Source organism: Microcoleus sp. PH2017_05_CCC_O_A (genome assembly GCF_020738785.1).
Lineage (GTDB): Bacteria > Cyanobacteriota > Cyanobacteriia > Cyanobacteriales > Microcoleaceae > Microcoleus.
Map to the genome: position 1 here is coordinate 1 of NZ_JAEQCB010000059.1, position 45,568 is coordinate 45,568.

Genomic DNA, 45,568 nt, shown 5'->3' on the forward strand with positions numbered 1-45,568 from the left:
GCACCAAGTCACTGAGGAGCCGTGTGAAGAGAAATTTTCACGCACGGTTTTGGAGAGCGGCGGCTCTCGTGAGAGGGTCGCCGACTTTAATCGCTCGTGCCAAGATGCTATCGGGGCAATATTTAATGCGATTAGGTATAAGCAAAAATATGTGCTAGATGCGGACATCGCCAAATGCTTCGACAAAATCGACCATGAAGCACTGCTTAAAAAATTAAATACATTCCCGCTTTTGCGCCGCCAAATCAAGGCATGGCTCAGAGCGGGGGTGATGGACGGACAGCAGTTGTTTCCAACACTTGAGGGTACGCCACAGGGTGGAGTTATTTCTCCACTACTGGCTAATATAGCTCTCCACGGGATGGAACATCGAATTAAGGAATTTGCCAAAACCTTGGACATCAAAAAGTCAACAGGAAAAGGGCAAGTAAGCTGGCAACAAAAATGTAAAAGCATATCCTTAATAAGATACGCCGATGACTTCGTAATTCTCCACGAAGATTTAACCGTTGTTCAAAAGTGTAAAGAGATAATCTCTGAATGGCTAAAAGGCATGGGTTTGGAGCTAAAATTCAGTAAAACAAGGATAGCTCACACAATGAGCAGCCATGATGGACAGTCTCCAGGATTTGATTTCCTGGGATTCAAAGTCAGGCAATATCCATCTGGCAAATATACTAGCGGGAAAAATCCCCAAGGTGAACTACTGGGTTTCAGCACAATCATCACCCCAAGCCCGACAAAAGTTAAGATACACCTCAAAGAAATCGCAAGAATAATAGACATCCACAAAGCCAAATCTCAATCAGATTTAATTAAGAGGTTAAATCCTCTAATTATAGGGTGGGCTAATTATTACCGAACGGTTCCAAGTAGCAAAGTCTTCTATAAATTAGACTCACTGGTGTATCAAAAACTCAGAGCTTGGGCAAATCATCGCCATCACAAATCGAAAACATGGGTGTCAAATAAATACTGGCAAACCATAGGCAATGATCACTGGGTATTCGCAATCAGGGAAGAAGGGACTAACCCTCTCCGGTTACGTAAACATGGTCAAATAAAAATCATAGACCATGCCAAAGTTAAAGGCGAATCGTCACCATACGACGGAAACCTGGTGTATTGGAGTATAAGAATGGGAAAACACCCTGAAAGTCCCAAAAGAGTGACAACACTTCTTAAGATTCAAAAGGGTAAATGTTCTCACTGCGGATTACATTTTCGAGACGAAGATGTCATGGAAGTTGACCACAGAATTCCTAAATCGAAAGGTGGAAAGGATTCTTATGACAACTGGGACTTACTTCACAGGCATTGCCACGATATAAAGACTGCTACAGATGGCAGTCGGGGTACAAAATCTAGCTGTAAAAGTGTTAAACCTAAGCCACCTTCACGTACAGAATGGTTCTGGAAAGAGGATATGTTGGTAACGCGGTATGAGTGACAATCACCGAGTCATTGAGGAGCCGTGTGAAGAGAAATTTTCACGCACGGTTTTGGAGAGCGGCGGCTCTCGTGAGGGGGTCGCCGACTTTAATTTTCTGAATTTAGATCCAATTCCTGTCTACGGAAATATTGGATCTCAGGATGTCACATTTAGCGGTTCGCGAATTAAGAGAGGATTGTACAAAACGTCGTTGGGTCGATTGATTAATGCCGATGTTAATGGGTCTTATAATATCTTAAGAAAAGCAATCCCAAATGCTTTTAGCGATGGGATAGGGAGCTGTGTAGCTCAGCCGAGGCGGGTTAATCCGCTCAAAGTGAAAGCGAAAGGGGAGGGACTCAATGCCTCCCATGTCATGTAATAGATGACTATACTTTTACCAGCTATAGCCTAACGGCTCGGAGACCGGCTTGGTGGCTCGGTTTCCGGGGGTTCGGGAGCCACAGTCGGTGACTCAGCAGCCGGAGGATTCAGCGATTCCTCCCAAATTTTGATTTGCGATCGCGCTTGCTCAAAAGCCCGAGAACCGGAGGGAATTTTCTTTAAAGTCGCGATCGCCCCAGCCAGATCCGACGACGATTGTTCCACACCCATCGCCAAAATTCGCTGGCTCCACTCCTCGATCGCCTCACTAGCCTGCCAGCGGAGCGAACTCGTATCGGGTACCTGAAGGGCTAGCGTAATTGCTGCTTGCAAGGAGTCAGCAGTTCCCGCTTGGGCGGCCTGACGGGCGCTCTGCAAGCCTTGCTCGCCCTGCAATTGAGCTTCCCAAGTCCGAATGTTCGATCGAGCTTCCTCATATAGCACCCGTCCCGATCGAATCCGGCGTGCCATCTCAATGGCCTCGGCCAAATTACCCCTAGCCGCTAGTTGCTGAGCTCTCTCCAAAAACGGCTGGTCTTGAAGGCGCTGTCTTCTCTCGATCCAAGCTTGAATTTTGGTTTGAGCTTCCCCGTAAAGCGCTCTTCCTTGGCCGATCCGAGAAGCTTGAGCTACGGCTGCTTCCAGAGAATTTGGATCGCCGGTAGTCGCTAAATCGTTAGCTCTTTGCAGGTAGGGACTGTCTTCTAGCAGTTCGATTTGACGGCTCAAGCGATCGATTTGAGTCCGAGCTTCCTTAGAGCGGGGATTTGATTCCGGGACTGTTTGCAATTGGGCGATCGCAGCCCTCAAGTCCTTGACCCCTCCCGGCGCTGCCAGCCTACTTGCCAAATCCAAAATTTTCACATCAGCCATTTCTTGCTGCCAGCGGCCGACTAAATCTTGAGCTTGTTTGTACAAAGGGCGGCCGTCTTTCAACTTTTGAGCGAGATCGATCGCCTTAGACAAACCATCAACAGAGCCGGTCAAAGCCTGAGCCGTAGCCTGAGCCAACTCGTTAAAATCCTGTACTTGTTCCTTTAAATTTGCAGCCTCTGGAATCTTGTTAGCGATCGAGATCGCCTGCTGCCAATCCCCTGCTTGCAAGCGTTTTTGGGCGATCGCCATCACTTTCTTGCTAAATTCCGCGATCAGCTTATTGGCAGCTTGATACAAATAACTCTTTTGATCGATGCCCTGAGCCAGCTTAATCCCCGTCACCAGATTGTCCAGCCCTCCCTCCGAGGCTGTATTCCTGGCTTTTACCAACTTATTACCCTCAGCCTTTGTCGTCTGAATTACCTTAGTGAGTTCCTCATACTTCGTCGATTCCCAAAAAGTATTTCCCGTATCCAACAGCAGAGTAGCTTGGCGGAAAGCCAGCCCCCACTCTTCCTGACGCAAGTGGTCTTCTGCCGTGCGGTAAAGTTTCTCTGCATCGCTCCATGTTGACTGCCACTTTTCAATCTGCTTTTGCACCGCAGCGTAAGCGGGAACGTCTTGAGGAACCTTGCGGGCGATCGCGATCGCCTCATCCAGCTTTCCTTCTTGGAAACTAGAATTTCCCAACCTGAGAATATCCTGCGACCAGCGATCGATCTGACCGTTAATTCTCGATCGTAGCGGGTGATCTTGGGGCAAAGCATTCACTAATTCGATCGCGCGCAGCAAATCATCCGCCGTCCGCTTGCTGGCTGCTTCTTGAGCGCAAAAAAAGCGATCGTTAGCAGAAGCCGTCGGCCAAAAAATCTTCGAGCAATTCGACTGCGAGGTTAGGTTTAGCAAAGACGAAATTGCCACAAACCCCATACCCACCGACATCAGCAAACTCACCGCCAGCCAAAACTGCCATTTTTTCGACCAGAAGCGCCACAGCCGATAGGGGTCACGTGGCGGTTGCGAGTTTTCTCCAGACTCTTTCGGCTGCTGTTCCAGATGCCCTCCCGGCAGTTTTCCTGAAGTAACCAAATCTCGGATTTCTTTAAGTCGCTCAGCGCGATTTTTCCTGGCTGGAATTGGCACTAGCGAGGAAGTATCCTTTTTTGACTCCAAGGATTCTGATGCAGACCAACGGCCTGGTGTTTTGCGATCTTGACTCATAAATCTCCGCTCACCACAAACAGCAACCAGCCAGTGTTAGTTATTTTAAAACTGCGATCGCTGATATCCACTGCTCTATAGAATGTATCCATCACTTTTACCAGAAAGAATTGGTTTCAAGCCTATCCCTTATGGGGATAATTTAAAAGAAGATTATTCATTACTCCAATCCACTTCCTTCTAGGTAGAGGTCAACTGTCAACTGTCAACTGTCAACTGTCAACTGAATGAAATACTCCTGCAGGCGGAACACTGCAAGAGCCGTAGCTTGCGGGGCCCGACGCCATCGCCCACAACGCCCCAAACAAAATTTCGTGATTAGTTGACATACTCACCGCCCTAAAAGTGCGGTGATTCTTGACGCTTCACAGGGGTCTGCTACCGAAGTAGTCTTACGTCCCCTCTGCGCCCGTTTAGAGTCGTGGCAATGCCCTATCCCGACTTTTTCTATATTTCTCGCAGCATTCAAATCCCTGTCTTGCTGAGTGCCACAATTAAGGCACAACAGCGAACGAATAGAGAGGTCTAATTTGCCCCACTTAAACCCGCAATCTGCACACACCTGACTGGTAGGTTCCCAGCGACTAATTACCCTAAATTCCCTGCCTAGCTGTTCAGATTTAGCCTCACACAGTACCCTAAACTCATACCATCCTTGCTGACTAATGCTAAGCGCAAGTTTGCGATTCTTGACCATGCCAGACACGTTCAAATCTTCTAAAACAATTACTTGGTTTTCGTTAACTATTTTGCTTGACAGTTTGTGCAGGAAGTCTTTGCGCGTGTCTGCAATTTGGTTATGCAGTTTGGCAATTTGAAGCCGGGTTTTATTTCGGCGTTTTGAGTCTTTGAGTTGCCTTGCTAGCTTGCGTTGAAGAGAGCGAATTCTTCGGTCTAGCTGCTTGTAGATTGGGCTTTGAGCTGATGTTCCATCACTCATTACTGCAAAGGTTTTAATGCCCAGATCGATGCCGATGCTGTGGTTTTTGGCTTCGACTAGATCGGGATTAATCTCTACAACAAAGCTTAAGAAATAGCGATTGGCACAGTCTTTGATAACGGTTACAGAACTAGGAACTGACGGCAATTTCCTAGACCAGACTGGATTAACAACTCCAATCTTGGCTAAATAAACCCCATCTCCCTTGATTGAAAACCCCCCGCGAGTTAATCTTGCAGACTGACTGTTTGCGCGCTTTTTGAAATTGGGATAGCCGCTTGAGCGCCCTTTTCTTTGTCCCTTGCAAGACTCAAAGAAGTTTTTAAACGCTGTCTCTAAGTCTGCTATTGACTGTTGTAAGGGGATTGCCGATACTTCACTCAGCCATGCCCTCTTTTCTGTTTGCTTACCCTGAGTGATTATTAGTTTCTGAAGTTCTGCTGATTTGGGTTTCTTTTCAGATTGCTTGCAAAGTGCAAGTGCATCATTCCAGACCACTCGAACACAACCAAATAATTGAGCCAAGCTCTGTTTTTGTTGGTCGGTTGGATAAAATCTGTATTGATACCTTGCTTTCATTTTTTTACTTTTGTTCTTGCTCTATTATACTAGGTTTTGCCAAAAAAGTCAGGAATAATTAAAGCCGTCCTATAAGGACGGGGCTTTAGACCCATTGTCCCGATAGCAATGCTTGAGGAACTTCAACATCACATTGCAAAGTGAGCATGGCATAGTAACCAGATGCTCGCTTCACAATACGAATTTGCTTAACTTCAAACCCCTCTAAAATCGGGCGCGATAGATGTATCTTGACGGGGCCAATCTTAGGCAAATTAACCCAGTCTGCACCCTCAAAACGTTGAACGGATTCTAGGTTTAATTGCGGAAACACAAATGAGCGCATCGGCTTTTTAAACCTAGGAAACCCGTGCCCCCGATCGCACATCGCCACAAACGCTGCCTCTAAGAAAGCGCAACACCTGTTGCAAGACATGGGTATGAGGTAGCTTCAGTTCAGGAATCAACTGCTTTGCCTGGGAAAGCGTTTTGCACGCTCCGCGCAAAGGTTGGACGGGGTGCATCAGCGGGGATAATGTATTCCTGCCGGATGCTGCATGAGTTGACATCACACTTACGGGAGTTCACCCAATCCTTCCGTTCTCGCAATGCAAAGTTGTAGACCTTGCGGCAGATAGTCAGCCACTGGTCGATAGTTTCGCGTTGTGCGTCGGTGGGAATGAGTTTGTATTCGTAGGTGAGATTCAACATTGCACCATTTTACAACCAGCCTGAATAAATAATATTCCGTTTATTCAAATTCCTCGACGTAGAGTTCTAGGCGACTGAAGTCGCCTCCGGCTTATCCCCAAGTCGGTCGCCAGGGGCTTGCTCCTGGTTTTTCGGTCATCCCCAACTCGCACTCAATAGAGCCAATTACACATTATGGTCTCAAGAACCGGAATTCGATCGCAAATCCCCGATCAGTTCGGCAAGTTCCTCGGTGTTAGCCTTGTAAACCTCATTGCAGAAATGGCAAGTAGCCTCAGCCCCGCCATCTTTTTCGATCATGTCTTGAAGTTCGGCTTCACCCAACATTTTCAGAGCTCCCAAAACTCGATCGAACGAACAGCCACAGTGAAAGCGCACCATCTGAGTTTCCGGGAAAATTTCCAGGCCCATATCACCCAGCAACTCTTCCAGAATCTGGTGCAGCGTTTTGCCCGATTGTAGCAACGGCGTAAAGCCCGACAGTGCAGTCACCCTAGATTCTAGAGTTTGCACAAGTTCTTCATCCGTCGCCGCCTTCGGCATAACCTGCAACAGCACGCCCCCAGAAGCTTGCACCCCCGCCGCCCCCACAAACACCCCCAAAACCAGAGCCGAAGGAGTCTGTTCCGAGGTTGCCAAATAGTGAGTCAGATCGTCCCCAATTTCGCCGGAAACCAATTCTACCGTACTTGAGTAAGGGAAGCCGTATCCAGCGTCGCGCACCACATACAAATAGCCGTCACCGATGGCGCCGCCGACATCAAGTTTGCCTTTAGCATTGGGCGGCAATTCCACTGAGGGATTGCTGACATAACCTCGAACCGTGCCATCAAGTCCCGCATCAACCAGAAGTCCGCCTAGGGGCCCATCTCCTTTGATGCGAATGTTGACTCTCGATTCGGGCCGCTTCATGCTGGAAGCGAGTAACAGCCCTGCTGACATTGTGCGTCCGAGGGCTGCTGTAGCGACGTAGGAGAGCTTGTGCCGCCCTCTTGCTTCTTCGGTGAGGCGGGTGGTAATGACGGCTACAGCGCGAATTCCACCATCTGCGGCTGTAGCGCGAATTAATTGATCGGCCATGAAAAACCTGACTTGTCTTTTGATACTGCTGGAACTATTTTAGAAGTTCTTGAAGGTTGTCGCAGCAAATGGTCAGTTCGGAAGGGCGATCGAGCTTCACGACTCCTCAGGGTGCGGGGGCTGCGACGCAATGCCGTTTTATTCTCATCATATAAAAATTGCGTTGCTTAATCAGGGTATGAAAAAAAATAAGTTGAAAATCCCCAAGCTTTGTCGATACTGGTTTCTATGACTGGCATATTTAGCCTTTCATACCGTAAATCAGCAACGCCTGGTTTTTGGCGAATATTCGATCGCGCGGGACATTCCTGCACGCTGTCACGCATTTACCGCTGTTGTTCGCTGGCTCAGATTTGAAGAAGCAGTCACCGAACTTGATGATGTGCAAGTAATTCCCGAAGTCGAAAGCAGATGGCTTTAGATTTTTAGACTGAAGAAATTGCTCAATTAATCACCTTGAAAGTTTAAGAGTATGTGATATCAAATTCGCATTTAACTCAATACGCTTGGTTAGTATTTTTTGGTCGTTGCAAGGAACCATCTTATGAACGTGAGCCGTAGGAAAGCAATCGCAAAGTCTATTTTATACATCGTTATTTTATCTATATTGACAGTCTTAACTGAACCGTATTGGGATTCAAATAATGTTTAAAATTTAAGCTATTGAGCATTTAAATTACATATTCCGACGATACTCTGAGCAATGTCACACTCATAGCTTGAGTAATTGTTGATACAGAATTTGAATGTAGATAAAGCTTATACTCCCGCTAACCTAACGATCACCTAACCTTTACCTGGGTCGGTTAGAGTGAGATCGCTAGGTCTCACACTAATGTTTTTTAGCTGGAAATAACGGATATGCCACCAACATCGAAAGCACTTTTAGCGGAAGTCCAGCATAACACAGGAGCAACTCGAAACTTGCATTTTTATGCAAAGGGCGAAACCATTCCTTTAATGTCCCAAGGCCTTTGGCGCGTCTGTCAAGGTTTAGCACAACTGAGTACCCTTTATCCCACCGGAGAAGAAGGACTTTTGGGTTGGGTGGGGCCTTCGATGTGTTTCGGTTTGTGGTTGACTTCCTTGCAGACTTACCGAGCTACGGCAACATCAGACGTTTATTTGATGTGGTATTCTATGGTGGAAATTGAAGCTTCTCCTCAATTGGCTCACGAGTTGTTGCCTCAAATGGTGCGGCGGCTGCGACAAATGGAATCAATTTTGGCGATCGCCGGACAGCGCCGAGTAGAAGACCGTTTGTATCAACTTCTGCTATTATTGCAACAGGACTTCGGTCAGCCTGTGGTTGAGGGAACTCGTTTGAGCATCCGCTTGACACATCAAGATATTGCTAATACTATTTGCACGACTCGCGTAACGGTAACGCGAATGTTGGGAAAATTGCAGCAGCAAGGGTTAATCAGTCGAGATGGCGATCGGCATTTAATACTTAATAAAGGTGTTTTTGCGTCCACCTCCGATTTGTTTGGCTGCAACCCTCAAGCAGTCTAGAACCGACATCTATCTATTCGCATCTACACTCTACATAAAGTCTTCGAGTATTGGCTATCAAACCCCACTGCATGAGAATTGTTGGTCTCGATATTGCTCCCGCGATCTACAGCAATACCTTTGCAGTCAAAAAAGATATAATTAAACGGTGCATCTACTTAAACAATAAACCAATGGCTAACTCAACTCCAGAAACACCAAAACCAGACAAAAAAGAATTAACTGATATCACAGCTAAACCTCAAGAAAAACAAGAAGAACCGCCAAATAAGGGTGACGGGCGGCAATAGATAAAACGGCGGTTGAAACCGCGTCTATACCGTCTTATTCATGGGCTTGTTTTAGCGGAAATAACTTGACAAATTACTCAGCTTGTGTATTGCCGTTGGTCGATCGCAACTTCGGCTTGGACGGCTGTCCCCGCCGTCCATCCAGAGAAACCACCTCAGCCTCAGAACTCTCCCTAGCCACCCGAATCAGCAACCCCGACAACAACAAACTCGCCACCATCGAAGAACCGCCATAACTAAAAAACGGCAGCGGCAAACCCGTAGTCGGCAAAACCCCCGTCGCCACCCCAATATTCAGCAGCGACTGTCCCACCATCACCACCATCACCCCAATCGCCACCAACTGAGACTCAGCATTCCGCGCCCGCATCGCCACCCTCAAAGCCACAGTAGCGTAAGCCGCCAACATCAGTAACAGCGAGAAACCTCCCACCAAACCAAACTCCTCAGCAAACACAGCAAAAATAAAATCGCTGTACTGAATCGGCAAATAAAATAACTTTTGCTGAGACATCCCCAAACCAACGCCCCAAATCCCGCCAGAACCCACAGCCAGCAGACTTTGAACCAACTGATAACCATCCTGCATCGCATCAGCCCAAGGATTGAGAAAAGACATAATCCGGCGGCGCTGATATTCCTTAAAACTAATACTTAAAACCGCCAACAGCATTCCCCCTATAGCCGTTCCACCCAACTGCAAGTAAGGTAAGCCCGCCGCCAAAGCCACCAACCACAAAGTCATCCCGCACAAAGCCGTGGTACTCAAATTCGGCTGCAATAAAATGCCCAACAGCATCGCGCCGAAAATTAACAGCCAAGTAAACCGAACTTTATTCGTCAATCGAGGCCAGTTGCCGAAAATGCGGGCGCTTTGCAGAACGAAAAACGGTTTAATCAACTCAGAAGGTTGAATAATCGGCACCGGGCCCAGAGATATCCAGCGAGTTGCGCCGTTGACTGTGGTTCCCACTCCCGGAATTAAGGTCAACCAGAGCACTCCCAGCAGCACCAGAATGCCCAACTGAGCTGTTTTCATCAGGTAACGCAGGGGGGAGTAAACCATTAAGTTAAAGCCCGCCAGCCCGATCGCCACTGCGATTAGTTGCCGCTTAAAATAGTAAAGGCCGTCTCCCAATTCGGAATTGGCAATGGGATAGGAAGCTGAAAACAATGCTGTCAGCCCTACAAACAGCCACAAAAAAGTCAGCCACCGCAGCCATCGGGCCTCCGCAGCCCATTGCGACGCGCTGGGGTCAAAAAATGGAATGAAGCGTCGAATATCATTAGTCATTAGTTATGAGTTATGAGTTATGAGTGCGAGCTTAAGAGCTCGCGAACTTTATCATTAGTTAAGCTGTTGTGCATTTGAATTTAATTTGGGGGCGGGCTAGAAGCCCACCCCACAAGAATTTCAAGAAACAAGATTGTAAACATCAGATGCACGCCAGCTTAATTCGCGGTGGTCAAAAACCGGGTTTTTTAGCCAAATATTTGCTTAAAACCCTCAATGTCGATTTAAAAACCCGGTTTATTTGTGGGCGAGTGCATAAGTCTTATCAGCTAATTAGCATTTAAATTGCACGTCAAGAAATAATCAACCTCTTGTGGGGTGGGCTTCTAGCCCGCCTCAAATATCCAATTTTAATGTGGAACAGCCTAGCTAAAATCATAACAAACAAAAAAAGAGGTCGATCGCGACCTCTTCCCCTCTATCAATCCATTCTCGGATTTTAAAGTAAGCCAGTATTAGCTCCGGGCTTACCGGTAGCCAGTTGCACTTTAATAATTCTGCCGCCCATTTTCATAATTCTTTGCTGTTCCCGGAACCAGTTGTCATAGGGAACGAGCTTAGTAAAATAGGTATTTTGCAATTCGCGCTGAGTGCGGATGCGAGTTTGGCTGGGGACGCAAGCAGTCACTTTAAACATTCTCATGGGAAACAAACTCCTGAGTAGGTTTACAGATTTTTAGATGGATTTTAAAAAGATTGAAGTCAGGGAGTTAGGAGTCAAAACTAGCTCGTTAAAACTCGTCGGGCGTTCTCGACTGGCCTTTGACGGTCTAGCAATCACTCTCAATTTCCCTGACTTCTTTCAAAGCTAAAGGTAATAAGTCCAAAGTTAAAAGTTAAAAGTTAAAAGTTAAAAGTTAAGAGTTAAAGGAGGTAAGAAATAAATCTTCTTCCTTCTTCCTTCTTCCTTCTTCCTTCTTCCTTCTTCCTTCTTCCTTCTTCCTTCTTCCTTCTTCCTTAGATTTAGCTCAAGCCAGAGCAGATGTAGTCGAAATAGACGCCCATTTCTTTACCAGCGTCAGAACCGACCAAACCGGCGGTGACTTCTTTCATTGCTTGGATTGCTTGTACGGTAGAACCGATGGGCACGCCCAAGGAGTTGTAGGTTTCTTTCAAACCGTTGAGCACGCGCTCGTCAAGGATGGAAGGGTCGCCAGCTAGCATGGCGTAGGTGGCGTAGCGGAGGTAGTAGTCCAAGTCGCGAATGCAAGCTGCATAACGACGAGTGGTGTACATATTGCCACCGGGACGAGTTACGTCAGAGTACAACAGAGACTTAGCAACTGCTTCTTTGACGATTGTGGCTGCATTGGCGCTGATGGCGGTAGCGGCGCGGACGCGCAGTTCACCAGAAGCGAAGTAGTTCTTGAGCTTGTCTAATGCGCTGCTGTCCAGGTACTTACCTTGAACGTCAGAGGTATTGATAACGGCGGTAATTGCGTCTTGCATGGTTGTCTTGTTTCCTAGAAAGTGGCTGAGTCAGTCCAATTTTGGAGCTAGAATTTTAGATTTGGGATTGGGGATTTGAGATTTACAAGTAGTTGATTATCTGCAAAAGCTTTTGGCTTGTTATCAGTAACCCTCGATTGTTCAATCAAAAATCTATAATCAAAAACCTAAATTCCTTACTGCATCGCACCGATAACGTAGTCGAAGTAAGAGGAAGCTTCGGAAGCATCTTCTCCAGAGAGCAGCGAAGAAGCTGCATTTTTCATAGCGCGGACGCCTTCGGCAACTGCTGCAATCGGGGTTCCGAGAGAGTTGTACATTTCGCGGACGCCGACAATACCGATTTCTTCGATCGGAGTAATGTCGCCAGCTACGATTCCGTAGGTGATCAAACGCAGGTAGTAATCCAAGTCGCGCAAGCAAGTTGCGGTCATTTCTTCGCCGTAAGCGTTGCCGCCGGGAGAAACAACATCAGGGCGCTTTTGGAAAAGTTGGTCGCCGGCTGTTTTGACGATACGTTCGCGGGATTCGCTCAAAATTTGGGCGATGCGGACGCGGCGTTCACCAGAGGTGACGAAGCTCTTGATGCGGTCTAATTCGCCTGGGCTCAGGTAACGAGCTTCAGCGTCTGCGTTGACGATTGATTTGGTGACGATACTCATCTTGTGTGTACCCGCTGGATATTTTGCAATTGCGAACTGCTCCGCGTTGAACTAGCGACGTTCGGGCGCTTTCATCCCGTACCTTTCGCTTCGCTGGTGGCTGGAGCTTTGACGGGGAAGGGTGGACTTTCCACAGCCTGCAACTGCTGAAGTTGTTACCGGGTGTCTGCCTTCGCTGTTTGACGACGCTCGTTCTTCACGCCGGTGCGTTTTTTTGTGGCCGCACTGAGCCTGTCGCTTAGAATACCACAAATGATTGATGCGATCTTTAATCTACGATCGAGATTGCAGCAGATCCGTAAGTGGCGATCGAGTGACTGTTCGGCAGTTAGTCAGGATATTGCTTCTCTAACGCAACTACCTCTCGCAAGTATTTTGAGGCATTATGTTCACATTCTGAGTGTTACCGTAATAGTTTGTAACATTCCTTTTCATTTTTGGGCCCTCGGTGGCGTCTAATTCGTTAAAAATTCAAAGTCAAGAAATCGCTAAAATCTTATATCAGCAAGGATTACAGCCATCGAACCTTCAGCGGCTTGTCCCGAAGGCGACGGCGCGAGGCTAAAAAACTTCTGTGTCAAACAGAGGTGCGGAAGACTGAGGGGTGACAGGTGTCGATCGGAAATGGTGACTTTTAAGCTTGTAGCTAAATTTGACTCTCGTCCAAAAACGGATACAAGTTTCCCACACTCGGACGCGGAGCAACCCAAATTTTAGATTAAGGTGCAATTTTCCAGACTCATCGGTGAAATCTAAAATCCAAAATCTAAAATCCAAAATCGATCGACTCTCACTTTTAACCAGGTGCGCCGTGAAAAGAAATCTATCAGCCCTAAAAAAAGCTTTGCAGTTTGGGATTAGCGGTGCTGTCGGCGGTTTCGCCGGCAATCTCATCACTGAACCTTTCATGCACCATCTCAATGATTCAACATCTGTTTTTGACAGTGTATTGTCCACATCTCGCTGGTTTGGATTGGTAGGCGGCGGAATTGCTACTGCAATTATGTTCGGCTACTATTACTATATCAAAGGCAAGCCCCAAATCAAACAATCTTTAAAAAATGGCGGATTGTTTGGTGTAATTGCGGGGGCTATTTCTGGAGCAATCGCTGAAGGTATTTTTAGCGGGATTGGCGACGGCGAAAATGAACTATTGCGAGTGATTTGCTGGGGAATAGCTGGCGGTTTGTTAGGACTTGGACTTTCTAAACGCATTCCTAATTTAGGAATGCTGCGCGGCGCGGGTGGTGGCGGTGTGGGAGGTCTTTTGGGCGGTTGTTTGTTTATTCTGTTTGCTTATACTTTGTCGGGTACGGCGGGCCGTTTAGCTGGCTGTGGTGCGATCGGCTTTTGGATTGGAATTATGCTAGTTGTGGCCGAAACTTTGTTTAACAAAGCTTGGCTGGTAATTAGTTACGATAGCGGAACCAATCGCACTCTGACTATTGGTGCGGAACCGGTGACTTTTGGTAGCGATGAAAATTTGTCTATTATCTACATTCCTCATGTTTCGCCTTTAGCGATGCGGTTTCAATTGGAAGGGGGTCAAATTGTTTGCGAGAATTTTGATAGCGGGGCGGTGAGTTATTTGCGATCGGGCGACCAAAAGAGAATCGGTAACTGTACAATTACAGTTGGAAACTCTGACTTGCCTACTGCAACTTCCGCTCGGGTTACGCCGACTATTTTATCACAAGCATCGCCAGCCAATGCTTTTGCCAACGGTCAATTTTTGCTGACATTGGGAAGTCGAGTTATCCCTCTGACTGCGGGTACTCAGCTATTCACCTCTGACATCCCGAGTTTAACGGCTACGGCGTCTAGCGGCGTGGTAGCGCTGGTGAATTCTCGATCGCCAAACGAGTTATCCTTAGGATTGATCAATTTGAGCAATCGCTCTTGGTGGGCCACAGACAGTCAAGGCGACATGAAAATGATTGAACCTGAAAGTACCCTAACTTTGGCCTTGGGAATTAAAATCGAATTCGGTGAAATTGAGGGCGAGATTGTCGGAAGCTAAATAATCTTAAATCCGTATCCCCATAGGTTCGTAGTGAGGACTTTAGTCCTCTAAGGATCGCGAATTAAATAATTTACACTCTTAAAAGTGGTATGGGCGTCCCGCCCGTCCTTTATAGACGGGCGGGACGCCCATACCACAATAATTAAAATTGTAAGTTATTTAATTCTCATTCCTAAGAAATGATGCGGACTAAAGTCCTAACTACGAACCTTTTTGTCCTCTAAGAAATGATGCGGACTAAAGTCCTCACTACGAACCTTTTTGTTTTATAATAAATGATGCGGACTAAAGTCCTCACTACGAACCTTTTTTATGGCGGTAAATTAAATTGCCGATAATAAATTCAAGCCGAACTACCGCTAACACCAGTAATCACAGCCGCCCCAATCAAATGAGCCAAACGCAAAGCTTCAGGAACCTTACCAGTATCAGTCAAACGCTGGAGTACCAGTGCAATTACTTCCGGTTGTTCGCCGCACACTTGAAAAAAGAAAGGTTCAAAAGCGTAAATTTTGCCAGCGCGGCGCAACAATTCTAAACGGTATTCCGAATCTGAGAAATGACCGAGGGCTTTTTCAACAGCAGCTAAATCTGGTTGGCGGCGCATGACAGCAACGCAAGGAATTTGCAGCCGCGATGCTAACTTGGGAAGGTCAATAATATTGAAGCCGCCGAAAGCAATTCCGTCCAACAAAACGAGATGCAATTGCGGTAAAAATTTCCCTCCTAGCAGTAGCTGACAAATTACGTCGGTGGCATCTAATCCGTCTGGGAGGACTTGTCCCCAGACCATTCCTTCAAATCTAGTCCCCCCGCAGACCACGCCTGCGATCGACACCAAACTACTGCTGGTACGAGAAAACGGAGCGTCGTCAAAGCCAATAACCTTAATTGTGCGATCGAGTCTGAGCAATTCTGCTAGTTTCAAAGCAGGGACTTCCCTAAACTAAAAATTTTGACATTAATTTGACTTTTACATATTATCATAGACTTTAAAGACTCGAACGCTAATATCAATTTTATATGAAGCTGCTCCTGAATTCGCTCCCACTTTAATTAAGTAGGGTGGTTTTATTATTAGATAGGATATATAAAATATAAAACCACCAAAAGTAGCGCTCAAAGGTCGGCTCGCGTTTGGGGCAAGGCACGTAATTTCGATATTAGCACTCTTGCCTAATATTATAAAGAGCGCCCAAGCACAACTACGTACCTAAACTGTCAACTGTCAACCCTCTCTTCTACTTAAAAAGGTTTTAAACTCTTGTCTCAAAAATACGTAGCAGCAATAGATCAAGGAACCACCAGCACCAGATTTATCATATTCGATCGCCTGGGACAGATAATTTGCAGCAACCAACAAGAACACCAGCAAATCTATCCACAACCGGGATGGGTGGAACACAATCCCGAGGAAATTTGGCGGCGAACCCAAAGCGTAATTAAAAATACCCTGGAAATCGGTAATATCGATGCGAAAGATATTGCAGCCCTCGGCATTACCAACCAGCGCGAGACTGCTATTGTTTGGGATAAGAATACGGGAAAATCCTACGGAAATGCGATTGTTTGGCAAGATACCCGGACTCACCAAATTTGTACTAGCTTAGCAGAAGTTGACGGCAAAGATCGATTTAGATCGCGCTGCGGTTTACCGCTAGCAACTTATTTCAGCGGCCCCAAAATTAAGTGGATGCTGGACAATATCGCTGGATTGCGGGAAGCGGCAATTAAAGGTGATGCGATTTTTGGCAATGTCGATTCTTTTCTAATTTGGCACCTCACCGGCGGCACGCACATTACCGATGTTACCAACGCCAGCCGCACAATGCTGATGGATTTGCAAACCCTCGATTGGGATGCGGAAACTTTGGAAATCATGGGAATTCCCCGCCGGATGTTGCCAGAAATTCGCCCTTCCAGTCAAGTTTTTGGACTTGCAAAAGGATTGCTCGAAAATGTTCCGATTGCTGCTGCTTTGGGCGATCAGCAGGCAGCTTTGGTTGGGCAAACTTGTTTCAGTGTTGGGGAGGCGAAAAATACCTACGGTACGGGCTGTTTTATGCTGCTGAATACTGGTGAGGCGATCGTCCCTTCAAACCACGGATTGCTGACAACAGTCGCCTACAAGATGGGAGAATCGCCCGCTGTGTATGCTTTAGAAGGCAGTATTGCGATCGCCGGAGCATTAGTCCAGTGGCTGCGCGACAACTTGGGCATCATCAACACATCTGCGGAAGTAGAAACATTAGCAAATACCGTCGAAGATAGTGGCGGAGTTTACATTGTACCTGCTTTTTCTGGACTCTACGCGCCCTATTGGCAAGACAGCGCGCGGGGAGTAATTGCAGGTTTAACTCGCTACGCAACTAAGGCACATATTGCGCGCGCAGTATTGGAAGCGACAGCTTGGCAAACGCGGGAAGTATTGGATGCGATGAATCAGGATTCTGGGGTGCAGCTTTTATCTTTAAAAGTAGACGGTGGAATGGTGGGAAATCACACGCTAATGCAGTTTCAGAGCGATGTTTTGGGAGTGCCTGTGGTGCGGCCTGTGGTAGCGGAAACTACTGCACTAGGTGCGGCTTATGCGGCTGGTTTGGCGGTGGGTTTTTGGAGCCAACTAGCCGAATTGCGGGATAATTGGGCGGTGGATTGTATTTGGGAACCCCAAATGTCGATCGCACTTCGGGAGCAAAAATATCGGTTTTGGAAAAAAGCAGTTACCCGCACCTTCGACTGGGAAGAATGAATATATAGCCTTTCGGGCGGGCTAGAAGCCCTACCCACAAATAGAATAAAAATTAACTCTTTGTGGAACAGGCATCTTGCCTGTTCCGGTTATGGATTTAGTGCTATCATCAAATCTAGCAGTAATTAGAAAATTGCAAATAAATGATTTCGCCAAATAACTTAAAAAAAATTCTCACCCTCATCCTATTAATACTGACACTGGCATTTGCAGAAATTGCCACTAATTCCCAAAGTGCGATCGCAGATACAGCGACAACTCCGCCAACCGCAACCGCCCCCGAAGTCTTCAGCACCAACTGTGCAGGCTGTCACATCAACGGTAGCAACATTATCAGGCGCGGCAAAAACTTGAAACAAAAAGCCTTAAAAAAATACGGCATGGATTCCATCGCCAATATTTCCAACCTAGTAACCAACGGTAAAGGTATTATGCCCGGTTACAAAGATCGTTTATCGGAACAACAAATTATTGATGTTTCAGCTTACGTGTTATCTCAAGCCGAAACTGATTGGAAATAAGAAGGACTAAAGTCCTCACTACGAACCGAACCTTCGTTGGAAGTATTAAATATGAAAAAAAATGATTTTTGGCGCCAGATTATAACTATTATTAGCTTGTGCTTGTATCTAATCCTAGCTATTAGCCCGCCCGCCTTCGCCTCAATTCACAAATATCCAGAAAGAGCAGACAGAGTAATGTTCCGCTCCGTACAAAGCCTGCGCGACACTCATGATAGAGCATGGCAAGTGGTTTTGTATAAGCGAGTACAGTCGGGATTGGTAAACTCCTTTAACCTGAGATTAGTAGGATTTCCCGGCACAGAATTGCAGCATCCTGTAGCGCTAACTGTTGCTGCGGGCGATCGCGAAATTGGTAAAGCCAAGGATATTTGGAGCGAGTCGGATTTGCCGATCAATGTCGGAGAATATGATTTTAAATCAATAATTATACAACTGGAAAGCAATCAACCTTTAAGGTTGAGTTTGCCTGTGAAAGGTGAAAAAGAAACTGGGTTGCTGGTTCCTCCTTTTGGTGTCAGAGAATGGCGACTGTTGTTAAATACCAAGTAAATATACTTGTTTTATCCGGTCTAAAGTTAAAATTCCTAGAGTTGTGTGTATCAAAAGCTACTACCCTCAAGTACGCCTTAAGGTAGATTTAACCGTATTTCAAGGTAATTTTGAAACAAACTCAATGTAGAGTTGGTCAAGTGATAAAACTCCATTGTTTATAACGTGCGTGTCTTCAGGGTGAAATTACTATGAGTTTAATCAGTACAATTGTCCGAAAAGCTTTGGAAACGGGTTATTTAACGGTTGAGGCCGAGGAACTGTTGCGCCAGCAGTTGCAGATGACTAAGTACGGTTTAGAAGATTTTGAGGCTTTTATTACCTTGCAAACTGAGGTGATGGAAGGTAGGGTAAGACAGCAGGCTTTGGAATTATTGCGATCGAATAACTGTTCTGCTGCTGTGGCTTGAGTTAAGGGCGATCGCGCTTTTGGGTAGATCGCGCTTTTGGATAGAATTAAGTGCGATCGATCTTCGTATATCAATAAGCCTTTTAGGGGCGGGCAAGATGTCCACCCCACAAGAAAATCCACTCTTTGTGGAACAGGCATCTTGCCTGTTCATAAAAATGATCCGCCAAGCCTTGAAAAATGTTTCTACTGCATTCCTAGCTGTTGCTTTAACCCTTCTGGCACATTAACGGTTATATCTAAACCTCGAATATTCTCCCACTTGGTATTTTCATCCCATTGGATATCTCCAAAAGTGCAATTGGTGAGGTTTGCGTGGCTGAGGTTTACCTCGCTAAGATTTGCGCGACTAAAGTTTACCTCGCTAAGATTTGCGCGACTGAAGTTTACCTCGGTGAGATTTGCCTCGATAAGGTCTAGGCCACTTAGGTTTGCACCAATGAAGTTTACCCCACTGAGTTCTGCGCCACGGAAATTTGCGTCGTGGAGGTTTGCGCGGCTGAGGTTTGCGTCGCTGAGGTCTGCGTCGCTGAAGTTTACCCCACTGAGGTTTGCGCCGATAAGGTTTGCGCCGATGAGGTTTGCACCACTGAAGTTTACCCCACTGAGGTTTGCGTGCCAGAAGTCTGCACCGACGAGGTTTGCGCCGCTGAGGTTTGCACCGCTGAAAAATATTTCAACAATTTGGAGAAAGCCAGAATCCCCAACACAACAGCTATAAGCGATGAGACGCAACAACCGACTTGCATCGTCGAGTTTACCTTCAGTATTAGGTTTCCCACAGGGATAAAACACCATTGTGTCTTTCAATTCATCTCTCTGCTGACCGTAACGGTGCAACTCCAACAGCAAAATCATCACATTCAAACCAGCGTAAATATCTATTTGTCGCTGCCCTAATTCTTGAGTTTTCAATTGTCCTCGCAGCAGCCGCAGCTTCTTTTGAGGCAAACTTTCCGGCGGCGCATCACTAAATTCCCCCTCGCACCACCGCAGATAAAAATCTTCCAAACGCTCGAATAACTCCACAGGGCGAAACGGACTTTCCTCCCCTGCAACAGCCGGAGTTGTTAGCAACCCCATCAAATATTCCACAATCTCTTCCGTCAGCGCTCCATAACCCAACAAATCATAAATCTCCCAGTCCATATCAGAGTCTTTAGTATTAAATCCTCTACCTTTCTTTCCCGGTTCCGTCCACTCTTCCAGACTTTCTTTCAATCGTTCTGCACACAGAAATTCACCAAAACTCTTGTGTACAAACTCCACAGAACCGTCTTTACTGCCTTGCTGAAGATAAAAAACCGCCAAAGCATTTCTCAGGGGATTATCGCCAATCTGTTTTTGTGCTTCTTCAAGTAAAGTTTTAACCGAGTTGTCTGATTTCAATCGTTCCTCAATCATCGCTACATGAGCGGATTCCACTCCCGACTGCACCACGCACAACCCTGCTTCTGTCAGGATGCGCCGCAAATCCTCTGTTTCCAATTCTGTCAAATCGCGATTGAGCAATTTAGACCGCTGTTCAGTGAGTACCCAATTCACCGCTTGATTGTAAATCAAAATTTTTGCTTGAGTGCTGTTAGTTCCTTGAAAATTTTCAACTTTCAAGATTCCATCCCGGTGCATCGCTGCTAACAGATAAAGCAATAGCGGTTCTCGCGCCAAGTCTGATTTCACCTGTTCAGGACAGCATTCATCTTCCAAAAACTGCTGAAAAGCTGAGGTTTTTGCAGCCCCAAATTGCACTTCCCATTTCCTCAACCACTGTTTCTGTAGTTCGTCATCCATCACCTGAATTTGGACTCGCTCCAAGTTGTCTGGCATTTGCCTTTCAATCCCTTGCAAAGCTAAAGTTCTGCCAGTAATCAAAACTCGGTGTCCCATTTCCGAACTCTGCTGACAATCACGCTGAAATTGCCCTACTTGCTTGAGAAATTGCTCTAAGCCTCCGCTGTTTCTCCCTTCCATCAGCAACTCGTCAAAGCCATCTAAGAAAAACAAATATCGCGTATTTCTATCCGTCAACCAGCCATTATCGCTAGTAAAACCCGCATTAACCGCATCTTTAAGCGTTTGCAGAAAACTATTTTGCAATTTGGGAATATCTCGCAATCGAATTAACACCGGAGTCCAAATTGGAAATAAATGTTGTCGTACCCAGTCAGCAAACATCCGACAAAAAACGCTTTTCCCGCGTCCTGGTCCAGCTTCGACGAACATCACCATATCTTGTTTCTGTTCATCCTCAAGCAATTGCTTTGCCCAAGTTTCTAAATCGAAAGCTGCTGCATCATTTATGGGCTTGCCATTTTTATCGATCGGCTTTGCCTTCAGCGGTACGTAGATATCCTTAAATGTAAACTCTTCAGCAAATACTTTTTCTTTTGGCTTATCGGCAATCTGCTCTTCCAGGTATTCGTCAATACTTTGATATTTCTGCTGTTCCTCCCGCCATTCGCTGAAAGAAGGCTGTCCGAGATGTTTCATAGCATCGCCGGAAACTGCCCAAGCTTCGATTAAATAACGGTGAGTATTAGCAGCAACTCTCTTTGTCAAAATCTTAGCTTGACTGCCTTCTAGTCCGGCTTGTTCCAGCCGCTGTGACAGCACTGCGTTAAATTCCTGAGCTAACATCGAATCGCGGAAGCAAATCACAGTTTCTTTAGCTGCTTTATCGCTCAATTCCAAATCCGCCAGTTTCTTAAGCAACTGTTTGACTTTATCAGAAACTGGAGTTTGCCCGATGCGATTTAACAAGCTTGCGTCTTGTTCAATAAATCCCTTAAAACTTTCGAGATAAGCCGCCTGACTGACGAGGAAAATGCACTCAGCTAAAGTCGGCTGCTCTTGAGTTTTTTCCATGAAAAATACTAGCAGTTTCGCCGCCATCCCGACAAATGGCAATCCAGTTCCCACAACTTGAGCTAAGGGAGAGTTCAAAACTTCTAGCAGCAAATTGCTATTATCTAGCCCTTGTTCTTTGAACATTTTCGCCAATTCTGCGGCTGCTTTTCCTGCTTCTCCGATTCCCTCGGCTGCTTCGGCGGAACACAGTTCTTTAATATCAGTAGTTAAGAGTTTAAATATGCGATTTGCCATTTTTACCCGCCGCGCTTTAGAATAGAGAGTCTGAGAAATTCTACATTCAACTCTCTAAACATTCCGTAAATAAATAAAATAGGACTTATGCACAGGTGGTCAGAAACCGGGTTTTTGCCCTTGATGTCGGCTGTAACGAAGGATCTCCGAAAAAACCCGGTTTCTTTGGTTTTGATGCGTAAGTCCCAAATCAGAAAATATCAAGTGCGTTTTAACTTGACAAAAATACCCGAATCAGCAATAATTGTAGATTGTCTGTCTAAATCCGGCTCGGATCAGGTTAAGACATTCCAAAAGCTGGAGAGCAGTCCACAGCCAAAAGTTATTAACAATTGACAACTGTCAACTGTCAACTGTCAACTGTCAACTGACTACTCAGCTACCTGTACGGCAATCTCAACAACCATCCCATGACTTACGCAATCATTGAAACCGGCGGCAAACAATTTCGGGTAGAACCAGGCCGCTTCTACGACATCGAACTGCTTCACGTCGAAGCTGAATCCAAAGTCACGATCGACAAAGTATTTCTGATCCAGCACGAAGACGACGTTCACATCGGCCAGCCTCTAGTAGAAAATGCCACTGTAGAAGGAACTGTGCTGCGGCATTTCCGGGGCCGCAAAGTCCTCGTCTACAAGATGAAGCCGAAAAAGAAAACTCGGAAGAAAAAAGGCCACCGTCAAGAAACAACTCGTTTTATGATTGACTCTATTACAGTCAATGGTGTTGTTTTGGCAGCGAGAGATTTGACTCAAGCAGTTGTTGAAACTCCCCAAACCGGCGAAATTGAATCAGAATAAACAATAGTAAATAAAGTTGAGGACATTATGGCCCACAAGAAAGGTACAGGCAGTACACGTAACGGACGCGATTCTAATTCCCAGCGTCTGGGTGTCAAAAAGTACGGCGGTCAAGTTGTCAAAGCTGGCAACATTTTGATTCGTCAACGCGGCACTAAGGTTCACCCTGGTAATAATGTTGGTATCGGCAGAGATGATACTTTGTTTGCTTTGGTTGATGGTGTGGTGACTTTTGAAAGAAAGGGTAAGACTCGCAAGAAAGTGAGCATTTATCCTGTGGTTGCACCTGAAGCTGTCGCGGTTTAATTCTATGCCTTCCTGGGTTTTGCCTGGGAATTCATATATAGCCCTCCAAATTAAGTACGTTGTTGGGCTTTAGCCCTCCAAATTAAGTACGTTGTTGGGCTTTAGCCCTCCAAATTAAGTACGTTGTTGGGCTTTAGCCCTCCAAATTCAGGTACGTAGCCAGAAATGGGGTTGTTAGGCTAGTAATTTGCTTTTTTTACAAGTCGAAAGAGGGCTGAAGCCCAACAACGTACCTGGAAGAGGGCTGAAGCCCAACAACGTACCTGGAAGAGGGCTGAAGCCCAACAACGTACCTGGAAGAGGGCTGAAGCCCAACTACGTACCTGGAAGAGGGCTGAAGCCCAACTACGTACCTGGAAGAGGGCTGAAGCCCAACTACGTACCTGCGATTGTCACAACTTCTAGGATGTCGCCCTCTTTTATCTGTGTGGTTTCCCAAAATTGTTTGTGCAGGATTTCGCCGTTGTACTCCACAGCTACTAAGCGCGGGTTTAATCCTAATTGTTCTAGTAATTTTGGTAACGGTGTGTCGATCGCACAATTGCGATTTTCTCCGTTAACTTGCAGCGCAATTTGATTTGTCATCACTCAAATATTATCAGTTTCAGGGCGGGTTTTGTACAAAAATTATATTTTATCCACAGAATTCGTGCACGAAACCCGCCCGATAAATCGCCAATCAACCTAGGTTGTCGCCTGCAAAGCTTTCTGAGCTTTCAGATGCTGCATCCGAATCAACTGCGAGATGAAAAATTGCGTGACTAAAGTAGGCTGTTCTGCATCCATAATCGATCGCACTGTGGCAACTCTTTGAGCTCCGGCATTCAATACTTCATCGAGGTTGTTGATGTCTATTCCGCCGATCGCAAACCAAGGAACAGGCGACTTACTAGCAGCATACCGCACGTAGTCCAAACCCGTCGCCGGCTTGTTTGCCTTCGTTGGAGTTTCGTACACTGGCCCAACTCCAATATAATCTGCTCCCGCATCAATCGCTCGCTGCATTTCTTCGCCATTCGTCGTGGAACTACCGATGATCCGTCCCGGGCCGAGCAACTTGCGCGCTTCCGCTACAGACAAATCTTGCTGTCCTAAGTGTACGCCGTCAGCATCCGCGGCGATCGCCAAATCCACGCGATCGTTCACAATCAACAAAGCATCGTAGCGGTGACAAAGTTCGCAAAGCTGCCGCACATTCGCCAGCTTTACCCCGTCGTCTGAGGCTTTGTCGCGGTACTGCACCAACGTCACTCCGCCTTGCAAAGCAGCTTCCACGATTGTTAAAAAGTTGTATTTGGGGGAGGTTACAAGGTATAACTGCGATCGAAGTAACTGTTGGTAGCGCCGGTAAGCCAGCAAATCGCTTTCGAGAGTATACACTCGATAGCGCATCTGCTTAAAAGCCTTGCCCATATTCGGATCGTAAACTTTACCGTACTCTTCCAGTACCCGCAAAGCTTCCTCCACCCGACAAAAATTCGCCGCCAGTAGCTGCTGAATGCTGCCACGCTGTTCTTCCTGCGGGTGAGTCAACTCCGTACCCGGATCTGCCGGCGTATCCCTAGCGCTGCGTAATTCTGGGGTGTGCCAAAAAGCCAATTCCTGGCGCAATTGCTTGCACACGAGGGCTAAATCGGCGCTGTTGAGACCAAACCTGCACCATTCTTCAATAATTCTCAACCCTTCGCGCGATCGATCTAGATTTGCATCTAAAATCCGGCAGAGGGCTGGCTGTGCCGGTAAAGTTCTGTTTTGTTTCTCGGTCATTCAGAAAAATTGGTAGAAACCCCGTCGTTCTACGACGGCTTTACAAAGATTTTACATTGAGTCTAGCGTAATATCACAATCGAAATGCTAGACTGTAAATATGACACTAAAAGCCTTCAGCTATCGATTCTACCCAACGCCGGAACAAGAAAGTTTGTTGCGACGGACAATGGGTTGCGCTCGTTTAGTATATAACCGTGCCTTGGCTGTAAGAACCGAGGCATGGTACAAAGACCAAAAACGAGTAGGGTATGCTGAGACTTCTAGTATGCTAACAGAATGGAAGAAAACTGAAGAACTAGATTTTCTCAACGAAGTTAGTTGCGTACCGTTACAGCAGTGTTTGCGTCACTTACAAACTGCTTACACTAACTTTTTTGATGGGCGGGCAAAGTATCCTAACTTAAAAAAAAACGAAACGGTGGTAGTGCAGAGTTCACCAAGTCGGCATTTAAGTTCAAGAATGGACAAGTCTATTTAGCAAAATGCGCGCAAGCATTGCCTATTCGCTGGAGCCGAACATTGCCGACGAGTGCGACACCATCAACTATCACCGTAAAGCTTTCCCCGTCTGGCAGGTGGTCGGTTTCTCTATTGGTGGATGTTGAGATTGAGGCGTTACCTCCTTCAGGCAATCAAGTTGGTATTGACTTGGGCATTACAAGTTTACTTGCTCTTAGTACGGGCGAAAAGATTGCCAATCCCAAAGGATTCAAGGTAAAATATCGCAAGTTGAGAAGAGCGCATAAAGCTTTAAACCGAAAGCTCAAAGGGTCAAACAACCGAGACAAAGCACGGATTAAAGTAGCGAGAGTGCATCAAGAAATCGCCGATGCAAGAAAAGATAACCTTCACAAGTTAACAACGCGGTTGGTGCGCGAGAACCAAACCATCGCCGTCGAGAATTTAGCTGTGAAGAATATGGTCAAGAACCGGAAACTAGCCCTAGCTATAAGCGATGCAAGTTGGGGTGAATTGGTCAGGCAACTTGAATACAAGTGCGATTGGTACGGTCGTACTTTAATCAAGATTGACAGATGGTTTCCGAGTTCAAAACGGTGTGGCAATTGCGGTCACATCGTTGAAAATCTGCCGTTGAATATCAGGGAGTGGGATTGCCCTCAGTGTAAAACGCACCACGATCGAGATATCAATGCGGCAAAAAACATTTTGGCGGCAGGACTTGCCGTATCAGTCTGTGGAGCGACCGTCAGACCCGAACAGAGTAAATCTGTTAAGGCTGGTGCGAAACCCCTCAAAGGGAAGAAGCAGAAACCTAAGTAGTGATGCTTAGGAATCCTCGCCGTTAAGAAGGCGGGGAGGATGTCAATCAGAACCACCTTGATTAAACTAAGTGCTAGCGGTCAAACTGCTACATTCTCCCATGCCCTCAAGATTGTGGTGAAGGCGATCGACCTAATTCTGCCATCAACCGATCTAAATTTGACAAATTTTTAAGTTTTATGGCATTTCAAGAAAACAAAGCATAATAGAGCAAACTTGATCAGAGTGGAATCGTGAAGCTGCATACCACACTTCGGAGGAAAGCCGTTAGGTTAGCAGGACAAAACAAAAGATTAACAGCAGAAAACCCCAGCAGGTGGGTGACATTAAACTGCGATCGCGCAAACCCGACACGAAACACGGGATGCGAAATTTGGCTCAAAGATAAATTGTGTTTTTTTATGATCCTAAATTCCAAACAGAGCAAGTGCAAAAAAAGTCGATTGCCAAGCAAGAGTTTAAGTTCTTGCCTGCTCCTCGTCTTTGCCAGCACGGCTTTTTGCCACCCTCAATCCTCGGCGATCGCTGTCGAGACTGGCTCCGTGCAGCTACTTTCCCAAGCGCCAGACAGCGACATTAACATACTCTACGTGAGTTCCAGCGGTGGCAGCGACACAGCAGGTAATGGCAGCGATGGAGCGCCGTTCAAAACCCTCACCTACGCCCTCAGCGTCGCCCCGCCGAAAACCGCGATTTTACTAGCGCCCGGTACTTACAGCGCTCAAAGCGGCGAAAAATTTCCATTAATGCTCAGGCCCAGCGTGACTGTTCAAGGAAATCCCAACACTCGCGGCCAAAATATTGTCATCAAAGGCGGAGGAGAGTTTATCAGTCCGACTTCGGCTGGTCAAAATATCGCGATTTTAGGCGCAGACGGGGCAGGACTCAGCGGGGTGACGGTAACAAATACCAACTATCGCGGTTACGCTTTGTGGATCGAATCGAGTTCTCCGACGGTTGTTAACAATACTTTTTCAGGTAGCACTCACGACGGCATTTCGGTAGTTGGTACTGGAAGGCCGACGATTGGCGGGAATTTTTTCTCGAAAAATGGAGCTAACGGGATTACGATTTTTGGGGAGTCTCGCCCGGAAGTTCGAGATAATGTGTTTGAAGACACCGGATTTGGGGTGAATGTCGCCCAGAACGCTTCGCCTTTGTTAATCGGCAACAAAATTACTCGGAATAAAGACGGCGTGGTGGTGCAAGCTGATGCCAGACCGATACTTCGCAACAATTATATCGAAAGCAATCGCCGAGATGGAATTGTGGCGATATCCAGAGCTCTGCCAGATTTGGGAACTTCGGCGGAACCGGGGGGGAATGTGATTCGCAATAACGGCCAGTACGATATAAACAATGCGGCGAAAGGTCAAGTAATCCCCGCTTACGGCAATCAATTGTTGAGCAATCGGACAACGGGATCGGTTGATGTGGCGGGAACTTTTAGCCCGCCTCCACCCATTGCGGGAACTGCTTTGCAGCTAAGGGTCGATCGACCTTCGAGTATCGGCGGCCCAGAAACTTCTCTCCCTGCTTACACTCCCGGGCGGCTAACTCCCAGAGTTGAAAGAGCGCCAATTGCGCCACCAGCGCCAGTTTCCAGGCGACCGGCACCGGCCAGCACTCAGTTGCGGCCTCTGCTTCCTCCGAGAAACGCCGATTCTGCTGCTGAAGGAACAGGGGCGATCGCAATTCCTGTACCCGATCCAGATGCTAGATCGGTTCGAGAAAGTTCGGTACAGCAACCAATGATTCCGCCTAATTTTGATAGTTCGAGTGCGGTTACTTCCGAGGGTAAATTGCCGGTTCCGGGCCGCAACATTCCTCTAGGAAGGGGTGGCTACGTACCCGCTGGTTTAGGGGGGAATTCTCTGCCCGATTCCGAGAGTTCGCCGAGGCTCGATCGAGCTTCTGCTTTAGGTTTCCGGTATCGAGTTGTGGTGGATGCCGAGAGTTCGGGCGATCGACAAAAAATGCTATCTTTGGTTCCCGATGCTTTTCGGACTTTTACCAACGGGCGATCGGTGATTCAAGCTGGTGTTTTTCAAGAACGCGAAAAAGCTGAAGAATTGCTACAAATTCTCACCGCTAATGGCTTGAATGCTCGGATCGAAGATATCAAATGACAGTTGACAGTTGACAGTTGTCAGTTGTCAGTTGATATCTTCCAAAAATAACTAGGACGGGCAAGATGCCCGTTCCAAAAAAAATGTTTTTTCTTGTGAAACGGGCATCTTGCCCGTTCCAAAATTTTATTAAAAGAACTTTTGCAAGAGGTCTATTAGTTTGTCAACTGTCCACTACCAACTGTCAACTGTCAACTGTCAACTGTCAACTATTTTAGGGCCTAGCATATCGGATGCCAGACCCTAAAACATTTGTGAGTTAAATTGATTCAAGTGGGTTTTTAGCTCTGCTGAAATTCAGCAAACAACTACTACTAAGGTGAACTTTTTGGCAACTGCTCTGCGATCGAGCTAGCTATTAGCGGAGCCTATTCAGACTTCTGTGTTTGATTGTGCGATCGCAATTTTAACTTGATAACTGTCGATTTCTCAAATCGCCTCAAGCTATTTCACAAATTCCGAGCGCAATATCAACCTTTCTTTTATCTGCTAATAAACTACACGATTCAGGCGTTGCCTGCGAACTAGAGCCGAGCGGGACAAACACTCTAATTCAAATTTTTTATCCAAGTTTTTTGTGCTGCTTGGTTTCTGCCCCTCATGTATTTAAACTAACACCAATTCTGCACTAACTCTACTTTGTTTACGAAACTTGACACTTTTTGACGCACCGAAATACTTCAGAAATCGATTATTAACAATTTGTACGATCGCCAGATCTCCCAATGTGCATATCCGGCAAGATTTGTTTGCTCTCAACGCAGCAGGGCTTCCCAAGTAGCGCGGCCGACAATGCCGTCTGCTGGTAGTTGATATTTTCGTTGAGCAGCCTTGACAGCAACTTCAGTTTCGCGCCCGAACACGCCGTCAGCACTCGCGCGCAAAAATCCCTTGGCCCTCAGTCGCTCTTGCAACTCTCTGACTGCCGGCCCCCGCATTCGTCTTCTCAAAACAGGAAAATTGGTGGGCTGCGGTTGAGGGCTAATCTCCGAGTTTTCGGGGGTTGCAGGAGCGTTGGCGATCGGCTTTTCAACACTAGCCTCTGGAGTCGCTGGAAACAGCCGGTTCCAAGTATTTTGACCGACTATGCCGTCTGGGGCGATGCCTGCTGCTTCCTGAAACTGAGACACAGCTCTAGCGGTGCTTTGCGAGAAAATCCCGTCTACCTCGCCGTTATAAAATCCCAATAATTTAAGAGCAGCTTGGAGTTCGGTAACATCTGAGCCGCGACTGCCGATTTTGAGCGCGGGGCGGACGATCGCACCTGTTTGGGCGATCGGGCTGTTATTATTGCCTGGTTCAGATGTTGGTAGCTGTGCATTAGCAGGAGTAGAGGCGATCGCGCCCAGTGCCAATAAACCGCACAAACTCCAGCCGAGGAGTAAACTCGGAACTTCGCGGGCTTTATTCCAGCTTGCTGTCAGGTTTTGGGACATGGGAAATTCGACCGATACAAAACTTGGTAGCGATCGTACATCAAATCTGGCAAAAATTGGGCGGAGCGAAGCGGAGGGATGGGGCATGGGGCATGGGGCATCGGGCATGGGGCATGGGGCATCGGGCATCGGGCATCGGGCATCGGGCCCTCTGGGCCCAGAGGGCATTTTTGATTCCCAGTCCTTCCCTTTGATAAAAAAATTAATCCCCTAAAATAGCTGCAATTGGCAAAAAAACTGCTAGATTGCCGTAGAGCAAAGATTAAACCGCGTTCATTGGGCCCCACCAACACCATGACCGAATCCAGCAACCCCACCAGAACCGCTAGCCAAATAGACATCGGCAATGTCAACATCGGCAACTTCCAAGTCGGCAGCATCAGCGGCAACAAATACAACGACTTCAACGCCAACGGGCGGCCCGACGGCAGTGATGTGCCAATTCCCAACTGGCAAATCTACCTCGACCTCAACAACAACAACCGGATCGACGGCGGTGAACCTTCGACCCTCACCAACGCCCAAGGCAACTACATCTTTGCCAACCTGCCACCGGGAACTTATCAAGTTAGGGAAGTCCAGCAGCCGAACTTTCGCCAAACTACCCCGAATCCCGCACCCATAACAATAACCAGCGGGACAAATGCTAGCAATATTAATTTTGGCAATAATTTCAACGCTGGGACGATCGCAGGTACAAAATTCAACGACATCAACAGCAATGCTCGCCTCGATCCGGGGGAACCGCCCCTAGCTAACTGGCAGATTTACCTCGACCTCAACCGCAACAATCGGCTAGACGGTGGCGAACCTTCTACTATTACAAACCTTCAAGGGAATTACGCTTTTGTCAATATTCCTGCAAATACATATTTGGTGAGAGAAGTCCAGCAACCGGGTTTTCGCCAAACTACCCCCGACCCGGGCCCGGTTAACGTTACTTCCAATGTGACCACCACAGATATTAACTTTGGCAATGTGTTTTTTGTCGGCAGCATCAGCGGTCTCAAATACAATGACCTCAATGCCAACAGTGTCCGAGACGCGACAGATCCGCCTCTGGTTAACTGGCAAATTTACCTCGACCTCAACGCCAACAACAGGTTAGATCCGGGGGAACCCAATACCATCACAAACCCCCAAGGCAACTACACTTTTGCCAATGTTTCCCCGGGCCGGTATTTGGTGAGGGAAGTTCAGCAACCGGGATGGATACAGACTACGCCAAATCCAGGGTCGATCGACATTACGGGCAATACCAACGCTGTCGGGGTCAATTTCGGCAACAATTTCCCCACCGGCAGCATCAGCGGCTTTAAGTTCAACGACCTCAACGCTAACGGTGTCAACGAACCGACGGAACCGAGAGTTGCCAACTGGCCGATTTACCTCGACACCAACAACAACAATGTCCGAGATCCCAACGAACCTTCGACTTTAACAAACCCCCAAGGTAATTTCTCTTTTATCAATTTGCCCCAAGGCATTTATTCGGTGAGAGAAGTCCCGCAGCCCGGTTTCCGACAAACTACGCCAAATCCGACTCCGATCGCCGTGGGTAACGGCACAAATGCCACCAATCTCAGCTTTGGCAACGTGTTGGTGACTGGTACGATTAGCGGTGTGAAATTTAACGATTTTAATGCCAACGGCCGCCTAGACCCCGGGGAACCGCCGATCGCCAATACCCAAATTTACATTGACCTCAATAACAACAGCCGTTTAGATCCGGGCGAAGCCAGTAACTTTAGCGACAGTCAGGGCAATTACAGTTTCCGCAATGTTCCGGTAGGTAGTTACATCATTAGGGAAGTTCCGCCGCCCGGTTTCATTCAAACAACTCCGCCTGCGCTGGTAGTTGTCTCGGCAGATGTTCGGGCTAGCAGCATCGATTTGCTGACTGGAGATCCTGAAAGTCGTAGCGTAGCGGGGCGTAAGCCATCGGCTAAATCCTTGAAAGGCGACCCGCTGACGGATGCTAGCTATGGGGGCGAACCTGTAGGCAATATGGGGGCGGATACCTCGCTGGCGATCGCGGGTCGCGATAGTTATCAAATTAGCGATCTTTTGCTCGATCGACCTGCCGCGAATGTAGGCAATCTTCCTAACTTTGGGCAACAAAATGTCATTTGGGAGCCTAGTCCACAAATCGCCGGATTTGTCAAGACCAATGAATTAATTAATTGGGATCTGGAAACTCGTTCGGGTAGGTGATTTAGTTTTGAATAAAGCTCGATCGCCCGGAATGCCAAACTGCAAATAAAAATCAGGAACAGATTAAAGGGCGATCGCGTGATACCCTATTCTTGGCAGCGTCCAAGACTCAAGCGTAAGTTCCGGGAACCCCGAAGCTGGCTTGTTGTATATTGGGTGAAATATTTCAGAGGCTGTTGATACAAAGTAAATGATTTTCTAGAAACTTCTTGAATAATTAGGTAAAAGCTGGTAGTGTAGATTGAGAAAAAAAATGCTTTAGCGACTAAAACAGCTAAGAGCATGGTCACTTTGAGTCATTATCGTTTCCAGGAAATGTTGAAGCATCAAGCTGTTAAATATGGCAGTTTTGTAGTAGGCATAACGGAAGAATACATATCAAAAACCCGTTCAAAGTGTGGACATAAATTCAAATGGCGCTTTCAATATCTTGTTGAAAGCTTTGAGAGATACCTCCTTGACAGGAGAGCTTGCAGCTTTTTCTGTCTTGCCATACACGGTAGTATCAGGCTTAGTCCTGGATTTGCCGGGTTAAATGTATCTGTAGCATTGAGCGTAAGTCAGAAACTATCAGACAGTTCCCCTAACCCCGATCGGCATATTTTCAGGGAAAGCAAATCATATCCAGTCCGGTAGCTCGATCGGTCTAAAGCTTGTTGTGAAGAGCTTGTTGTGAAGAGGCAATCCCAGAGCCTGCGATCGTCTGTTTACAGCAAACCATGACAAACCTGAACGATGCCGCCCGACTTGCGATCGGCTGGAGCACTCAATCAAGGCCTTTTTAGAGCTCAAACCAGCAAGTATGTACGGAGAGAGAAGGCGTGCAAATCTTAAAGATGTTGCCCTCAAATTGCCAGGGCTCTTCAAAACCTGATATACTGGCCAGCGACAAAGCTTGAGGCATTGTTGTGTGAGATGGGGAACATTACCTCAAGCACAGACGTATGTAAAATCGAGTGGCAATTGTCAGCGACTAGCAAAAACTACTCAGCTATTGACAAACCCATACAGTAGTCTGTAATTTACGTGGATTTAGGTGTGAAGGAGAGAAATCATGGCAAATTTAACTAGCGAAGAGCGGATTGCCCAGCAATTACAGGTTGGGAATACAGGCCCGGCAATTTTAGGTATCAAGTTCAATGACTTGAACGCGGATGGGATCAGACAGGCAAATGAACCAGGTCTGGCAAACATTCCCATTCTCCTCGAACCTGCGATCGGCAGCAACGGCCGATTAGATACAGGCGATATCTCCGTCCTTACAGACGCTAACGGAGGGTTCTCGTTCATAAATCTGGTTCCCGGCAACTACGTAGTCACAGAAACCACCGTACCGGCTGGTTTCCGTACCACGACTCCGAATCCCCTCGCTGTCACTGTTGGAAACACAAACACCAACGTTTTCTTTGGCAACACCCAGCTTGTGGGCAGCCGGATTGTTGGATGCAAATACTTAGACATAGATGCCGACGGCTTTCGAGACGGGAATGAACCGGGGATTAAAAATGTCAGGATATATCTTGATGGCAGCAACGGCAGCGTCCCCAACGGCCGATTAGATGCAGGGGAACTTAACACATTATCAGACAAAAATGGTTCGTGGTCGTTTAATGTAACACCTGGAACATACAGAGTTCGGGAAGAACGAGTCAACGGTATCAACGGAGAACCCCTAGAAAGAGATTTCCCCCAAAGCACCCCACCCAACAACATCCCTGTACTGGACGTAACCGTAGGCCCCGGTCAAACCTTTGCCTGCGCTCAAGTTGGCGACACTCCGCTGTATCAAATTGAAATTAACAAATTTCGGGACATAGACCGCAGTGGCACGCGAAATTTGGTCAATGGAGTTTTTGAACCCCCCATTGCTAACGTACCCTTCATTTTAGATTTGAACGGGAACGGTCGCTGGGATCAAGCCTCAGAACCCATCGCTATCACCGATGTAAACGGAGTTGCTACCTTCAGGGATTTGAGAGCTGCCAATTACTCTGTCTTGGAAATTTTTCCAGCGACACTGCCCGGTGGTGGCGCCCCAGGCAACCTCAATGCTCCAGTGGCAACTACTCCTAACCCCGCTCTGGTTTCGGCACCAGGCCCGCAAGCACGGTTCCAGGGTACGATCAGCAGAGAGCAACCGATCTTGGTAACAGATTCAACCTATACACTGAAACCAAACGACCCTAAATTCGTAGATACCAACCGCGACGGCGTTCAACAGGCTGGGGAAAGATCGATCGCGGCAACTGGCGAACGGCCGATTTTTGCCAACACACCTTTTCCTTTCCCAGCGACTAACCCCTCACCAGCAGTTACCTTTACTCCTGTGGGAGCTAATACTGGGAATGACACAAATTCTGGTGTCGGAAACACTCTACCTAACATCACTGTATTCAAATACAATGACCTGAACGGAAACGGTCGCTTCGAGCCAACTCAGGGTGAAGCACCAATTGCCGGTGTCTCTGTCTTCCTCGACACCAACAATAATGGGACTCCTGACGCCGGAGAACAACAAATACAGACGAATGCTCAAGGAAGAGGAGCATTTACCAACTTGCAACTGGGTAATTACACAGTGCGGGAAGTCGTACCGGCTGGTTTTTCGCCTTCGACAACTGCTGGTGTTCCGGTAACTCTGGGCCTTCAGGACGCTAACGTTACTTTTGCCAATACACCGAATAGCAACATCACTGGTTGCAAATTCGAGGACTTTAACTTGAATGGCTATCGAGACGGAAACGAACCGGCGATTAGCGGCGTTACTGTTTTTCTCGATACCAATAACAACGGCGCCCTGGATGCAGGGGAAGCAACTACCACTAGCGATCAGTTTGGTACTTTTGCTTTCAGAAATTTGCGTCCCGGTACTTACAACCTGCGAGAAGTACCTCCTCCTGGTTTCTTCCAGACGACTCAACCGCTCAATATCGTTTTGGGCCCCAATCAAACCTTTACTTGCGCTTTGATTGGCAACTCTCGCCGCTATGATTTGTTAGTTCCCAAATTCCGAGACGACAACCGCAACGGCATACAAGACTCGGGCGAACCTCGTCTTGCTAATGTTCCATTTACTTTGGATTTGAACCGGAACAATCGTTACGATGCCGCCACTGAGCCTTTGGTGAGAACGAACGCACAAGGGATTGCTCTATTCCCGAATTTGTTCCCGGCTACTTACTCGGTTTTGGAAGTTTTCGACGATCCGAACGTGCCCAACCCGTTCCCGATCCGGACAGGGCCTAATCCTGTTACCTTTAACGTACCGGGCCCAAATACTACGCCTTCGGCGCCAGTACCGACTCCAGCAAGAACTGCTTCTAGCCTCGATCCTCTGACTGAAGGTGGACTTGATGCTACGGTTAAGGCCAGCAGCATTGATACCAGCTTGATCGCCAATGAAAATGCAGGTATCAGCTTTGTTGATGACATGAGCTTGAGCCGCACAGCGAGTGCACTAACTGTAGTGTTGCCTGAAGATAAGAAGGATTTACTGTTAGGTGCTCCTGCTACTTCTCCGACTGGTTTCTAATCTGAAGTTGGGTCTCTAGTTTGAGACTCAACTATTAGTAATTAGCTAGTTTAAGCTGCACGTCAAACATTGTTTTGGGGTGCAGTTTACTTTTGTGCCGCACAAACTGTCTTTAGTCGTAGACTGCGATCGGCAAAAAGAACGATTCCCCGCCGCCACAAAACCTTTATTTATATCACAGGTAAAATTTTGCATCCCAACGGCGGATCTGTAGTTAATGGTTAGGAAGGACTAAATTCCTTACTACAAACCTTGTTTTTAAGAAGGACTAAATTCCTTACTACAAACCTTGTTTTTAAGTTTGTACTGAGGACTTTAGTCCTCATATTTCTTTTTTCCTGCTTTTTAAAATAGTAATCCCGCCATCTTGGTGGCGGGATTGATAGGTTGCAGTTGAGCTGTTTTCTAGCTTTAGCTAGAATTGAAATTAGCTCGCTGCTCAATTAGCTAATGCCAGCCATTTCTTGCTGAATTGTACTCTTGGCTTCTTTGAATTGAGTAGCCATTTGTTCCATTTGTGCTTCGCTCAGGTTGCGGCGAATTTGAGGGAACATATCGTTTTCTTCTTCCTTAACGTGATCCTGAACCGCTTTTTTTAGCTGTTGGATTTGAGCTTTGAAATCAGAAGAACTGGGGTTGAGAGCCTTGATTTGGGCGAGCATTTGCTTCATTGCTGCTTGCTCGTCGTACAGTTCTTGGGTATCGCTGTAGTAGCTGCGAACTGCGGGATAGACAATTTGTTCTTCGGCTTCTGCATGAACGCTTAAGTCTTTGTAAAGTTGACCGAAGAATTCTTGCAGTTTTTGAGGATTGTCGGTTTTTTCGATTTCCATGAATATGGTATCGACTTTGCGGTGATCCATGGAGATGATTTCGGTGATGTTCATCTCCTCTTTGGTGCGGGTAACTGCACCACCGATAATGCCACTCATGGCCGCCATCGCATCTTGGACGCGGGCCCAAACGCCTTGATCGGGGTCTTTTCCGGTCAGTTCGCGCACTCCCAAGATTTCCATAACTCCTTTGAGTTGCTCTTGGTGGGCGCGGTTTTCAAAGTTAACTGTGTTGAGGGGAACGATGGCGGCTTCGATGTCTGCGCCGACTACTTGAGCGGCTTTGTGAACTAACAAGCCGGCCATTGTTTGTTTGTGTTTGAGCAGTTCGTGCTGGGATACTTTTTCAAACAGGGTGAGTTCAGAACCTTTCATTAGTTTCTGAACTTCTTCGATCATTTTTGTGAATGTTTCTTTAGGTTCGGATTGAACGCCGTATTGAATGATTACGGTTTCTAAAACGCCTAGGTTTTTGCGATCGTCCTCCAGCATATCCCGGAAGCGATCGCACAGTTCGGAGTCGTTGCAGGAATTGATGAACAATTGCTCGTTGGCGATCAGCAGGTTTTGCAGTGCTTTCATGTCTGCTAATTTCATCGCGATCGCTTGGCGCTTGGTATCTTCAAGGGTAGCTACCATCTGTCGTTTCTCCTCTCGATGTCTTTAGTGTTCTTACATCTTTTAATTTATGGAAATATTCTGATTACTCCCTCTTTCTCCCGACTGATTCATTAATATCCCGCGCAACCTATTGACTTTTAAACCAAGAAATGGTAAGTAATTAAGGCTAAGGTCGTTTTAAAAAAAGCAAAAATTACTTCCTGAATGACCACAACCCACAGACAACAGCCCACTGACAACTGACAACTGACTTTTGTATCAATTAATCCCGATCGCACATCAGTAAAGCGCTACTATAGTTGAAGCCGAAGTTAACTGAAGTTTAAGAATAACTAGCTTGTCTCAACTGCTCACTGCTTTAGAGTTCCCAGCCAAGGTCTGGAAGCTGCACAATGGGTTAACGGTCATTCACCAGCGGATTTCGGCCACACCGGTGGTTGCGCTAGACGTGTGGGTGAGGGCTGGCGCTACGAAGGAGCCGGATTCTTGGTCGGGAATGGCTCATTTTCTAGAACACATGATATTTAAAGGGACGGATGCGATCGCCCCTGGAGAATTTGACCAAGTAATCGAAAATCGCGGCGGTGTCGCCAACGCAGCTACAAGTCACGACTACGCCCATTTTTATGTCAACGCTGGGGCAGATTATTTAGCAGAAACGGCGCAGCCACTGGCAGAATTGCTGTTGCGTGCTGGGATTCCCGATGCGGAATTCGATCGCGAACGAGATGTGGTGCTCGAAGAAATCCGACAATCTCAAGACGATCCCGATTGGCTGGGTTTCCAAGCAATGATGGAAACAGTCTACCAGCGACATCCCTACAGGCGATCGGTACTCGGTACGGAAGAGTTGCTGATGTCGCGAACTCCCCACGAAATGCGCTGTTTTCATCGATCGCACTATCAGCCGGAAAATATGACTGTGGTGATAGTCGGGGGAATTGAGGAAGAAGAAGCCAGAGATATCACAGGGAAAGCATTCGATCGGTTTTCTGACAGGTGGGATTGTCCTAAATTTGTCGCCGAAGCCGAACCGCCGTTAGTAGAAATTCGCCGTCAGGAACTCTGTCTTCCTCGATTGGAACAAGCGCGACTGATGATGGCGTGGACTGGGCCGGGAGTCGATCACTTGCAAAGTGCTTGCGGCTTGGATTTGATCTCTGTGTTGCTCGCAGATGGGCGGAGTTCGCGTTTAGTCCGGGAACTGCGGGAAGAATTACAATTGGTACACGCGATCGAAAGCTCTTTCTCGCTACAACGGGAATCGAGTTTGTTTACGATTAGTGCTGTCTTGGAAGCCGAGGATCTAGAAGAGGTGGAATCTCGAATTTGCGATCGGCTTTGGGAATTGCAATCTGAGCTGGTTTCGGAGACAGAACTGATGCGCTGCAAGCGTTTGCTGTGCAACGACTTTGCTTTCTCCCTCGAAACGCCGGGACAGTTAGCTGGTCTTTACGGATATTACAGTACGATCGCGACTGCCGAATTAGCGCTCAGCTATCCTACCAGGATTCAGTCATTTAAGCCATCAGACCTCCAGCGCCTAGCTCAACAATATCTCTCACCCCAACGCTATGCGGCTGTGGCGATCAAACCAGTCTGATGGTAAAGGGACAGAATATGAATATCTTTGATACCGGATAAATCTTGGTTTGTCCGGTGTTTTCTGTGTTTGGCCCGCACCCTAGGGGATAGATTTTGTTACATTTAGTATGATCGTGCATCAAGCTCTGCTCGGTCTGACAGCATACAAAATGCAAATGGAAAATAGCAAAATGGCGATCGATTCAGTTGACAGTTGACAGTTGACAGTTGACAGCACTTGACGAAGGAAGAAGATTGGAGTAATGAATAGTCTGATTTTAATTTCTCCCAATCAAGGTTCCGGCTTTCAACCAATTATTTCTGGTAATTACCAATTACCCATTACCAATTACCCATTACCGATTCCCCATTACCGATTCCCAATTACTAACTAAATTAATGATGAAAAATGAAATTCAGCGCACGGTTTTAGACAACGGTATGGTTGTCTTAGCATCAGAAAATCCAGCAGCAGATATTATTGCAGCTAGGATATTCCTGCGCGCCGGTAGCCGCTGCGTACAGCCGGAACAAGCAGGATTGTGTCACTTGCTGTCGGCGGTAATGACTAAGGGAACCGATCGCCTGTCTTCGCTAGAAATTGCCGAACGTGTAGAATCGGTAGGAGCGAGATTGAGTACCGACTCGACTACAGACTATTTTTTAGTGAGTTTGAAGACGGTTGTTGCCGATTTTCAGGACATTTTGGAGTTGGCTGCGGAATTGATGCGATCGCCCACTTTCCCGGAAGCTGAAGTCGAACTCGAACGCCGCATTGCGATATCGGCAATTCGATCGCAACAAGAACAACCATTTGCGATCGCCTTCGAGCAATTGCGACACGCCATGTATCAGGAACATCCCTATGCTTTCTCCACCTTGGGCACGGAAGCTACGATGTCAAAGCTCACCAGAAACGAGCTCGAACAGTTCCACAAAACCTATTTCCGTCCCGATAATGTGGTTATTTCGGTAGCCGGCAGAATATCTACCGAAGATGCGATCGCCCTGATCGATCGTACATTTGGTGACTGGAAAGCGCCTTTAACACCCCTCCCAACTTTAACCGTTCCCCCCCTCAAAGCCTCCCCGCAATCCGTGGCTAAGGCGCAAGATACCCAGCAATCAGTGATTATGCTGGGCTACCTCGCGCCCTCGGTCAAAAATCCCGACTATGCAGCGATTAAGTTACTGAATACCTATTTGGGTAACGGTTTGTCGAGTCGGTTGTTTGTGGAATTGCGGGAAAAGCGGGGCTTAGCTTACGATGTTTCGGCACTCTACGCGACGCGCCTGGACACGGCTCAGTTTGTAGCGTACATGGGTACAGCACCCGAAAATACGGTGACTGCTTTTGAAGGATTGCGTACAGAAGTCGATCGACTCGCCAACACCCAACTAAGCGAAGAAGAATTGCAAGCTTGCAAGAATAAAATGCTCGGTCAATATGCTTTAGGAAAACAAACCAATTCGCAAATTGCCCAAGTTTTAGGTTGGTACGAAATCCTGGAATTGGGAATTAAATTTGACGAGCAGTTTCAAGCAGAAATTGCGGCAGTTACTGCTGCTGAAGCTAGGGAAGCTGCTCACAAATACTTCGTCGAACCGTATATTTCTTTGGTGGGCCCGGAGGCGGCGATTACAGAGTTGGGCGTGGCTGCTGTTTGTTAAGGAGGAAATGGGCGATCGAACTTGTGAAAAGTTCGATCGATCTAACCAGTTTGTCCATCTGATAGACTAAAGGAATTGATTGGGCTAAGTTGAGCTATGACCATTGCGATCGACCAACCAATACAACAGAAACCACTCAGCTTTGACGAGTTTATCGCCCGTTATGGTGGCGATAATCGCTATGAGCTGATCGATGGAGAGGTATTCGACTTGGAACCCACAGGCCCCCATGAGGAGGTTGCAGCCTTCATTACCACAAAAATATGTGTCCAGATCGACGGAACAGGCTTACCTTGGTTTGTCCTTCAGCGGGGACTATTGCGCCCTTCAAATATTGGTATGACAGCATTTCGACCTGATGTTGCAGTTGTCGATCGAAATGAACTTACTAAAGAACTGCTTTGGTCTGGTGAGTCGATTCTAACACTGGGCAGTTCGATTAAATTTGTGGCGGAAGTTGTTAGTAGTAACTGGCAAAATGACTATTCTCGTAAAGTCGAAGACTACGCAGTTTTAGGTATTCCTGAATATTGGATTGCGGACTACGCAGGATTAGGTGGTACTCAACACATTGGAAAGCCTAAAAAACCCACCCTTTCTATCTGCACTTTAGTGAATGGGGAATATCAAATTCAACAGATTCGGGGCAATCAGACCATCGTCTCTCTAACTTTCCCAGACTTAAAACTGACTGCTGAACAGGTTTTGATGGCTGGCAGGTAAAATCATTAAATGCCTTACCGCTTTTCCGGAGCTAAGCTGCCAATTACCGCCACAAGCTTTGCATAAGCCTCTAGATCCACTGGCCTGTATTTGACTTTGGCGATCGCCGGATCGTTGCTAAGATAGTTGTTGTCTCTCCAGTTTTTTGATGGCCTGATTGGTCTCAGAACAAAGCCACCACCACAATTCGGACAAATATTTTTACCCAAAATGCTCTCCACACAGGTAGCGCAAAAAGTGCATTCATAGGTACAGATGCGTGCATCAAGCGAGTCTGGTGGCAACGCCTTGTTGCAATGCTCACAGGTTGGTCTGAGTTCGAGCATATTTTCTCCTATTTGTGACGGCTTTATAACTCTTTCTAGGAATATGTAACCGATGTTTCGCGTTGCGGTGTCATAGATGAAAAGGTTCCTTCACTATAAACACAGAACAGGGGTGGACGGCGATCGTTTGGTTTCCAGCCGTTAGCAATACCATGCAAGATAGCTGTCCGAGCAAATTTGCTAGTGACGATCCAGGCTGCTTTGTGCAAATGGAACACATTACCGCCATCGGTTAAATGGAAACCGTTGATTGGCAACCACGGATAACGCATGATAACAATTAACTGCTCGCCAGATGAAACACTCCCTTGCAAAGTCAAGTAGTCGTCGTCAAAAGAAGGGCGGAAATGCCAACGGAATTCTTGCCCTTCAACATTGATGGTGCGGAAACCTTTTTTCTTCTTAGGGTAAGTCATAGCAACTGTTACCTCGAATGACGATCTTCGCCATAATTATATCAGATATGATATAATATGACACGGATATAGAGGACTAATGTTATGGATCAAGCGAAAAAGAAGCGTCTAGAAGATCGAGGCTGGAAAATCGGATCTGCCTCGGAATTCTTAGAACTTTCACCAGAGGAATCGACCTTAATTGAGATTAAGTTAGCCCTCAGTCTTAATCTCAATTAAGGTCGGCAAAAATTGATGACACAGGCAGAGTTAGCCGATAAAATCAACTCCAGTCAACCTCGTATTGCCAAGGCTGAAAATGGCGAAGATTCGGTTTCTATTGAACTGTTAATACGCGCAATCCTGGCAACAGGTGCAACGCCTCAAGATATAGGGAAAATTATTGCTCAAGCAGGATAGAAATGATGGCGCAGGTTTCGAGCATATAATTGACTATCGGTAATATCAGGTCGTGAGTTGATGACTCCTTCACTTTGCCAGTAAGCAACAAGTTCTGCTCCAGTTTTAGGTGGGTTACTCAGAACTTCTCTGATCGATAAAACACGTAGTATGTACTCAGATAAAGGTAGGTTTAGTCGTAAGGCTTCAGTAGATAGTTGACTTTCTAACTCCGGCGATAACTCTAATTGAATGCTCATGTCTGCGTTCCTCATCGATCGAGATTCTCAATTGATCGTAGCTGATTTCATTATTATCCAAAATAATCCGACACAACACCACAACCAAAAAAAATTAGCCAGACTTAAATTGAACCTTTTCGGTTCCCGATCGGTCAAAATGAAGCAGACGCCCGATCGGTCTAAATTTATATGTACTTCCTAAAGCAGTTTCAGATTAAAAAAGGGCTGACTCCCTGGTTAAGCGGACTCCTCGCTGCCTCCCTACTCGCCGGAGTCGGCTACACAGCTTACAGCCAACTCACAGTCAAATCGAAACGCGAAAGCAGACGTAAGGAAAAAACCGTTGCTGTAGAAAGGGTGAATTTGCCGATCGCCATTTCCGCAAATGGCACAATAGTACCCGAAAGGAGTGTTAACGTCAGCCCCAAAACTTCAGGAGTGCTCAAAACTTTACTGGTTAAAGAAGGAGACACTGTTAAAACAGGGCAGATTCTCGCCCAAATGGATGACTCCAACCTGCAAGGACAATTGACTCAAAATCGCGGACAACTCGCCTCAGCCGAAGCCAACTTGCAAAAATTACTCAATGGTAATCGAGTCGAAGATATTGCAGTAGCAAAGGCTCAATTAGCTGAACAACAAGCCAGTTTGGAAAAATTACTTAACGGTAATCGCACTCAGGATATTGCCGCCGCCCAAGCCCAAGTAAATGAACAACAAGCAAACCTGCAAAAATTGCTCAATGGGAATCGCAGTCAAGATATTGCAGCAGCAAAGGCCCAATTAGCAGAACAACAAGCAACTCTTCAAAAATTGCTCAAGGGCAATCGCCCTGAAGATATTGCCCAAGCGCAAGCTAAACTTAGGGATGCTGAATATGCCAAAAAACAAGCAGAAGAAGACTTTCAAAGAAATCAGGAACTCTACACATCGGGGGCCATTTCTCTTCAAATTGTGAATACTTCTCGCACCGCGCGCGATCGAGCTCAAACTCAAGTCAGACAAGCTCAACAAGCTGTAGCTTTGTTGCAAGCTGGTTCGCGCCCGGAAGACATCGCTGCTGCGCGGGCCGCAGTTGAACAAAAACAGCAAGCTTTGGCGCTAATTCAAGCTGGTGCTCGCCCGGAAGATATTGCGGCTTCCGCAGCAGCAGTCGAGCAAAAACGGCAAGTTTTGGCAGGAGTGCGATCGGGGGCGCGATCCGAAGACATCGCCGCTTCCGAAGCCGCAGTGGAGCAAAAACAGCAAGCTTTGGCACTAATTCAAGGTGGTGCTCGGCCGGAAGAAATTGCGATCGCCCGGGCTCAAGTTCTCTCGGCTAAAGGTAGTCTTCAAACAGTCCAAGCGTTGATTAATGATACGAAAATTCGCGCTCCTTTCAGCGGTACTGTCACCCGCAAATATGCCGATCCAGGAGCTTTTGTGACACCGACAACAGCAGGTAGTGCGGTGACATCGGCAACTTCTTCTTCGATTTTGTCTTTAGCTTCAAAAAATCAGGTTGTGGCGAATGTGGCAGAAAGTAATATTGCTCAAATCCGCCTCGGCTTAAATGCGTCTATTCAAGCTGATGCTTATACGGGAAAGACTTTTACTGGGAAAGTTAATCAAATTTCACCTCAGTCAATTGTCCAGCAAAATGTTACCAGTTTTGAGGTAAAAGCTTCAATTCTTGATGATGCTAAAAAACTATTGCGATCGGGAATGAATGTGAATGTGGAGTTTAAGGCGGGTGAGTTGAAGGATGTTTTAGTTGTCCCGACTGCGGCGATTGTTCGTCAAAAAAAGGAAACGGGAGTGTTTGTGACTGGTGGTGAAGATGGGAAGCCTTTGTTTGTGCCGATTAAGACGGGGATGACGGTTGATGATAAGACGGAAGTGCGATCGGGCTTAAAGGGAAATGAAAAGGTTTTTATTAGTTTCCCCCCTGGCTTGCGGCCTAAATCTCAAACTCCATCATCGGGGGGAATTCCGGGTTTGCAACCGGGTGGTGGAAGTCGTTTGCGTTAGATCGGATATTTTGCACTATTTGGAATAATCTTTTCTGGGCGGGCTAGAAGCCCACCCCACAAGCAGAAAATTGATCTATTGTGGAACAGGCATCTTGCCTGTTCATAAAAAGAGATATTTTGCACTATTTGCAATAATCTTTTCTGGGCGGGCTAGAAGCCCACCCCACAAGCAGAAAATTGATCTATTGTGGAACAGGCATCTTGCCTGTTCATGAAAAAGTACAAGATTTGAGTAGTAGAAATTTGCCCGCTCAATAACAAATAACAAATAACAAATAACAAATAACCGATAACATGAAATTAAAGACTCCCCCAGTTATTAACAAAATCTCGAACGTTCAAATTATGTTCATGGCGACTGAGGCGCTGTGGAATAATAAGTTGCGTACCAGTTTGACGATGCTGGGCGTAATTATTGGCATATCTTCGGTGATTGCGATTACTTCCGTGGGCCAGGGTGTACAAAAGTCTACTGAGGAACAGTTGAAGGCTTTGGGTACTGATGTGTTGTTGGTTTTATCTGGTGCTTCGCGATCGGGCGGTGTTAGTCAGGGTAGTGGTTCTGCTTCTACTGTGACATGGGATGACGCTAGGGCGATCGGCAAACAAGCACCCGCAGTTAAGGCAATTTCGGCTTTTTTGCAGCGTCAAGTACAAGTCGTTTATGGCGGGCAAAACTCATCTACTTCTATCTTGGGAACCGATTTAAATTATCCCGATGTCAAGAACATTCAACCTCAAGCAGGACGGTTTTTTAATGAGGATGAATTGAATGCTGCTGAACCAGTTGTTGTCCTTGGTTCTAAGGTGCGAGACGAGCTTTTTGGAGTTGGTGCTAATGCCCTATCAGCCGATGTTCGCATTCAGGGAGGGCGCTACAAGGTAATAGGAGTGATGGAACCCAAGGGTTCGGTAGGGGGTACGGATCAGGACGATCGCGTGTATATTCCCCTGAAAAATATGTCGGCTCGAATTGTGGGTAGAAACTCTTTGGCTGGAATTGCCATCTCGGGTTTTTGGTTACAAACTACGGGGGAATCGGATTTAGCTGATGCTCAATTTCAAGTAGAAAATATCATGCGTTTGCGCCACAATATCTATCCGCCACAACCGGATGATTTTCGAGTGATTAATCAAGTTGATATTGTGAATACTTTCAGCAATGTGGTAGGTTTGTTTACAGTGATGGTAGTGGCAATCGCCGGAATTTCCCTGGTAGTTGGCGGCATCGGGATTGCTAATATTATGTTGGTGTCAGTTGTGGAGCGCACTAAGGAAATCGGGATTCGCAAAGCTGTAGGTGCTACCAATGCAGCTATTTTGATTCAATTCATGGCTGAATCGATTTTAGTTTCGACTGTGGGCGGTACGGCTGGTATTGGGTTGGGAATTGCGATCGCCTTTGGGGCCGCGACAGCATTTAGTTTTCCGTTTGTAATTTCAGTATGGTCGATCGCAGCCGGTTTTGGACTATCCTTTACAGTAGGCTTATTGGCTGGAGTATTGCCGGCACGGAATGC

The 45,568-nt window shown here is 46.8% G+C and carries 41 protein-coding genes and 2 pseudogenes; 25 read left to right on the forward strand and 18 right to left on the reverse strand.

Features of this window, described 5'->3' with window-relative positions; all coding sequences use genetic code 11:
• Together JGK20_RS15045 and JGK20_RS15050 are read left to right on the forward strand one after the other, a co-directional pair.
• A partial coding sequence (locus tag JGK20_RS15045; protein ID WP_293231095.1) for a reverse transcriptase domain-containing protein occupies positions 1-1,450 on the forward strand: 1,450 nt, incomplete at its 5' end.
• A gap of 91 nt (positions 1,451-1,541) precedes the next feature.
• Positions 1,542-1,814: pseudogene (locus tag JGK20_RS15050) on the forward strand (RNA-guided endonuclease TnpB family protein); the annotation flags it as partial.
• A gap of 29 nt (positions 1,815-1,843) precedes the next feature.
• Here JGK20_RS15050 and JGK20_RS15055 read toward each other — a convergent pair.
• The 6 genes from JGK20_RS15055 to JGK20_RS15075 form a co-directional block, all read right to left on the reverse strand.
• Positions 1,844-3,913 (reverse strand): hypothetical protein, encoded by a 2,070-nt coding sequence (locus JGK20_RS15055; protein WP_293204522.1) that lies wholly within the window; start codon positions 3,911-3,913, stop codon positions 1,844-1,846.
• Between the two features lie 331 nt (positions 3,914-4,244).
• On the reverse strand, positions 4,245-5,432 hold the full coding sequence (locus JGK20_RS15060; RefSeq protein ID WP_293175695.1) for a transposase: 1,188 nt from the start codon (positions 5,430-5,432) through the stop codon (positions 4,245-4,247).
• Between the two features lie 85 nt (positions 5,433-5,517).
• Positions 5,518-5,847, reverse strand: coding sequence for a hypothetical protein (locus JGK20_RS34530; protein WP_325314819.1), 330 nt, complete (start codon positions 5,845-5,847; stop codon positions 5,518-5,520).
• A 20-nt stretch (positions 5,848-5,867) separates the two neighbouring features.
• A complete protein-coding gene (locus tag JGK20_RS34535) occupies positions 5,868-6,122 on the reverse strand; it encodes a helix-turn-helix domain-containing protein (protein ID WP_293175697.1) in 255 nt (84 codons plus the stop codon).
• 180 nt (positions 6,123-6,302) lie between these two features.
• Positions 6,303-7,202 carry an Hsp33 family molecular chaperone HslO gene (gene hslO, locus JGK20_RS15070; protein ID WP_293189771.1) on the reverse strand — a complete coding sequence of 300 codons (900 nt, stop codon included), beginning with the start codon at positions 7,200-7,202 and terminating at the stop codon, positions 6,303-6,305.
• 167 nt (positions 7,203-7,369) lie between these two features.
• Complete coding sequence (locus tag JGK20_RS15075; protein WP_293175701.1) at positions 7,370-7,528, reverse strand: hypothetical protein; 159 nt, start codon at positions 7,526-7,528, stop codon at positions 7,370-7,372.
• Positions 7,529-8,063: 535 nt separating this feature from the next.
• Between JGK20_RS15075 and JGK20_RS15080 the strand changes: the two genes are divergently transcribed.
• Both JGK20_RS15080 and JGK20_RS15085 read left to right on the forward strand, forming a co-directional pair.
• Entirely contained in the window at positions 8,064-8,717 is a 654-nt protein-coding gene (locus JGK20_RS15080; RefSeq protein WP_293175703.1) for a Crp/Fnr family transcriptional regulator, read from the forward strand.
• Positions 8,718-8,788: 71 nt separating this feature from the next.
• Positions 8,789-9,007, forward strand: a complete 219-nt coding sequence (locus JGK20_RS15085; protein WP_293175705.1) for a hypothetical protein — start codon at positions 8,789-8,791, stop codon at positions 9,005-9,007.
• A 73-nt stretch (positions 9,008-9,080) separates the two neighbouring features.
• Here the strand turns inward: JGK20_RS15085 and JGK20_RS15090 are convergent, their stop codons facing one another.
• The 4 genes from JGK20_RS15090 to apcA all read right to left on the reverse strand — a co-directional run bounded on the left by JGK20_RS15090 (position 9,081) and on the right by apcA (position 12,412).
• Positions 9,081-10,301: an FtsW/RodA/SpoVE family cell cycle protein gene (locus tag JGK20_RS15090; RefSeq protein WP_293175707.1), complete on the reverse strand. Its 1,221-nt coding sequence runs from the start codon at positions 10,299-10,301 to the stop codon at positions 9,081-9,083.
• Positions 10,302-10,740: 439 nt separating this feature from the next.
• Complete coding sequence (locus JGK20_RS15095) at positions 10,741-10,944, reverse strand: phycobilisome linker polypeptide (RefSeq protein ID WP_006634929.1); 204 nt, start codon at positions 10,942-10,944, stop codon at positions 10,741-10,743.
• A gap of 320 nt (positions 10,945-11,264) precedes the next feature.
• Complete coding sequence (gene apcB / locus JGK20_RS15100; RefSeq protein WP_293144548.1) at positions 11,265-11,750, reverse strand: allophycocyanin subunit beta; 486 nt, start codon at positions 11,748-11,750, stop codon at positions 11,265-11,267.
• A 176-nt stretch (positions 11,751-11,926) separates the two neighbouring features.
• Positions 11,927-12,412, reverse strand: coding sequence for an allophycocyanin subunit alpha (apcA, locus tag JGK20_RS15105; RefSeq protein ID WP_265234273.1), 486 nt, complete (start codon positions 12,410-12,412; stop codon positions 11,927-11,929).
• A gap of 252 nt (positions 12,413-12,664) precedes the next feature.
• On the opposite strand from apcA, the gene JGK20_RS15110 reads away from it, so the two are divergent.
• Both JGK20_RS15110 and JGK20_RS15115 read left to right on the forward strand, forming a co-directional pair.
• On the forward strand, positions 12,665-12,871 hold the full coding sequence (locus JGK20_RS15110; protein WP_293175709.1) for a hypothetical protein: 207 nt from the start codon (positions 12,665-12,667) through the stop codon (positions 12,869-12,871).
• 352 nt (positions 12,872-13,223) lie between these two features.
• A complete protein-coding gene (locus tag JGK20_RS15115) occupies positions 13,224-14,432 on the forward strand; it encodes a hypothetical protein (protein ID WP_293175711.1) in 1,209 nt (402 codons plus the stop codon).
• Positions 14,433-14,778: 346 nt separating this feature from the next.
• On the opposite strand, the gene JGK20_RS15120 is transcribed toward JGK20_RS15115, so the two are convergent.
• Positions 14,779-15,363, reverse strand: coding sequence for a DUF99 family protein (locus JGK20_RS15120; protein ID WP_293175713.1), 585 nt, complete (start codon positions 15,361-15,363; stop codon positions 14,779-14,781).
• Between the two features lie 336 nt (positions 15,364-15,699).
• Between JGK20_RS15120 and glpK the strand changes: the two genes are divergently transcribed.
• From glpK to JGK20_RS15140, 4 genes are all read left to right on the forward strand, one after another.
• Positions 15,700-17,187, forward strand: a complete 1,488-nt coding sequence (gene glpK, locus JGK20_RS15125; protein ID WP_293216944.1) for a glycerol kinase GlpK — start codon at positions 15,700-15,702, stop codon at positions 17,185-17,187.
• Positions 17,188-17,330: 143 nt separating this feature from the next.
• Positions 17,331-17,708 carry a c-type cytochrome gene (locus JGK20_RS15130; protein WP_293231098.1) on the forward strand — a complete coding sequence of 126 codons (378 nt, stop codon included), beginning with the start codon at positions 17,331-17,333 and terminating at the stop codon, positions 17,706-17,708.
• 51 nt (positions 17,709-17,759) lie between these two features.
• Complete coding sequence (locus tag JGK20_RS15135) at positions 17,760-18,260, forward strand: DUF3122 domain-containing protein (RefSeq protein ID WP_293211147.1); 501 nt, start codon at positions 17,760-17,762, stop codon at positions 18,258-18,260.
• A 191-nt stretch (positions 18,261-18,451) separates the two neighbouring features.
• Positions 18,452-18,670 carry a hypothetical protein gene (locus tag JGK20_RS15140; RefSeq protein ID WP_293175722.1) on the forward strand — a complete coding sequence of 73 codons (219 nt, stop codon included), beginning with the start codon at positions 18,452-18,454 and terminating at the stop codon, positions 18,668-18,670.
• A 185-nt stretch (positions 18,671-18,855) separates the two neighbouring features.
• On the opposite strand, the gene JGK20_RS15145 is transcribed toward JGK20_RS15140, so the two are convergent.
• Positions 18,856-21,771, reverse strand: coding sequence for a pentapeptide repeat-containing protein (locus JGK20_RS15145; RefSeq protein WP_293231100.1), 2,916 nt, complete (start codon positions 21,769-21,771; stop codon positions 18,856-18,858).
• Between the two features lie 410 nt (positions 21,772-22,181).
• On the opposite strand from JGK20_RS15145, the gene rplU reads away from it, so the two are divergent.
• Positions 22,182-22,574 (forward strand): 50S ribosomal protein L21, encoded by a 393-nt coding sequence (rplU, locus tag JGK20_RS15150; RefSeq protein WP_293189767.1) that lies wholly within the window; start codon positions 22,182-22,184, stop codon positions 22,572-22,574.
• A gap of 27 nt (positions 22,575-22,601) precedes the next feature.
• The gene (rpmA, locus tag JGK20_RS15155) at positions 22,602-22,880 is read left to right on the forward strand and encodes a 50S ribosomal protein L27 (protein WP_293144521.1); all 279 of its coding nucleotides are present in this window, start codon (positions 22,602-22,604) and stop codon (positions 22,878-22,880) included.
• Between the two features lie 375 nt (positions 22,881-23,255).
• Here the strand turns inward: rpmA and thiS are convergent, their stop codons facing one another.
• Together thiS and JGK20_RS15165 are read right to left on the reverse strand one after the other, a co-directional pair.
• Positions 23,256-23,465, reverse strand: coding sequence for a sulfur carrier protein ThiS (gene thiS / locus JGK20_RS15160; RefSeq protein WP_293231103.1), 210 nt, complete (start codon positions 23,463-23,465; stop codon positions 23,256-23,258).
• A gap of 99 nt (positions 23,466-23,564) precedes the next feature.
• Positions 23,565-24,647 carry a thiamine phosphate synthase gene (locus JGK20_RS15165; RefSeq protein ID WP_293231106.1) on the reverse strand — a complete coding sequence of 361 codons (1,083 nt, stop codon included), beginning with the start codon at positions 24,645-24,647 and terminating at the stop codon, positions 23,565-23,567.
• Positions 24,648-24,747: 100 nt separating this feature from the next.
• Here JGK20_RS15165 and JGK20_RS15170 point away from each other — a divergent pair.
• The 3 genes and pseudogenes from JGK20_RS15170 (at position 24,748) to JGK20_RS15180 (ending at position 28,060) form a co-directional block, all read left to right on the forward strand.
• Positions 24,748-25,931 (forward strand): annotated as a pseudogene (locus JGK20_RS15170) (RNA-guided endonuclease TnpB family protein).
• Positions 25,932-25,970: 39 nt separating this feature from the next.
• Positions 25,971-26,105, forward strand: coding sequence for a hypothetical protein (locus JGK20_RS15175; protein ID WP_293197830.1), 135 nt, complete (start codon positions 25,971-25,973; stop codon positions 26,103-26,105).
• Positions 26,106-26,374: 269 nt separating this feature from the next.
• Positions 26,375-28,060, forward strand: a complete 1,686-nt coding sequence (locus JGK20_RS15180) for a DUF1565 domain-containing protein (RefSeq protein ID WP_293231109.1) — start codon at positions 26,375-26,377, stop codon at positions 28,058-28,060.
• A gap of 755 nt (positions 28,061-28,815) precedes the next feature.
• Here the strand turns inward: JGK20_RS15180 and JGK20_RS15185 are convergent.
• Positions 28,816-29,664 carry a peptidoglycan-binding protein gene (locus JGK20_RS15185; RefSeq protein ID WP_293231112.1) on the reverse strand — a complete coding sequence of 283 codons (849 nt, stop codon included), beginning with the start codon at positions 29,662-29,664 and terminating at the stop codon, positions 28,816-28,818.
• A 126-nt stretch (positions 29,665-29,790) separates the two neighbouring features.
• Between JGK20_RS15185 and JGK20_RS15190 the strand changes: the two genes are divergently transcribed.
• Together JGK20_RS15190 and JGK20_RS15195 are read left to right on the forward strand one after the other, a co-directional pair.
• Positions 29,791-31,710, forward strand: a complete 1,920-nt coding sequence (locus tag JGK20_RS15190) for an SdrD B-like domain-containing protein (protein WP_293211137.1) — start codon at positions 29,791-29,793, stop codon at positions 31,708-31,710.
• A gap of 1,054 nt (positions 31,711-32,764) precedes the next feature.
• A complete protein-coding gene (locus JGK20_RS15195) occupies positions 32,765-35,242 on the forward strand; it encodes an SdrD B-like domain-containing protein (protein ID WP_293231115.1) in 2,478 nt (825 codons plus the stop codon).
• Positions 35,243-35,685: 443 nt separating this feature from the next.
• On the opposite strand, the gene JGK20_RS15200 is transcribed toward JGK20_RS15195, so the two are convergent.
• On the reverse strand, positions 35,686-36,714 hold the full coding sequence (locus JGK20_RS15200) for a hemerythrin domain-containing protein (protein WP_293231118.1): 1,029 nt from the start codon (positions 36,712-36,714) through the stop codon (positions 35,686-35,688).
• A gap of 319 nt (positions 36,715-37,033) precedes the next feature.
• Between JGK20_RS15200 and JGK20_RS15205 the strand changes: the two genes are divergently transcribed.
• The 4 genes from JGK20_RS15205 (at position 37,034) to JGK20_RS15220 (ending at position 40,674) form a co-directional block, all read left to right on the forward strand.
• The gene (locus JGK20_RS15205; protein WP_293231121.1) at positions 37,034-38,299 is read left to right on the forward strand and encodes a pitrilysin family protein; all 1,266 of its coding nucleotides are present in this window, start codon (positions 37,034-37,036) and stop codon (positions 38,297-38,299) included.
• Between the two features lie 244 nt (positions 38,300-38,543).
• The gene (locus JGK20_RS15210; RefSeq protein ID WP_293175745.1) at positions 38,544-38,675 is read left to right on the forward strand and encodes a hypothetical protein; all 132 of its coding nucleotides are present in this window, start codon (positions 38,544-38,546) and stop codon (positions 38,673-38,675) included.
• A gap of 7 nt (positions 38,676-38,682) precedes the next feature.
• Positions 38,683-39,951 (forward strand): pitrilysin family protein, encoded by a 1,269-nt coding sequence (locus tag JGK20_RS15215; protein ID WP_293175853.1) that lies wholly within the window; start codon positions 38,683-38,685, stop codon positions 39,949-39,951.
• 96 nt (positions 39,952-40,047) lie between these two features.
• On the forward strand, positions 40,048-40,674 hold the full coding sequence (locus tag JGK20_RS15220) for a Uma2 family endonuclease (RefSeq protein WP_293175747.1): 627 nt from the start codon (positions 40,048-40,050) through the stop codon (positions 40,672-40,674).
• Positions 40,675-40,688: 14 nt separating this feature from the next.
• On the opposite strand, the gene JGK20_RS15225 is transcribed toward JGK20_RS15220, so the two are convergent.
• Together JGK20_RS15225 and JGK20_RS15230 are read right to left on the reverse strand one after the other, a co-directional pair.
• Positions 40,689-41,000, reverse strand: coding sequence for a DUF1272 domain-containing protein (locus JGK20_RS15225; protein ID WP_293175749.1), 312 nt, complete (start codon positions 40,998-41,000; stop codon positions 40,689-40,691).
• Positions 41,001-41,035: 35 nt separating this feature from the next.
• On the reverse strand, positions 41,036-41,416 hold the full coding sequence (locus JGK20_RS15230) for a hypothetical protein (protein ID WP_293175751.1): 381 nt from the start codon (positions 41,414-41,416) through the stop codon (positions 41,036-41,038).
• A gap of 84 nt (positions 41,417-41,500) precedes the next feature.
• Here JGK20_RS15230 and JGK20_RS15235 point away from each other — a divergent pair, with 84 nt between their 5' ends.
• The 4 genes from JGK20_RS15235 to JGK20_RS15250 all read left to right on the forward strand — a co-directional run.
• Positions 41,501-41,635, forward strand: coding sequence for a hypothetical protein (locus JGK20_RS15235; RefSeq protein ID WP_293175753.1), 135 nt, complete (start codon positions 41,501-41,503; stop codon positions 41,633-41,635).
• A 15-nt stretch (positions 41,636-41,650) separates the two neighbouring features.
• A complete protein-coding gene (locus tag JGK20_RS15240) occupies positions 41,651-41,815 on the forward strand; it encodes a helix-turn-helix transcriptional regulator (protein ID WP_293175755.1) in 165 nt (54 codons plus the stop codon).
• A 410-nt stretch (positions 41,816-42,225) separates the two neighbouring features.
• Complete coding sequence (locus tag JGK20_RS15245; protein WP_293231124.1) at positions 42,226-44,046, forward strand: efflux RND transporter periplasmic adaptor subunit; 1,821 nt, start codon at positions 42,226-42,228, stop codon at positions 44,044-44,046.
• 296 nt (positions 44,047-44,342) lie between these two features.
• On the forward strand, positions 44,343-45,568 hold a 1,226-nt coding region (locus JGK20_RS15250; protein WP_293231127.1), incomplete at its 3' end, for an ABC transporter permease.

Coding starts and splice junctions, on each gene's coding strand:
- JGK20_RS15145 (WP_293231100.1), bottom strand. CDS start 21,771: ATGGCAAATCGCATATTTAAACTCTTAACTACTGATATTAAAGAACTG.
- apcA (WP_265234273.1), bottom strand. CDS start 12,412: ATGAGTATCGTCACCAAATCAATCGTCAACGCAGACGCTGAAGCTCGT.
- JGK20_RS15200 (WP_293231118.1), bottom strand. CDS start 36,714: ATGGTAGCTACCCTTGAAGATACCAAGCGCCAAGCGATCGCGATGAAA.
- JGK20_RS15175 (WP_293197830.1), top strand. CDS start 25,971: ATGTCAATCAGAACCACCTTGATTAAACTAAGTGCTAGCGGTCAAACT.
- JGK20_RS15240 (WP_293175755.1), top strand. CDS start 41,651: ATGACACAGGCAGAGTTAGCCGATAAAATCAACTCCAGTCAACCTCGT.
- JGK20_RS15210 (WP_293175745.1), top strand. CDS start 38,544: ATGAATAGTCTGATTTTAATTTCTCCCAATCAAGGTTCCGGCTTTCAA.
- rpmA (WP_293144521.1), top strand. CDS start 22,602: ATGGCCCACAAGAAAGGTACAGGCAGTACACGTAACGGACGCGATTCT.
- JGK20_RS15085 (WP_293175705.1), top strand. CDS start 8,789: ATGAGAATTGTTGGTCTCGATATTGCTCCCGCGATCTACAGCAATACC.
- JGK20_RS15230 (WP_293175751.1), bottom strand. CDS start 41,416: ATGACTTACCCTAAGAAGAAAAAAGGTTTCCGCACCATCAATGTTGAA.
- JGK20_RS15060 (WP_293175695.1), bottom strand. CDS start 5,432: ATGAAAGCAAGGTATCAATACAGATTTTATCCAACCGACCAACAAAAA.
- apcB (WP_293144548.1), bottom strand. CDS start 11,750: ATGCAAGACGCAATTACCGCCGTTATCAATACCTCTGACGTTCAAGGT.
- JGK20_RS15215 (WP_293175853.1), top strand. CDS start 38,683: ATGAAAAATGAAATTCAGCGCACGGTTTTAGACAACGGTATGGTTGTC.
- hslO (WP_293189771.1), bottom strand. CDS start 7,202: ATGGCCGATCAATTAATTCGCGCTACAGCCGCAGATGGTGGAATTCGC.
- JGK20_RS15130 (WP_293231098.1), top strand. CDS start 17,331: ATGATTTCGCCAAATAACTTAAAAAAAATTCTCACCCTCATCCTATTA.
- thiS (WP_293231103.1), bottom strand. CDS start 23,465: ATGACAAATCAAATTGCGCTGCAAGTTAACGGAGAAAATCGCAATTGT.
- JGK20_RS15080 (WP_293175703.1), top strand. CDS start 8,064: ATGCCACCAACATCGAAAGCACTTTTAGCGGAAGTCCAGCATAACACA.
- JGK20_RS15165 (WP_293231106.1), bottom strand. CDS start 24,647: ATGACCGAGAAACAAAACAGAACTTTACCGGCACAGCCAGCCCTCTGC.
- JGK20_RS15225 (WP_293175749.1), bottom strand. CDS start 41,000: ATGCTCGAACTCAGACCAACCTGTGAGCATTGCAACAAGGCGTTGCCA.
- JGK20_RS15140 (WP_293175722.1), top strand. CDS start 18,452: ATGAGTTTAATCAGTACAATTGTCCGAAAAGCTTTGGAAACGGGTTAT.
- JGK20_RS34530 (WP_325314819.1), bottom strand. CDS start 5,847: ATGTCTTGCAACAGGTGTTGCGCTTTCTTAGAGGCAGCGTTTGTGGCG.
- JGK20_RS15220 (WP_293175747.1), top strand. CDS start 40,048: ATGACCATTGCGATCGACCAACCAATACAACAGAAACCACTCAGCTTT.
- JGK20_RS15095 (WP_006634929.1), bottom strand. CDS start 10,944: ATGAGAATGTTTAAAGTGACTGCTTGCGTCCCCAGCCAAACTCGCATC.
- JGK20_RS15135 (WP_293211147.1), top strand. CDS start 17,760: ATGAAAAAAAATGATTTTTGGCGCCAGATTATAACTATTATTAGCTTG.
- JGK20_RS34535 (WP_293175697.1), bottom strand. CDS start 6,122: ATGTTGAATCTCACCTACGAATACAAACTCATTCCCACCGACGCACAA.
- rplU (WP_293189767.1), top strand. CDS start 22,182: ATGACTTACGCAATCATTGAAACCGGCGGCAAACAATTTCGGGTAGAA.
- JGK20_RS15235 (WP_293175753.1), top strand. CDS start 41,501: ATGGATCAAGCGAAAAAGAAGCGTCTAGAAGATCGAGGCTGGAAAATC.
- JGK20_RS15090 (WP_293175707.1), bottom strand. CDS start 10,301: ATGACTAATGATATTCGACGCTTCATTCCATTTTTTGACCCCAGCGCG.
- JGK20_RS15185 (WP_293231112.1), bottom strand. CDS start 29,664: ATGCCCTCTGGGCCCAGAGGGCCCGATGCCCGATGCCCGATGCCCGAT.
- JGK20_RS15110 (WP_293175709.1), top strand. CDS start 12,665: ATGATTGATGCGATCTTTAATCTACGATCGAGATTGCAGCAGATCCGT.
- JGK20_RS15075 (WP_293175701.1), bottom strand. CDS start 7,528: ATGCGTGACAGCGTGCAGGAATGTCCCGCGCGATCGAATATTCGCCAA.
- JGK20_RS15195 (WP_293231115.1), top strand. CDS start 32,765: ATGGCAAATTTAACTAGCGAAGAGCGGATTGCCCAGCAATTACAGGTT.
- JGK20_RS15190 (WP_293211137.1), top strand. CDS start 29,791: ATGACCGAATCCAGCAACCCCACCAGAACCGCTAGCCAAATAGACATC.
- JGK20_RS15055 (WP_293204522.1), bottom strand. CDS start 3,913: ATGAGTCAAGATCGCAAAACACCAGGCCGTTGGTCTGCATCAGAATCC.
- JGK20_RS15245 (WP_293231124.1), top strand. CDS start 42,226: ATGTACTTCCTAAAGCAGTTTCAGATTAAAAAAGGGCTGACTCCCTGG.